This window comes from Fibrobacter sp. UWR4, from assembly GCF_003149045.1.
Taxonomy (GTDB): Bacteria; Fibrobacterota; Fibrobacteria; order Fibrobacterales; family Fibrobacteraceae; genus Fibrobacter.
The window spans coordinates 57,672-110,092 of record NZ_QGDU01000009.1 but is presented as its reverse complement, the minus strand read 5'-3'; the positions used below and the strand labels follow the sequence as shown (position 1 = coordinate 110,092).

Genomic DNA, 52,421 nt, shown 5'->3' with positions numbered 1-52,421 from the left:
ATTAAATTTTAGAAAATAGCCCATTTTTTGTTTAATTTAGGCGAAAGTCAACAAAAAAGGGTGGCGAAGCCACCCACACATGTTGATGAAGAGCCAAAAAGTCCGACGATTTTCATCGTCGGACTTTTTACAACTATAAGTCGTTCTTCAACAACTCAAGGGGCGTTCATTAGAAATGAATGACGCGGACCTTGATAACCTTCGGGAGCTGAGCCAGCTTAGCCTTGATGGAATCATCAATGGTAGATTCGATGTCAATCAGGTTGTAACCAATCTTGCCGTTGCTCTTGTTAGAGAAGGAAGCAATGTTGATACCTTCAGCACCGAACACCTTAGTGATTTCAGCGATCATGTTAGGAACGTCTTCGTTGATCACGACAACGCGGGTCTTGATGCCCATATGGGGCTTGTCATTGAGAGCCGGGAAGTTAACGGAGTTACGGACGCAACCGAATTCGATGTAGTCCTTCAGTTCTTCAACAGCCATAACTGCGCAGTTTTCTTCAGCTTCTTCGGTAGAAGCGCCGAGGTGCGGGAAGCACTGGATCTTGTCGTGCTGAATCTGCTTTGCATCCGGGAAGTCGCTGAGGTAACCCTGGAGAGTACCGTTGTCCAGCATTTCGTAAACCGGATCCATTTCCACGAGGCCGTTACGAGCAAAGTTCAAGATATGAGTACCCTTGAAGTTTGCCAGGTTCTTGCGGTTCAGGAGGTTTTCGGTAACACCCTTGATGAACGGAACGTGAACGGTGAGGAAATCAGAATTTGCAATCACGGTGTCGAGATCAGCAATTTCAACCTTGTTGGAAAGTTCATGCATGTTGAGAGCATTAGGATACGGTTCGTAGGCGATCACGCGCATGTTCTTCCAACGAGCATAGTTAGCAACCAGGACGCCAATCTTGCCGAGGCCGATAACACCGAGAGTCTTGCCAGCCAGTTCAGAACCAGCAAACTTCTTCTTACCGCTTTCAACAGTCTTTGCCATATCCGGATCGTTCAGGTTCAGATTCTTCACCCAGTTAGCTGCCTGAGCAACGTTACGAACAGCCATACCAAGAACAGTCATCACCAATTCAGCAACAGCGTTTGCATTGGCACCCGGAGTATTGAACACGCAAACACCCTTAGCGGAAGCCTTGTCGATAGTGATGTTATTCACACCAGCACCAGCGCGAGCCACAGCCAGAAGGCCATCGAACTGATCAGTGTCGACCTGAGCAGAACGGACGAGGATCGCGTCCGGATTTTCGACGGTATCAGAAACCTGATAGTATGCTCCAAACAGGCTAAGGCCCTTCTTGGAGATGTTGTTCATAGTCTTAATAGTTGCCATGATTTTATTCCTTGTAGTTTATGTTAAAAATCTGATAGTAGGAAGTAGGAAGTAAGAAGTAGGAAGTAAAAATTTACCGTTTACTGTCTACCGTCAACTGTCTACTAACTACTGCGCCTCCGGCGCGTCTACCCAGCGGCCACGTTCCTTGATGAGGGCTACCAATTCTTCAATAGCATCTTCTTCCGGGATATTCTTCTTAACAGCCGTCTTGCCTTCGAACAGAGTAATACGGCCAGGACCACCACCCACATAACCGAAGTCGGCGTCAGCCATTTCGCCCGGGCCGTTCACGATGCAGCCCATGATGCCGATGGACAAATCCTTCAGGTGACCGAAGCGGGCCTTAATCTTGCCCATGACTTCCTGGATGTTGTACAAAGTACGACCGCAGCTGGGGCAGCTGATAAAGTTGGTCTTGCTGCGACGGCAGTAGGCTGCCTGCAGAATATCGAAAGCCAGCTCCACAGATTCCTTGGGGCTCTTGTAACCTTCGATAACCACAGCGTCGCCGATACCATCGGTCACCAGGCTTCCGATATCAGCGGAAGCGCGGAGCATATCCTTTTCGGAACTGCCGATGTTTGCGTAAAGCAGGATAGGATCCTTACGGCCAGCAGCTTCCATTGCGGAAACCATAGCGCGAACGCCGGAAACCATATTTTCGCCAGTGTAGCAGAACACGGAACCTTCCGGAACAGAAATGGGATTAGCAGCAAAGCCAGCGATGTCCATAGGATCGTCGAAAGCAACAACGGGCTTATCGCCAAGGCTTGCTACAGCAAATTCAGGACCACGACCTTCAGAGGTAATGCTTGCTGCGTCGGCACGAACGCCAACCTTCACAGGCTGTGCGCCACCAATTTCAACGCCATTCAAAATGACAGGCTTGGTTTCGCGGCGGGCGTAATGGTACGGATCCTTTTCAAGAACGGGAACTGCATAGCTGGTGGGAGCAGCAGGCAATGCGCAGGCCTTGATCAGTTCCTGGGCAACGGGGACTTCAGCCACCGGATCTTCGGTCAAGGAAACGCGAATGGTATCAGCAAGGCCATCCATCAGGAGAGCGCCAATACCCGCAGCAGACTTCATACGGCCATCAGCACCGGCACCCGCTTCGGTAACGCCTACGTGGAACGGGTACGGCTTGTAGTTTTCCTGCTTGATACGGGCAGCCAGCATACGGTAGGCGGAAATTGCCACACGGGGATTACTGGACTTGAGAGACAGGACCACCTGGTCAAAATGCTCGGCTTCGCAAACAGCCAGATATTCCATGACGGATTCCACCATGCCTTCCACAGTGTCGCCATAGCGGTAAATCATACGGGCGGAAAGAGAACCGTGGTTCACGCCAATGCGGATCACACGACCTAGGCGCTTCGCTTCCTGCACGAAGGGAGTGAACTGTTCAGCCACCTTCACCTTGCCTTCTTCGAACATGGCGTCGGTCTGATTTTCCAAAGTCAGGATACCAGTATCAACGAAATTACCCGGATTAATGCGGACCTTTTCTACCCACTTGAGAGCTTCAAAAGCAGCCTTAGGCTGGAAGTGAATGTCGGCAGAAACCGGCACCTTGCAACCAGCTGCGCGAATACGCTTCATTACTTCTTCCAGACCCTGAGCATCGGCCAAAGTCGGAGCAGTAATACGAACCAGGCCACAGCCCACCTTAGCAAGATCCAAGGTTTCCTGGACAGTCTTTTCCACGTCCTTGGGCTTGGTGGTGGTCATGGACTGAACTAAAATGGGGGCACCGCCCCCGATCAATGCGTCGCCTACGCGAACCTGTACAGTTTCCCTGCGGACAGCGTTGAAGCGGTCGGCAACATACGGAAATTCAGAAAATCTAGTCATGGCCAAAAAATAGGAAAAAAAGGAAGCCCCGACCACTAGGCCGGGGCTTCCATACTCTTTATAAAGCCTCTATTAAAGCTTCATGTCAGAAAGACGAGTGTGTTCCACAGCGTCAAATTCGTCCTGAATTTCCTTGCTGGGCTGCTTGGTCAGGAGGCTCACCACAATGATGGTGACCATACTAAGGACAAAGCCCGGAACCAGTTCGTAAATCTGGAAGATTTCACCGCTAAGGCCGGAGAGGTAGAACTTCCAGACGAAAGTGGTGATACCGCCCACCAGCATACCAGCAACGGCAGCAGGCAGAGTGGTTCGCTTCCAGAAAAGAGCCAACAGAACCAGCGGACCAAAGGTAGCACCAAAGCCACCCCAGGCAAAACTTACCAAGCTCATGACCACATCCAGGAAGCTCTTGCCTTCCTTGGCAACACCATCAGCGGAAGGTGCACCCTGGAGAGCAACGAGAACTGCGATAACAGCGATGACAGCCACCACAATGCGGCTCACCCACATGAGTTCCTTGTTGGAAGCATTCTTGCGGAAGAGGTGCTTGTACATGTCGTTACTGAAAGCGGATGCAGAAACCAGGAGCTGGGAGTCAGCAGTACTCATGATGGCAGCAAGAATTGCAGCCATGAGGATAGAGGCGATTGCCGGATGGCAAAGTGCCTGGCAGAGAACCATGAAGATTCGTTCCGGGTCAGCAACAGTGAGACCATTGGCAGCAACGTAATAATTACCCAAAAGACCAATCATGATCACAGCCCCAAGGCAAATAATCACCCAAGTCATGGCGATGCGGCGGGAATGTTTGATTTCTTCAGCATTCTTGATAGACATGAAGCGAACCAGGATATGAGGCATACCGAAGTAGCCCAGACCCCAGGCAAGGCTGGAAATCAGGGAAATAAAGCCGATTGCCTTACCAGAGGAAGCGTTAGTGAAGAGACTCATGAGGTAGGGATTCTGACCGTTCACAGCATCCATGGTAGCGGCGAAGCCACCACCGGAAACGCAGATGATGGTAGGAATCACAAGAACCGCAATGAGCATCATGGAAGCCTGGATAAAGTCGGTCCAGCAAACAGCGAAGAAGCCGCCCATGAAGGTATAGCTCACTACAACCACAGCACCGATAATAAGACCGGTGGTATAATCCAGACCAAAAATAGTACCGAAAAGCTTAGCGGAAGCCACAAAGCCGGACACAGTATAGAACAGGAAGAATGCCAAAATAAAGAAGGAAGCGATGACGCGGATAACACCCTTCTGGTCGCGGAAACGGTTGGAAAGGAAGTCCGGCAAGGTAATGGAGTCACCGCAGAAATGAGAATACTTACGGAGACGACGGCCCACAATCTTCCAGTTGAAGTAGGTACCGATCACAAGACCGATACCAATCCAAGCTTCGGAAAAGCCGCTGAGGTAGATTGCACCGGGAAGACCCATGAGCATCCAGCCACTCATATCGGAAGCCTGGGCGGACATAGCCACCACCCACTTATTCATGCCACGGTCGCCCAGGTAGTAGGCGTTGAGGCTATTTGCTTTCTTGGAGAAGTAGGCACCAATGCCCAGCATCATCAGCAAGTAAAGAATAAAGACTACAACAGTCATTCGTTCCTCTTCATGGTTACGGCAAGTTAAAGAACTTGCCAGTGTTAAAAATTCCAAAAGGCAAGATAGAAATTTTTTCTAATTTCCCGTCCATGACAAATCCCTCTGAATACAATTTCAAGGTCATCGCAAAAATCAAAAGCGATTTTCCCGACAAGTTCGGCATTCCCCGCCAAAGCGGTCTCCTGAAAGAGTTGCGTTCCGCCATCCGTTTCGAGCCTGAATACAGGATTGCAGACGCATTGCGGGGCCTTGAAGGTTTCAGCCACTTGTGGATCCTCTGGATATTTTCAGAAAATGTAAGAACCGATGAAAACGGAGAAAACCGCTGGAGTCCCACGGTGCGCCCACCCCGTTTGGGAGGCAACAAACGTCTTGGAGTTTTTGCAACCCGAAGCAGCTTCAGGCCAAACCCGCTTGCCATGAGCTGCGTAAAAATCGAGGAAATCCACCTGAACATTACTGATGGGGATTACTCCGGTCCCGAAATCATCGTCAGCGGCGCCGATCTGATGGATGGCACACCCATCGTGGACGTGAAGCCATACCTCCCCTATGCCGACTGCATTGAAAATGCTGCCGGAGGTTTTGCCCACGAAGTTCTGAAAAAAAGTGTCAAGGTGGAATTTCCGGAAGAATTAAAAAAGAAATTCCCCTCGGAAAAACTGGATACCCTCATCGAAATTCTCGCCGAGGATCCAAGACCTGCCTATCAAAAAAATCCGGATCGAATTTACGGATTCGGATTCGCCGGATATGAAATTAAATTCAAGGTTGAAAACGATATTTTGACGATTCTGGATGTAATCCGCTCGTAATTTAACCACGCATCACGCAGTTTTCGCACTGGGCACGTTCCGATTCGGGATTACCAAAGCGTCTTTCCGGATTAGGGCAGTTCTGTTCCGACCCGTCCGGCAAAATCCAGATTTCATCCCGGAAGGCACACTCGGAAATTTTTTCCTTTTCAGCAGTCCCACATCCGGCGAGTTTTTTTTCAAAGAATAGGCTGCCCCCGCATTTTAGTTTCGTCGAGACTAGTCGCCCCCGCAGTTCCTCAAGGTCAAACTTTTCCAGGCCATATTCCGCCACCAGCCGGCGATCCGCCACACTCAGGAATACAACCGGATTCCATTTGATGCGATGCACGCCCACCGCCTCCGCCCACCGCAAAATTTCCTCGGCACGGCAGGCATTCTTTCGATGCAAGGTCATCTGCAGGGAAACCGTAGAAAGCCTGGTTTCACCCTCACGCACCAACTGCAGGCGACACTCCAGTAAACGTTCCACATTTTCTTTCCAGGTCCGTTCGTCAAAGGCCGCTCCCTGAACATCGCCACATTCAAAAGCCAGCCCGCTGATTTTTATATCACTACAGGCTCTCAGCAACTTTTCATACCCCGCGGGCTTCCCCCACATTCCAGGAAAAGTTCCGTTGGTGGTCAAGTTCAGGAGGATTCGCCTATCGCTGCAAAAATCAAGCAGCCGACTAAAATTAGAATAAAGTAAAGGCTCCCCCATAGTGGAGGGAATAACCTCTTCAAGACCATCTTCGTATTCCTGAATTGCAGCGACCGCCGTCTCAAAGGGCATCTCCCCCATACCGAAGGAACGCCCCCGCTGTTGCAAAAAACAGAGGGGACATTTCAAATTGCATATATCCGGATTAGTCAGGAGAGTAATGCGCCGCATAGACAAACAGAACTATCTATGTTCTCTCAGGTACTTGATTGCAGCAAGTCCCGCCCGGGCGCCTTCCCCCACCGCAACGGCAATCTGGAGAATTCCGCCAGTACAGTCACCAGCCGCATAGAGTCCCGGGATGGTAGACTGCAAGTCCTCATCCAGAACCAACTTTCCCTGGTCAAAGGCGGCACCCGCCTTCAAGGCGAGATCCGTAGCATTGGCACTGCCAAGGGCCACGAAGAGTCCATCAAAATTCTGTTCAGTTTCATCTTCAAACTGAACGCCCTTAAAAGAGCCCTCGCCCACCAATCCTTTTAACTTACGTTCTTCAATTTTAATGCTATCCGGGAAAGTTGCGGTAAGAGGCGCCCCATTCGTCAACAAGGTCACACTCCCCACCACCTGCAAAAGTTCGGTCGCCTCGTGAAGGGCGTATTCACCACTACCCATCACCGCCACATTCTTTCCGCGATAGAAGAAGGCATCACACACAGCGCAGTAGCTCACCCCATGGCCTTCCATTTCCGCCATTCCTGCAAGAGGTTGCTTTTTGCGGGCAGATCCCGTCGCCATAATGCAGGTCTTTCCGCGGTACACGCCCTTCAAGCCAGTGGCAACAAAGCCAGAACCATCAAACATCAGGTCCGTTACTTCATCATCCACGATCTGGGCTCCCAGCTTCAGAGCCTGCTTTTTACCCACTTCCAGCAATTCCGTACCCGTCAGGGGGGATTCCAGGCCATAGTAGTTTTCAATAAGATGCGCTTTTTGCAAGGCCCCGCCATCCTTTCCAATCAGGGTAACCTTCAAACCAGCGCGCAAGCCATACAGGGCAGCGGAAACACCTGCGGGACCATAACCTAAAATCAACATATCATTCATAAAAACCTCATTACAAAGATACGAAAAAAGTTATCTTAAAAAAAGGAAGTTGTTTGGACATAGATTGAGGTAATTCTATGGAACGTTATAAACCGCGAGACCTTTTCGTCGAAGTTGGATATGGTCCCAACTTTGCAAACCAGCTCATCCAAAACGGCTACAACAAGCTTTTTGAAGGGGACCCCATCGACGACCGAGTCTGTTTTGACGCCTCCGACGACATGTCCTACATCGTAGATATCGGTCACGACGACATCCGTTCCGAAGGCATGAGCTACGGCATGTACATTACCGCGCTCACAGGCCACGAAAAGCAATTTGATAAACTCTGGAATTTTTCCAAGCGTTTTCTCCGCAATAATGACGGTCCCCATCAAGGATACTTCGCCTGGCAGGTTTCCACCGAAGACTTCTCCAAGATGGATCCCGGTGCAGCCCCCGACGGGGAAGAATATTTTGCCATCGCCCTCCTGATCGCTGCAGAAAAATTCGGCCGCCCCGACTTGAAGCAGGAAGCGATCGAGCTCATTAACCTCATGCGTCACAAGCCCGAAAACGAACTGGTAGGAGCCATTATGGATCCGGAACGTTTGGCAGTCCGTTTCTCTCCTGTCAAGGGCAATGACTACACCGACCCTAGTTACCACACCATCGCCTTTTACCGTGCCTTCGCGGAAGCCACCGGCGACGAATCCTGGATTACCATCGCAGAAAATAGCATCAAGTATCTGAACAGGGCAGCCCACTTCGAAACAGGCCTCTGCAGTGACTATTCCGAATTTGACGGAACCCCCAAGCGCATGGAATGGAACAAGGAAAGCGACAACTTCAGCGGAGACGCCTGGCGCGTGGCGATGAACTTGAGCCTGGACTACGCACTGTTCCGTGGTGACGAAAGTGAAAAAGCGATTTGTGAACGTCTGTTGTTCTTCTTCGAAAGCCGCCGTCCCTATTTGTCCGATTATGCCGTAGATGGAGGACCCTACCCCAGACAGGGTCGTGAGGCAACACCTGGTCTCATCGCCATGAACGCAGCGGCAACCCAGGTCCTTACTCCTGGAGATTCACTCATCAAACCTTTCGTAAAACACCTGGCAGGACTTTCTGTACCGAACCGTCTGTGGCGCTACTACGACGGCATGCTGTACATGATTGGTCTTTTGGCCACCGCCGGAAAAATCACCTTCTAGTATTTTTTAGAACCTATGAAAAAAATTCATCTTGTCGCCGGGGCAGTGCTGTCTACCCTATTGTTCTGCGGCTGCGAAGACATCCGCACTGAAAAGTATCCCAACGGAAATATCCGTTTCGAGACCACCTATGTGGACAACCAGAAGAACGGTATCGAGAAGGAATACTACGACAACGGCACTCTCAAACGCGAGACAAACTACGTCAACGATCGTAGACAGGGCCTCACCAAGGAATTCTATAAGGACGGCACTCCTGAATCCGAAATCAACTACGAAAACGGTCTGATGGAAGGAACGATCATCCGTTACCACAAGAACGGCAAGGTTGCCTCCAAGGTTCCCTACAAGCAAAATAAACAGTCCGCCTTCGGTGAATACTTCGACGAAAGTGGCGAACCTGCAACAAGCGGTGGTTACAAGGATCCCCGTGACAATTACGCTTACGAATGGATTCGCATTGGAGACCAGCTCTGGATCGCAGAGAACCTGAACTTCGCAACTGCCAATGGTTCCCTCTGCCAGCAGTGCAACAACTGGGGACGTCTGTACAATTTTGAAAACGCCCAGAAAGCCTGTATGGAAGGATTCCACATGCCCTCCAAGGCAGAATGGCAAACCCTTCTTAACTTCGTAGGAGACAAGCCCGGCATCAAGCTGAAAGCAGGCTTTGGCTGGGATCCGCTGAAGAATTCCCTCCAGTTCGGCAACGGCAAGGACGACTTTGGATTTGGCGTCAAGGCAGGCGGTGCGCATTTCGCCAAAAGCGACGTTGCCCTCAAGGACAGAAAGTTTGACGAAGCAGGCAAGAAGGCCTACCTCTGGACTGCCGAAGGCGAAGTACTCGTCTTCTTCTACGACAAGAACACAGTCAAGTTCGAGAAGTTCAATCCCGAACACGGAGCAAGCCTCCGCTGCCTGAAGGATTAACCCCAAGTCATGCCGAACTCGTTTCGGCATCAGCAAAAAAAAAGACCTCGGTTAAACCCGCGGTCTTTTTTGCAAACCTTTTAACAATTACGTTGTATACTCAGCGTTGATCTTCACATAGTCATAGCTCAAGTCGCAAGTAAATGCGCTAGCGCTTGCATGACCAATGTTCAGAACTAGAGTCACCTTGTATTCACGCTGGCGAACAACAGCATGAAGGGCATCCTGCTTTTCCTTGGAAAGGATTACCGGACGGCCGCCATCCAGAACCTGGACGTCACCGAAATACAGGTCCGTATGTTCTGCAATCATATTGCAGCCACTAGAACCAGCGGAACTCAGGATACGTCCCCAGTTAGGATCTTCACCAAACATAGCACACTTGGCCAGGTTGCTAGTACCGATGAAGCGAGCCATCTTCAAAGCTTCTTCATGGCTTTCAGCCTTTTCAATACGCAGTTCAATCAGCTTGGTAGCACCTTCACCGTCACGAACGATATCCTTAGCGAGGCTCTGCATAATCAAAGCGAGAGCAGCACGGAATTCGCCCTGTTCAGACAAGGTAAGATCTTCGTACTTGATACCACTCATGCCGTTAGCCAGCATAATGCAAGTGTCGTTAGTGCTGGTATCACCATCAACGGTAATGGCGTTGAAGGAGTCTGCAATGTTTGCACGGAATTCGGCAAAGAAGTCGATGGGCAAAGCCAAGTCAGTAGTAATGAAAGCCAGCATGGTAGCCATGTTGGGATGAATCATGCCACTACCCTTGCAGGCGCCACCAATGGTAACAACGCCCTTTTCAGTCTGAATCTCAACAGCATGCGACTTCAGAGCAAGGTCGGTAGTAAGAATTGCACGACCAAATTCTTCGGAAGCATCTGCACGGAGCTTTTCGACCAGCTTGGGAATGCCAGCTTCAATCTTGTCCATGGGCATCAGATGGCCAATCACACCAGTGCTGCAAACCAGGACGCTCTTCGGGGTAAGTCCCAGGGCTTCTTCAGTAAGGGTAGCCATGCGTTCTGCATCGGCAAGACCCTGTTCGCCGGTACAGGCGTTGGCATTACCGCTGTTCACCACAACTGCAGTTGCGAAGTGAGCATGTTCCAAGGCAGCCTTATCGTAAATAACCGGAGCGGCCTTTACCTTATTGGTTGTAAAAACAGCAAAGCAGCGGGCGGCCTTTTCACTCTTGAGCAAAGCCATATCAGCATTGCCACTAGCCTTAATGCCGGCGCAAATACCACAAGCGGTAAAGCCCTTCGGGGAGCAGACGCCGCCTTTTTCCAACACAGTGTACATAGAATCTCCTATTGTTTTCTACGCATTAAATTATAACAAAAAAAGCGTCTACGGCACGCTATTCTTGAATTTGTCCACCAAAAAAATTCTAATTTGAGGATATGGCAAAAACACCCTGTACTCAAGAAACTTACGACAAGCTGGTTGAACGTTACAATTTCCTTAAGAAGATTGAACGTCCCCGTGTTGTCGACGAAATGGAAGAAGCCCGCAAGCAAGGCGACCTGAGCGAAAACGCAGAATATCATGCCGCCAAGGAAATGCTGGCACACATCGATTTGGAACTTCCCAAGCTAGAAGACCAGATTTCCAACGCTGTCATCGTTGAATTTGACGCAAATTCCGACACAGTCCGTTTTGGAGCCACCGTTACTGCAAAGAACCTGGCCTCCAAGAAGGAAGTTGCTTACCAGCTGGTGAGCCCCGAAGGTGTGGATCCCATGAACGGCAAGATCAGCTTCAAGAGCCCCATGGGTGCGGCATTCATGGGCAAGAAGCGTGGTGATATCGTAGAAGTTGTTACTCCCCGTGGTAAGAACAAGTTCGAAATCATCGACTTCAAGTAAATCCCTATGATCATCGCCACCGTTGGCAAAGACCAGTTCACCAAGGACAGGATCACTGAAAAGTTCCTGAAAGATTCCTTAGGGGACCGTATTGACGACCCGCTGTCCAAGCAGGTGGTCTTTGCCAGTGATACGAACATTCCGTCCATCGCAGGTTTCATCATGGAAAGCTGCGGTTCGGTATCCATGTTCGCACCGGAACAGGTGGTCGTAGTCCATAAGGCGGAAGCAATCAAGGCGGACGAAGCCAAGGCCCTTGCCCGCTGGCTCAAGGACGCCCCCGATTGCAAGTTACTGCTGGAATTTGACGAACTTCGTGCAACCTCCGAATTGTACAAAGTCATTGCCAAGGTTGGTAAAATCGAAAAGTGTGAAGAGCCCAAGTCCTACAAGATGGCGGACTGGATTTCGGCCATGGTTCCCACACACTTCCATAAGGCAATCGAAGCTGAAGCTAGTTTCTATCTGGCAGATGCTATAGGCACCAACACCCGTCTGGTCGCCGAGGAAATCGAGAAGGTCATTCTCTACAATCCCCAGTGCACTAAAATTACCGCAGAACTGGTAAAATCCCTGGTGGTTCCTCAGCGAGAAATTCCGCCTTACGAAATTTGCAATTCCTTCGGTATGCGAGACGCAAATACCTACACTCGTATCCTTCATAACATTCTCTATGGAGGCGGCGAAGCAATTTCCTTGACCAACGCTCTCTACAACCATGCTGTAGATCTGCTGAACTTCAAGTCTCTGACCTCAAAGGGAATGGGGGCCGAGGAAGCCTGTCAAAAGATTGGCAAAAACTATTTCCTATTTTGCAAGCAAGGCAATGCTGCCAAGTGCTGCACTCTATGGCCAACTCCCGTACTCTGCCGCGTAATCCGCAGACTCGCCGACTTAAACTACGAATTCAAGAGTTCCTCCTGGAGTGTCACTAGCCAGGAACTGGCTCTTGCGGCTCTGGTAGTCCGCTAGTCACAACGCCCCCTCTTTTTAATCCATCACATTTTTTTCATAAAAAAAGGCCTCGCCACTTAGGCAAGGTCTTTTAAAATTTCGTTTTCCTAGAAGATTACCATTCGTCATCTTCGCTGCTTTCTGTTTCCGGTACGGGAGGAGCGGCAGGAGCTTCTTCAGCAGGAGCAGAGTAAGCAGGTTCTTCGGCAACAGGTTCTTCGTAAGCAGGTTCAGCCGGCTGGGCAGCAGGTTCTTCTGCAGGAGCGGACTGGACAGGTACAGCTTCCGGTTCAACCTTCTTTGCTTCAGGAGCGCTATTAGAAGACTGTTCACGAGTAGGTTCGGAAATGTCCACGTTACCGATGTAGTTGCGAATAATGCGCGGAGTAACGAAGATTACCAGATCCTTCTTCACAACAGACTTACGAGTGTACTTGAAGAGGTTGCCCAACAGCGGGATATCCTTCAGGAAAGGAATACCACTTTCAGATTCCTGAGTTTCGTTACGAGTCAGACCACCGATTACAACAGTTTCACCATCAGCCACAACGACCTTTGTTTGAGCTTCCTGAGTAGAAATCACGATTTCACCCTTGGAGTCGTAGTCATAGGAGTTGTTTTCCGGATGGAGATCCAGCAAGATGCGGTTGTCACCAGAAACATGGGGAGTAACAGTCAGCTTAATACCGGTTTCCACCATCTGAGTAGAGGATTCACCACTATCGTCAATCACACGAATAGAAACCTTGTCACCCATGAACACCTTGGCTTCAGTGTTATCCAGAGTGGAAACCTGGGGACTTGCGAGAACTTCAGTAGAAGCATCACCCATCAGGTTGCTAATTGCAATCTGGAGGTTGTTATCCAAAAGACTTGCAGAAATAGCAGAAGTAGCACCGCTAACAGCAGGTGTTGCGCCACCATGGGGATAGGACTGAATGGCAGCACTGGTACGAGAAGCGCCTGCACCACCTACGCCACCGCCAGCAGTACCCGGAGTAAGAGTAGAAGTACCCATGGAAGCACTCCAGTCAACACCCAGTTCGCGAGCACGTTCGCTATTTACAACCACAAGCTTTGCAGTAATCATAATCTGCAGAGTTTCGACATCAAGTTCCTGAAGAGCCTTTTCCATCTGTTCGATCTTAGAATCAGTATCATAGACAATGATGGAGTTGGTACGTTCCACGGTAGTGATCTTACCACGGCCAGACTTCATGCTTTCCAGAACCTTCACCAGTTCATCAGCCTTAGCATGGTGGACCTGGAAGTTCTTACGAACCAGCGGGGCGTTGTTTTCGGCCTGGGCTTCTTCGTCGGCAATCTTCTTCTGCTTTGCCTGGTAAGTAGCCTGACGCTGAATGGTAATGTACTTGTCCTGAATCACCCAAGTCAGGTCATTCATGCTACAGATAATATCCATGGTTTCTTGCCATGTCTTCTTGGTGACACGAAGAGTCATTTTGCCCTTCACATCGGGAGCAAGCAAAATATCCACGCCAGCAATCACGGACACGGAACGGAATACGGCTTCGTAGTCCATATTCACGAAGTTGAAATCATACAATTTCTTGTTGGGAGCAACAGATCCCTCGGCAGGGGCACTCCAGGCAAAGGCAATGCCAAATACCAGAAGAAGTACAGTTAGGATTTTAGTCATATTTTTCATTACTTGTTACCCCCAAACTTATCGGGCAGGCCCATGGAGTAGCGACGGCTCACACCAAATTCTTGAATCAGGAAGAGTACGTCAGTTTGTGTAATTTTAAGAACTTTACCATTCAGGATCTTATCACCTTCCTTAACCGTATAGGAAACGGAAGGATCCTTGGATTCGACCAGGATAGCCATAGGAACTTCGGATTCCCAAATGATACCCATCAGTTCTACCTGGTCCACATTAATGCCTTCTTCAACAAGACCCTTGATGTTGACGAACGGGTCACGGCGACCGAAGGAACTGTAAGTGACGCGATCTTCGTACAAGGCATCGAGCTGGCTACCGGCAACAGCAACGGCAGAACCGCTTTCCGTACCACGTTCCTTATCGACCTGTTTCAGGCGTTCAGCCTGTACGGAGGAAAGTTCATCAAAGAAGCTAACAGCACGTTTGTTCACGTAACCAATGCGATTGCCGGTCTGAACCTTGCGATAGAGACCATTAATATCAAGGCTTACCAGACGGTCGCCAAAGACAAGACGCTGAAGCACCTGGGCATTTTCGTTCGGTGCTGCGTAGAATTCAATTTCATCGGCAACAACAATCAGTTCACGAATTACAGGACGAAGGTGGAAGGACTGAGAGCTAGAAACAATCTTCTTGCTTTCGCTTTCCCACTTCTTCACGAATGCATTAAAATCGGGTTTTTCTTCGGCAGACTTCATCCAGTCTCTCGAAAAGATTCCCTTAGGCTGAGCGGACCAGAAAATAAAACCATCCTTCTTGATCGCTGTTTCAGCAACCTGAAGAATCAAGGCACCTTCCTGGACAAGCATCACCGGATTCACGCCAGTCTGAAGCTGGAGACGAATACCGTTGGAAGTCCAAGTCACAGCCTTCACCAGGGATCCAGCACCAATCTTGAACAACGGAGACTTCTTAGGACCTTCAATACCAATGGTAATTGCAGAAGACTTATCCGGTCCAGAAACATTGCTCAAGGAAATCGGGATTTCGGTAACGATACGGAACTGTTCCATACCGGAACCTATCAGGACCGTCATTTCCTTAATGCCCGGAAGCAGAGCGGATGCACCGCCTTCCTTCATAGCCTTATCGAGCTGTTTCTGCATTTCTGCAATACGCTTTTCTTCTTCAGCGGCAGCCTTTTCAGCAGCCTTCTTTTCTTCGGCTAAACGCTTCTTTTCTTCGAGAGCGGCCTTCTCTGCAGCCTTCTTGTCAAGAGCAGCCTGCTTTTCGGCAGCCTTTTTCTCTTCGGCTAAACGCTTCTTTTCTTCAGCGGCAGCCTTTGCTGCGGCCTTCTTGTCAAGAGCAGCCTGCTTTTCGGCGGCCTTCTTGTCAAGAGCAGCCTGCTTATCAGCAGCCTTCTTACGGTCAGCAAAGATCTTGGACATCGTCCAGGACTTGCCGCCCTTAGACTTAAAGGAAAGCACGAAATCAGACTTGTTCATGGAAATGGCATTCTTATCGGAATTGATAGCAGCGCCCACATCCATTTCGAATTTCAAGAAACTGGAGCCACGGAACGTTTCGTGATAGACACGCATAGCACGAACGAACTTGGAACCATTTTCAATATCGAAGTTACCTTCGCCCAGAGCAAAGGAAGATTCAGAGAAAGCAAGTGTCAGTTTACCATTCTTGGCATCATACTTCTGGAAGAAAGTAGGCAAATCCTTTTCAGAAGCAAAGGCAAAAGCCATACGGCAGCCCTTGTTGTCGCAGGTAAATTTCACATCCTTAATCTGGGCTGCATAGCTAGACACCGCAGCGATCATGAAAATAAGAAGGAACTTTAGCTTCATTACTTGCCTACCTTCTTGGATGTGTAAGTAGTCAGGTTGAAAGACACAGACATGGTAATCGGAGTCCAACCATGAGTTTCAGCCTTCTGGATTTCGTTGGCGATACCAGAATAACGATTCAGTTTCAAGTTACTGATTGCGGTAGGATAATTGAAGTTTGCGATTTCGGCAAACAGGTATCCCAGCATGTGGTAACCAGAGTTAACCGCAATAGAGTAGCGGTTCTCAATGTAATGTTCACGTTCGGAACGACCTTCCGGGTTGAACTTCTGAATCTGAACGCCGGAGCTACGAAGCACAGAATACAGGTCCTGCAGGCGCAGAGGAACCTTTTCTTCTTCCGGGAACATTTCTTTCAGTTTTTCGAAATCTTTTTCAGCCTGGACCAACTGCATTTCCAGTTCCTGAACTCGATGCTTCTTGGAATTGATCTTGTCCAGTTCAGCCTGTGTAGAACGCAAATCGGATTCGAGAGATGCACGCTGTGCATCAAACGGATTCCAAACATAATCCCACATGTAGTAGGCGCCAAGAGCGATAATAGCCACAATGACAAGGGCGTATATGGTCTTTTTGTCTTTAAAGTCTATCTTACCCATAATCATTTCTCCCCAAGGTCTTGGTTCATAACCATCTTGATGGTGAAACTATAGGCTTCTTCCCCATCGACCTTAGTCGTGGAGATTGTCACCAGGGAAACGTTCTGCACACTAACCTGCTTTTCCAACTTGACCATATATTCGGCCACTTCGGAGAAGTCAAAAGTGGTTCCCTTCATTTCCAGGTCCATATTACCGATCTGGTTAATGCTGGTAATCCACATGTTAGGCGGAAGGACGGAGGAGATGTTTTCGAACAACATCACCCATCTTTTCTTGCTCACCTGAATGGACTTCAGGGAGTTAATCTTGGTATTGACCACACCCTGCTTCTTTTCCAGGTCATCAATCTTGGTAAGCAAGGGGCGTTGTTTTTCCACTTCGGAACGAACACGTTCAAGTTCAGAAGTCAAGCCGTTAATGGTTTCGTCAATGTAACTAAACACCATTGAAGCACAGACGATTGCCGCAATAAGAGCAAGCGTCGGCCAAATGGTACGGCGATCAGTTACCCAGGAGAAATCCTTCTGCTTCTTACGGAATTCCGTAGGCAAGAGGTTGATGGAAATCGCAAGGGCGCTTCTCTGAGTAGTCTTTTTCTTAGCAGCCATTAGAATTTCCTCAATGCAAGTCCCAGAGCCGGGGCGTAGATGTTGGACAGGGCTACAGAGATTCCATTTGCACCCAAGACCTTTGCATCACATTCCACAAGGCTGAAAGGATTGACGGTTTCAACTTCCAGACCAGTACGTTCAGCAATAAATTCCTTAAGGCCAGGGATAGCAGCGCCACCACCGCCCAAAAGAATGCGGTTCAAAGACTTGGTATCTTCTGCAGAAGAGAAATAACGGATACCGAAATCGATCTGGGCCATGAGATCTTCGTAAGCATCCTTCAGGACAGCTTCCACTTCGGATTCAGAGAATCCATCCACCACAGCCATGTCACCTGTATCAAAAATTTCGTGACATTTATCGGCACTAATTTCCAAGTTGGAGCAGGTCTTACGAATGACCATATCCAACGAACCACCAGTCATGGCTCGCATGGAATGGAACTTGCCATCCTGCATGAAAGCAACACTCATCTTCTTTTCGCCAATATTGAAAATGGCGGTTGTTGCACTCAGATCGTCTTCCTTTGCTGTTGCAAAGAATGCATTTACAAGACCAAAAATATCTACATCCACCGCCGACGGACGGACGCCACGACGAATGAAGAACTGCGCCCAGGATTCCAGCAGGCCACTCTTTGCAGCCACCACATTGACCTTGACATCTTCATTTTCGCGAGAGACAACTTCAAAGTCCACCACGTTGTCCGTATCATCAAAGGGCGGACGGGACTGGGCGGTCTGAAGGATAATTGCGGCCTCGTTGCCGTTTTTGGGGACCTTCACAGCCAGTCGGTCCACAAGGACACCACCAGCACCAGCACCACAGTTTACAGAAATAACGACATCACAGGAATCATCCACAGGATGTCTCAAAAGGAGCTTATTCAAAGCATCGGCCAGGAGTTCTGCACCGCTCTTTTCGGTCTTGCCGCCTTCACCTTCGGCACCTTCGCCATCGCCAGTCTGGATTTCTCCATTGACGACAGCACCATCCGGAACCTTTTCCAGGTCGGCATCTACCACAATCCTTCCACCGCGGGAATTATGCAACACCTTGACAAGCTTGATGCTGTAGTGTCCAACATCAATGCCGACGGTCTCGCGTTCGCCACGAATTTTCGCAATCAATCCTAAAGCCAAAATAAACTCCGATTGGAAAACATTACACCTAAATTCTACCTTTATAAAAGTCAAATGTCAAGCGAGAATCAACTCTAACTCGTTGAAAATGAACTAGTTAGCTCACTTTTTCCTTTTTTTCCTGGATTTCTTTGTTCTTTCGTTCCTTACTGACCTCAAAAAGATACTGAAGCACACGTTCCTGAGTCCAGCCAAACTTACCCGTAAAGGAAGCGGTCAGGCAGTAAAAATCTGGATATTCCTTGCTTTTCTGTCCAAGATTACGCAGGATTTCAATTTCCACGTTTTCCATACCAAAGCTGGGCAATTCAAATTCGATATGCAGGTGCTGTCCTGGCTCACAGACTACAGGCAAGCCAATCATAATACCGCCTGCAGAAAGATCTATCAAGGCACCGCCAATAACACCTCCATCGGGGAATGCCGCCTTTACCGGAAAAGACACCTGTTCACGAACCCAACGACGGAGCTGACGCTTATCCAGTTCCGCAGAATGAGGAAGAACAAGAGAATCGCCGGTACAGGAACGAACAGTAAGTGGAGTCGAATAAACTGCATCACCGGGACGAGTCCAGCGGACCAGCACCTCCTTCTCAATAAAGAAATTAGCAGGTCCACAGGATCCATCATAAGAGATAGCCCATTCCTTTTCCGTACGCCATACGATCTCAGAATGCTTAAAGACTCTGCCTTCGTCCAAGAACAGGTCGATACGGTCCCCCACATTAAACTGCCTTGTCGAACACACTTCCGTCAAGGGATTGCTCGCGGTAAAGTCCATCTTGTTGCGGATACTTTCTACCGCCTCAACGGTTTCGTCACGAACGGTGAATACATCACGAAAATCGTAAAAATTTGTTACGGCCTTTTCAAAGTGACTGGAAGAATTAATGACAGCGTCCTTGTTTTCAAAGGATGACGCTCTGATCATCTTTTCAAGAGTCCTGCGTTCCTTGTCCGTGAACAAGAAAGCCCTCACCTTATCTTCGAAGGCTTCCGTTCCGAACATCTCGTCATTCTCGCGCTTATAGTTAATGCGGTGAATTTCAATAAGCACCAACAGCACGAGAAACGAGATTACAAAGAACGCAATCCAGACTAATTGAAGCGGATCAGGAATCATAGGCTAGAACTCCGTCCAGACTCCATTGATGAACGTACCCACGATAGAGGAGGAAAGTTCCTGACCCATCAACGGGGTATTGCAGACATGGCCCGAGAAATCCTTGCGGCAAACCACATGAGATTTGGATGCATCCAGGACAACCACATTTGCTTGCTTATCAGAGCCGACTTCATAGGCAGGTTCCGCTTCAACCAAATTAGCGGGAGCGGTAGAAAGCAGTTCGATCGCACGAGCTTCACCAACACGTTCCACAAGTTTGTTCCAAATTGCAGGGAGAGCAATTTCCAGGGACAATGCTCCAGGAACGGAATCTTCGAAGTTCACATCGGCATCCTGACGGAGCACCGGGGTGTGGTTCATGCTAATGGCATTTACTGTACCGTCTACAATGCCAGCCCAAAGGGCTTCCCTATCCTTTGCGGAACGGAACGGCGGCAGAACGTGATAAGCAGAATCCAGAAGTTCCAGGCAGGAATCGTCGAACAGCAGGTGGTAGATGCCAACGTCGCAGGTAACGTCCATGCCGTTCTTACGGGCATTGCGGATCAAGTCCAAAGTTTCGCCACAGGTTACCTGCTTGAAATGCACGGGCACCTGAAGGAAGCGGGCTGCTTCAAGAACGGTAAAGGCCGCAATCGTTTCAGCAATGCGAGGAATGCCCTTCATCCCCAGCATATCGGAATAAGCACCTTCATGAACACAGCCACTCTTACGGAGAGTCTTGTCCATAGGCAGGAAGAAGAAACGCTTGCCAGTCATCTTGCCATATTCCATGGCGAGACGGAGGAATCGTGAATGAGGAATGGCGCCATTGCCATCACCAAAGCCAGCCACGCCTGCTTCAGCTAACTCCATCATTTCGGCTAGACTGTCAGTACCAAAGCCCTTACTATAGGCCCCCAGGAACTTCACATCAAAATCATTTGCGCAGCACTGATCCTTACCGCCAATGTCAAAGCGATTTACCATGGCGGTAAACTTGTCTGCGTCATCAATGGGATTTGCGGAGCTTTCATAAAGGCCGCCGTAGAAACCACCCTTACGCATTGCATCAAAACCGTCTGCGAAAGTATAAACGTCATCGCGGAGAGGTTCCTTAAAATCAAGGCCAAGGCCAAAGAGAGCGGGCATCACAAGAGCGCCCTTGCAATCAACAACCTTTGCAGAAGCGGAAACTTCGCCTGCAGCAAAACCCTTCTGACTATCCAAGACAAGCTGATCGCGAGATTCAAACTTAGAACCAGTCCAGAACTTAACGTTCTTCAGCACCACCTGACTGCAGGTGTAATAATCACGATGATTAAGCATTTTCATTGTTGCGACCTCCAGCCAAAAGGAAGAGAACTGCCATACGGACTGCAACGCCGTTGGTCACCTGATCGAGAATAACGGAATGTTCACCGTCGGCGATATCGGAATCCAGTTCCACGCCGCGGTTGATGGGACCCGGATGCATGATGATGACCTTGTCCTTGCAGCAAGCGAGCACCTCTTCGGTAATGCCAAAGAAGTTGCGGTATTCGCGGGTGCTAGGGAGAAGTGCGTCGTCCATACGTTCATTCTGCAAACGAAGTGCAATTACAGCGTCCGCATCCTGAACAGCCTTCTTCACATCGGTTTCCCAGCTGACGGAGCCAGCCAGTTCGGGATACTGGAGCAATTCGGTATTGCGGGGAACCAAGGTAGACGGACCGCAGAGAGTCACATGTGCGCCCATGGTAGTCATACCCCAGATGTTAGAGCGGGCCACGCGGCTATGGCGAATGTCACCAATGATCGCCACCTTCTTGCCTTCGAGAGTGCCAAGCTTTTCTTCGATGGTGAGCATGTCCAGAAGACCCTGGGTAGGATGTTCGTGGGCGCCGTCGCCAGCATTCACCACAATGGCGTTGCTGTGTTCAGCCAGGAACTTGGGAACGCCAGTTCCCTTGTGGCGGACCACCACGATATCAATCTTCATGGACTCGATGTTGCGGAGGGTATCCACCAGAGTCTCGCCCTTCTTCACGCTGGAACTTGCGGTTGTGAAGTTCACGGTGTCTGCGGAGAGGCGCTTTTCTGCCAGTTCAAAACTGGTGCGGGTGCGGGTGCTGTTTTCGAAGAACAGGTTCACCACGGTCATGCCGCGAAGGCTAGGAACCTTCTTTACCGGGCGTTCCAGAATTTCACGGAACTGTTTTGCATGGTCCAAAATAGTGCGGATGTCCTGCTTGGACACGCCCTGGAGCCCGAACAAATGCTTGATTTGCAAAGCGCTCACTTTAAGCCTCCACTTCTACGAGAGTAACAGAATTTTCTTGATCAATAGGTTCAATCTTCACGCGGACTTCCTGATTCTGGGCTGTTTCAACAGCCAGACCCACGCAGTCAGGGGCAATGGGAAGTTCACGGTGACCGCGGTCCACCAACACGCAAAGACGGATAGCTGCGGGACGTCCAAGATCCAGGATGGCTCGCATAGCAGCCAAGGTGGAACGACCGGTGTAAAGCACATCGTCTACCAGGATCACAGTCTTGCCTTCTACGGAAGCAGGCATTTCAGTAATGCGCATCTCGGTGGAAACGTGCTTGCGGTAATGGAAATCGTCGCGGTAGAATGTTGCATCCAAACTTCCGAATTCCACGGAGCCGCCGAACTTTGCGTCCAAGCGTTCCTTCAGCTTCTTTGCCAGAGGGATACCGCGGCTAGCCATACCGAGGATGACCAGGTCATTTGCGGAAGGATGGATCTTTGCGATTTTTGCAGCCATCTCATCCAAGGCAAATTCCATAGCCTGGGCAGACAGCAATTCACGAATCTTTTTGCAGTTGTCTTTCATATTCTTCGTTGGGTTATAAATCTCTAACTTGCGAAATTAGTTTTTTTTGAAAAATCTCACTACACCCTAGCGGAAAATAATGGGCAAAACACCCCAATATTTTCTTACATTTGCATCGTTACGTTGCCCACGGGGTTAAAAGGAGCTAAAATGAAGATATCAAAGCGCATTGCTGCTGCAGCGTTTTTCCTTGCTACAACATCTTTCGGTTTTCAAGTGTCATTTGATTATTCCGGGATGAGCGGAATTAACTGTGAACTATCCGATGTCACAGCAATGCATTACGACATTCCTGTATACAGCATGTCTTGTTTTACCCCCTCGGACTATACCTGGTCCAGCATAACAATTGAAGGCGATTCAAAATCTTCAATCGTCAAATGTATGGATGGTGGCGGTTGCGCAGTCAACATCGTCGATGACGTCACATTCAAGGTCGGAGTACTCAAAACAGAAGACGCAATCCACATCAAGCAAGAATGGGGCGACCCAGTGTTTTCCGCATCCGTTGGCGAAGTCACTTTTACGGACGAAAGCGGCGAAGTCTATCTGCTCCGTACAACTGCAGGCTCAACAGTATACTACAAAGCCCTTCCCTCCAAAGGACGCTATCTGCAACGTCTATTAGTCATCAATGGAGACGACACTACAAAGGTAGAGACAAGCTCAACGGTCAACACCTACCCCATCACCATCAAGGACGCAGAAACTATCGTTAACACTACCTTTGACAACATAATCTATACCATTATTTATGACGTCAATGGTTCAGAAGACATGAAAAATTTCAGTACATCGTACTCTGCGGCCAGAGATAATGCAACCCTCAGTTCAAAAATTCCTATTCGCAAGAAACACATTTTTACAGGATGGAATTCCAAGAAGGACGGATCAGGAACAACCTACCATCCCAAAGACCAAATAGAGCATCTTTCCTACATTAACTTGGAAGAAGTTAGCCTTTACGCCCAATGGTATGAAGTCAAGGAGCCGAAGAAGGTCAATGGCTGTTACCAAATCAGCAACGCCCAGGAACTTTACGGTTTTGCATACATAGTAAATGGCCTTGACGGTTTTGAACAGGAAGCCCCGGCATGTGGAAAACTTACAGCAGATATTACAATAAACGAGAACGTCCTTACGGCAAAGGACTCGGTTAACCAAGCCCTTGAAAAATCGTTCTTGTCCTGGGTTCCCATGGGCACATCCGAAGTTCCCTTCAGCGGTAGTTTCAACGGAGCAAACCACAGCATTAACGGAATTTACATAAGCGATGCAAAGAACAAGGTTAGTTTCATCAACAACGCAGGCAACTTGACCATCGACAGCCTTACTATCGCCAATTCCTATTTCAGGGGCAAACAGGCAAGCTCCCTTATCTCAACAGTACATGCAAATAGCGAAGTACACATTACCAACACCCATTCCGACAATTTTGTTGTCGGTACCGGCACTGCCAGCGGCATGGTTACCGAAATCCTTGATTATGCAACACTGTCAATGAACGATGTATCCAACAAGAGTTTTATCTCCACCGATTCATCGGCAGCAGGTCTATTACTGTCCACCGGAACGGAATCTGTAACCAGGATTACCAAGGGAGTCAATGAGGGAGACATACTCCACAAAAACAGTTACGGCAGTCCTGCAGCAGGACTTCTAGCAAAATCCCAAAAGGCAAAGATTATCTTCCTAGACAGTTGCTACAATAAGGGTAATATCACCACAACACACGCCCCAGGCTTCAATAACATTATATACACAAATAAGACGCCCTCATTCGGCGGACTATTGGGCGACCTCACAATTGACTCCCTTATTATTTTCAACTCTTACAACGAAGGAGACCTCACCTACGATATTACGCTAAAGTCTAGCGACGACTACAGGCTAAGCGGCGTTACTGGAGGACTTTTCGCCAGAGCAAATGGATTCATAAAGGTATTTAACTCCCATAACAGTGGAAACATAAAGGCCGGCAAAGCGGGAGGAATTGCCGGGTACGCCGAAGGAACCATTGATATTCAGCAAACTTATAACGACGGTAACGTGTATGGACTCAACAATTATGTCAGCGGACTCATCGAATACAATGACGCAACGGGAATTGTAGCCAACTGTTACAATATTGGCACAACCACAATATATAGTCCCTTTAACAAAAAAGATGAACCTGGATACGGATTTTTCGCCGTTACGGAAAACTCCATTGTCATCAAGAATTCCTACGATGCAAGCGATTCTAAACTAATAAAAGAGCATAAACACAACTATTCCGAAGCAGGCGTCCCAACTCTTGACAACGTTTTCTATTACATATACTGGTACCCCACAGGTCAAGAAGTCCAGAACACCCGAAACTCCTACAAGGACGGTCAAATATTCGAAAAACTGTACAACTACATCGAAAAGGACAAAGACGGAAACGTTATTGAAGGCGGTATCAACGGAAAAGTCTGGGGACAGGTTATCGGCAAGGATCCGTACCCATTACTGAATGGCCAGGGTTTAAGCTACGCCGAAGCATATTCATCTTCATCCGAAATGGTCATATCGTCTTCAGAAAGTTCCATCGCATCCTCCTCCAGCGGTACAGAAGAATCATCCTCTTCTATAGACCCGGAATCTTCCTCCGAAAGTACAGTAGATTCCTCTTCATCGGCGGAATCAAACACCGAATTGTCTTCTACATCGTCTAGCAGCAGCACGAGCGTACCTGCAGCAAGCAGCAGTTCGAACAAGCAATCTATCTGGCCCACGACAGTTCCAAAATCATTTGACCTTGTGATCAGAGGGCACAATATACAGATTCGCTCCAATTCTCTAGGAGCCCCCATTGCGGTAATGGATATGCAAGGCAGAGTCATTCACGCAAGCCAAGCGGCATCAACAATAGTGAATTTGACCTTGCTCCACGCGGGAACCTACATTATCACCGTAGGTAAACAATCAAAAATCGTTTCCATCAATTAAAAAAAGGCCCACTTCGGTGGGCTTTTATGTATATTGCGTAAAAAACAACTAAAACAGGAGATTTCCATGGCATTTAATCAGCTGGATAAGCCTCAGGCTGGCGAAACCATCGCCATTATGACCACTAACCACGGCGTGATGAAGTTGCGCCTGTTCCCGGAACGCGTCGGCGAATGCGCTCAGAACTTTATTGACCTTGCAAACCAGGGCAAGTACGACGGAGCTCCGTTCCATCGCATCATCAAGAACTTCATGATCCAGGGCGGTGACTTCACCAACCGTAACGGTACCGGTGGCCACTCCGCCAAGGGTCCGGGCACCACCATCGACGACAAGTACGACGACTGCCTCTCCCACATGCGCGGCGCCCTCAGCTGGGCAAAGACCATGATGCCCAAGTCCATCGGCTCCCAGTTCTTCATCGTCCACGGTGACGACGTCCACTTCCTTGACCACGGCAACCCGAACGTAGGTAACGGTCCCAACGCCGGTTACTCCGTCTTCGGCCAGCTCTATGAAGGCTTCGAAGTCCTGGATGAAATCGCAGGCGTAAAAACAGATCGCCGCGATGCCCCCTACGAAGACGTAATTATCGAATCCGTGAAGATCGAGAAGGTATAAGAGGGCGTTTCGCGCTGAGGTTTGAGGGCGGCTTTATAGCCTAGAACCTTGAGGTCGCCTGCAAGCGCGCTTTGAAGAGGAGATTGCCCGCAGCTACACTTTAAGGTGGTGGGCGGCAAATGCACTCGGAGGACGCGAGACGAAAAAAACGCAGGGTAGAACCTGCGTTTTTTGTTTTTTGAAGGAAGAGGCGTCGTGTTCTATTTAGCGTCGAAATCCAGTACCTAATCGCCATAACGGGATAAAAAAGAAGATTCGTGCAAATTTATCCCGCTATATCAGTCAAGTAGGCATTAATTTAGCCGCATGCGTGAGTAAAAATTACCGCAATACGATCAATCAAACGGTATAATTTTAGCTTTCCCACGCAATTTATACCTTAACAGCAACAAAATTTAGGCAGACAAACGGGATAAAACCATCCCCACCCCCCGCTTTTATACCATTTTTTCAAAAAAAAGCTTTCTTCCCCTTGACAATTCTCAAATTAATTTCAATATTTGGCATACCCTAATGGGGTTATAGCTCAGTTGGTAGAGCGCCTGCATGGCATGCAGGAGGTCAGGAGTTCGACTCTCCTTAGCTCCACTGAAAAAAGACTCGCAGTAATGCGGGTCTTTTCTCGTTTAAATACTACAAAAACCCGTTTTATCGGACTTTCGGAACATAGTCGTCAATAGTCTCTCTTTCCGTTTTGTATATTTTGTTCGAAAGGAAGGATTTGGAAATATGAGTATTTTGTTCAACAAGCTCAAATTCATTACCATATTTGGACTCGTCACTGCAGCAATCTCCTTTGCAGAAGAATGTGACGAAAAAACGATGGATGCATTCGCCTACGAAGACTGCATTGCTGCACAGAATGGCGTCAATGTCGACAACACAGATTTCAGCAAGCGCCCCGCAGCCGGTAAGGAAGCCGCTGCGCCTGAAGCCCCTAAATACAGCCCCTTCGGAAAGACCGCCTATCTGACATCCTCCTTTGGCGAAAATCGCGGTACCCGTTATCACATGGGCATCGATTACTCCACAGACATGGAAGAAGGTTGGGCGGTATACGCTCCGGAAAACGGCTATGTGAAGGAAGTGAAGGTTTCGCCCTACGGATACGGCAAGGTTATGTATTACAAGGGCAACAGCGGAAAGACTTGGGTGTTCGCCCACCAAAGCAGCTTCGGTCCTCACCTGGACTCCCTGGTCATGAAAAAGATGATCAGTTCCAAGAAGAACGACGTTTCCCTCACCCCCAATACCGTTCACAAAAAAGGCGATACTCTGACATTTGCGGGTAGCACAGGCATCGGCAACCCCCATCTCCATCTGGAATTGAAGATGAACGACAACAAGGTGCTTTCTCCTTGCGGCCATGACGTTCTTTGTGCAGACTCCATCGCACCCCAGGTTTTTGCAGCTGCGGCACTCTACAAGAACGATGTAACCTTCACTTCGAAGGAAGCCCTGGAAATGGGCTGCGTAGAAACCCCGATCCAAAACACCTTTGAAAACGATGTCCCCGTACAGGTCGCCTTTAAGATCGTAGACTACAGTAGACTTCCTAAGGAAAACCCCATGGCAGTACGTCGCGTGGACTTGTACCGCTACGACGAAAAAGTTTTCAGCAAGGTTCAGGACACCATCTCCTTCCCCAACTCCATCAAGATTCGTGACGAACTTCTGTGGGCAGAAGAAGCAGACACTCTGGGTGACTGGCATTTCATCAAGGTTGGGCTTCCTCCCCAGTCCACCTACCGCCTGGAAGTGGAAGATTTCAACGGCAACATTACAACCAAGAAGTTCAACCTAAAACCCAACTGCAAGGGAAATGTTCCTTTCGCAAAGACCCACTATCAGGAAACTCCGTTGTTCACGTACCTGTCCAGAGCCATGATCGACTTTAGCAAGTGCGATGCCGGTTTTGATTTCGAAGCCTACGACAAGGACGACAACCTTCTGTCTGGAACGCTCTGCAAGATGTTCCCCAAGAAGTATGCAACCGTAGCAAAGATTGGAGAAATCTTCCCCAGCGTATCTTACATCAAGTTTAAGAACGCAAGCGAAGAAGACAAGATCTACATCCATTACCAGGCAAACAAAGTTTCCAACATCAACTGGAAGGCTCAGGTAGACGGCATGGAAATCCTCCAGAGACTTTCCGGTGTTACAAACATCAGCAACAACGGCAATACAGCTTTGGCTTTTGTGAAGCACCATACTGACAGCTTGGATTACTTTGAATTCCATCCCAAGGGAATGCAATTCTTTGGAAAGTGGGATATTTGCATTGATGAAAATACCGCCAAGGGACCTCTCTACTGGCTTGGCGAAACCAGCCGAAACTGGTTTATCTTCAGCAAGCAGACCAAGGGCAAGAATCGTTGCGCAAGCGCAAATGAACTTCGCGATATTGCAGCCATCGACAACCCCAATCCTCCGACCTTAGGCTTCGCTTATTGGGGTACCACCATCTTCGGCGGGCTCCATGCACCTGCTCTTAAGATTCCCCTGATCTATAAGTACGCTGGTATCGAAAATGGCAACGCAATTACCGCGAAGTACAAGAACAGGTGGATTCCGGTGGAATACGATTCCGAACCAAGAGAACTAATTATTCTGGGCGAACAGCTACCCGAGGATAACGAAACCATTACCATCCAGATTGTGGACGAAGCAGGCCATAAGGCAACCTACGACGTCACCATTCCGGAACTGTAGTACCAACACGTTTAAAAACAAAAAGAGCTCCCGTTTGGGTGCTTTTTTTATTGACGTTATCCGCTTGAACAAGCATACTGCACAAGGTGGCGTACTGCGCGAGCGGTCTTTGCGTGAACAAAAAATCTCTGGAGCAACCTGGCATTTCTGCCAGGGCGTGCGCATATCGTAGGTTCTATACCTCACGTACTGCGCGAGCGGTCTTTGCGTGAACAAAAAATCTCTGGAGCAACCTGGCATTTTTGCCAAGGCGTGCGCATTATCGTAGGTTCCATACCTCACGTACTGCGCGAGCGGTCTTTGCGTGAACAAAAACACCCCTGGTATCAACCAGGGGCGTTTTTGTGAGAGCGAGCGCATTATCGTAGGTTCTATACCTCACGTACTGCGCGAGCGGTCATATTAAGCTTCTTCGGAAGCCTTAGCACCACGCTTAGCAGTGATGTTGAAGATCACCACGCGCGGAGTGCAAGCCAGTTCCACACCTTCAGCCAGCTTGAGATCCTTGGCGTAGAAAGTAGTGGGAGCCGGGTATTCGGAAATATCCATTTCGATCAAAGTCGGGATGTTTGCCGGAGCAGCAGCCAACTGGATGTAGCGGTTCTGCTGAGCGAAGGTACCACCCTGAGTCTTAACGCCAACCGGAAGACCGTTCAGCTTAACAGGAACGCGAACCTTAACCTTGGTGGTTTCGTCGATCTTCAGGAAGTCAACGTGGATGATTTCCTGAGTCAGAGGATCCTTCTGATAGTTATAAACAACAGCAGCATTGCCTTCCTTGCCATCGATGACGAGGTCAAGAAGGGTGTAACGCTTGCCCGGGGCGAGGACCTTACGGAGATCAGCAGCGCTAACGCTGATGTTCACGTTTTCCATACCCTTACCATAATAGGAAGCCGGAATCTGGCCAGCCTTGCGGAGGCGTGCGTTGTCGCGGCTCTTGCCTAACACTCTCGAGGTTGCAACGAGCTTAGTGAGTTCCATTTTATTACTCCATTTGAGTTTAAAGAAAAGAAAACATTGGGATAGCTGGACTCGAACCAGCGAATAACGGAATCAAAATCCGTTGTCTTACCACTTGACGATATCCCAATGGTGGCGCAAATATAGTATTTATGCCAGTATTTTAAAGGGCGGGCACCCAAAAGCGAGTGACTTTTTGATAGCGGGAAATGGATTCCATAGCCTTTGCGGCCTGATTTGCAAGATCTAAAGACTGGAAAATCCCAAAAACAGAAGCTCCAGAACCTGACATCAGGGCGCACTTGGCTCCCAGACGGATGAATTCCGCCTTCATGGACTCCACCAACGGATGCAACGGAAAGACTGATCCTTCAAAAGCGTTGAAGAAGGACGCAGGCTGAAGCAGGAACTCTGCTGCAGAACCGGACTGTGCGGAAGCCTTATAGGCATCCCAACGGGCAGGGCCAGACTTGGCAACTCCTGCGTAGGCATCCTTCGTGGGAACAGCATCCTTCGGGGTGCAAATCAGCAAGTATTGCCCTTCGGGTAGCTGCAACGGACTAATGAAAGTCAACTTTTCGCCAATGCCTTCGACAAAAGCAGTGCCACCACGGACCAGGAAAGGAACATCAGCCCCTAATTTGGCACCAATTGCTTCCAAAGTTTCCGCCGGGAAATCCACTCCCCAGAGTTTATTCAAAAGGCGAAGAGTCGCTGCGGCATCAGCACTGCCTCCACCAAGCCCAGCACCCAGAGGCATGACTTTTTCAAGATAGATGTCAGCACCAAATTTTTCAGCACCAGCAACACCTTGTTCAACTGCATAAGCTTTTAAAGCTACAGCGGCCTTATAAACCAGATCCGACTGGACAGGATATTCCTGCGGGTTATTGTAAGTTAGGACGATTTCACCGTCGTCGCGGACTTCCGCAGAAACAGTATCGCCAGCATCTACAGTCTGGAAAACGGAGCCCAAATCATGGTAACCATCTTCTCGCTTGCGGATTACATCCAGAAACAAATTGATTTTTGAAGGAGCGTATTCTTTCATATTTTAGTAGGAAGTAGACAGTAGGAAGTAGACTGTTGGAAGGAGGGGGACGAAAGGTGATAATTCATATCTATCTAAAAGTTCCAGAGCGTTCCATTTGCATCAGTTCATCCATACCGACCAGCATGGCACGAGGTTTGGAATTTCCCTTGCTGGGACCGCAAACACCAAGACCATAAAGCTGGTCCACAATCTTGCCAGCACGGCTATACCCAACGCTAAAGTGACGCTGCACTGCAGAAGTAGAAAGGCCGCTTACTTCAATAGCCCAGCACGCCACATCAAACAGTAACGGGTCAAGTTTTCCAAGTTGCTTGCCGCCTTCCCCATCATCGTCTTCACCCACACCTTCGGAAACATCGAAGGATTCGACCTGAGGATAGAAGACATTCTGGTTGGAGCAGGCGTCAGCAAGCTTTTCGGCTTCTTCATCGCTGAGATATGCGCCATGAACGCGAACCGGATCCGGGTCATTCACAGCCTTGAACAGCATATCACCACGACCCAGAAGTTTTTCTGCACCCGCATGATCCATCACAGTACGGGCATCAATCTGGGACGCCACCTTAAAGCTAATACGTGTAGGCAAGTTTGCCTTGATAATACCTGTAATCACCTTCACGGAAGGGCGCTGGGTAGCAAGCACAAGATGAATCCCAACAGCACGAGCCTTTGCGGCCAAACGCGCCACGGACTTTTCAATTTCCTTACCGGCAACCATCATAAGGTCAGCCATTTCATCAATGATTACCACAATGAATGGCATGCGATGGCCCTTGTCTTCATCAGGGATACCATCAGGCAATTCACCCGCTTCGTACTTTGCATTAAAGCCACCGATGTTACGAACCTTGGCGGTTGCAAGGACTTCGGTACGACGATCCATTTCATAGCAAAGCCATTGGAGTGCCTGAATGGCAATTTCCGGCTTCGTAATCACGGGAGCCAAAAGATGCGGAATGTTTTCATACATCTTCAATTCCACAGCCTTCGGATCCACCAGAATCATACGAAGTTCGTCCGGAGTCTTACTGAACAGCATACTTGCCATAAGAGCATTGATACAGACAGACTTACCAGAACCTGTCTGACCGGCAATCAGCAAGTGAGGAGCCTTTGCCAAATCCATGGTGAAAGCTTCTCCCGTAATATCCTTACCCAAAGCAACCTGAATTTTTTCGGGAGTCGGAGCAAATTTTTCACTCTCGAAAACATCCTTACTGAAAACAGTCTGGAACTTTCGATTGGGAATTTCGATGCCAACAGCAGCCTTTCCTGGAATCGGAGCCAAAATACGAACGGAAGACACTCGCAACGGCATGGCCAAATCCTCTTGCAAGGCGGTAAAACGGCTCACCTTTACGCCAGGACCAGGTTCCACTTCAAAGCGGGTAATCATGGGGCCGGTTTCACAGCCGATCACGCGGCCCTTCACCTTGAAGTTTTCCAGTTTTTCTTCCAGCATCTTGCCGATAGCATTCAGCTCATCTTCGGTGTAATCCGCAGTTTGAACCTCGTGATCATTGAGAATTTCTGAAATAGTCGGGACCTTATATTCGTCATAAGCAGTAGGTTCACGAACAGGAATGCTCGCCGCCTTCATGGTAGACGCCATACCGGACGGCACAAGGGTCTTATCCTGGAACTCCGGTTCTTCCTGAGGTTCATCCTCGTCGGCGCCATAAACTACAGGGGCGAAAGTATCATCATCGGATTCAGGAGCATTGTCGAATTCCGTCGCAGCGCCATCCCCACCCAAGAGATCCTCTGCGTTCACCACAGGTTGTTCGGAAGCTACTTCCGGAACTTCGTTCTTACGAAGAATATTCCTGCTCAGAACCGTATTTCGCCCCGTAACAGGACTTGCTACAGAAGCTGCCACAGGAGTAGCCACAGGGGTATCCACAGGAGCAGCATCTTCAGCCTGAGGCGGCAAAGTCGATCCTGCTGCATTTGCGACCGCACCTTCACGACGCACATCGCCCTTTACCTGCATACGGCCTTTACGGTCCTTTTCCCAGGCAATCAAATCACCTGCTCTACGAAGGGCGGAAATTTTTTCCTTCACTTCAACAATTTCAAGAGCATTCATTTTACGGCTATTCAAGCGCAAATACTCTTCCAACCTGCGAATTTCAGGATCTTCGTTCTTGTCGTATTCTGCACCAGCCGAGGAAGGTCCTTCGGATGCCATCGTCTGCGGAACTTCGGGTTCCTTGACAAAGGTATCCTTGCCAATATCAACATCTTCACCTGGCATATCGGAAATACTTTCCAGACTCATATCCTGATCTAGCCAGTTTTTCCGTCCATTAAAGGGAGATAGAACTCCTTTACGTTTAATCTTAAATTCGTCCGGTTCCAGAAAAACGGTATTGTCATCCATGTAGATGCCCTTACGGCTGGAAACCGCAGGTTCTTCGACATACTCTTTGGACTTTTTACGACTAGGTTCCACAATGGTAGCTTCGACAGGTTCGGCCTCTTCCACTTCGTCCTTTTTTCTGGACAGCTGAGACGTCATCCATTTTGAGCCCTGAACCAGGAAGCCAAAATGTCTAGGCCTTAGACCAAAGGAAACAATAAGTATTAAGCCAAGGGTAACCACCAAAATTCCAAGAGGAGCCAAGGCAGAGGCCGTTCCAAAGATGGAAACCCACACATTCTGAGTAAAGAACTGTCCAACAAGGCCACCATTGGATAGCAAGACTTCATCAGCCACACGAGTCTCGCCGTAACTCTTAAGAGCAAGCAAAAAAGCCACATTCAAGGTCAATAAGGAAAGACCCACAGAGCAGCGCAGGATTTTACCCGCAAAAGCAAGGGTAACACCCCAGGAAACAAGAGCAAAGGTAAAGAGAATTACCGCAACTTTACCAAACAGAAGGGTAATGGCATGAGGAACGATTCCGCCCAGGTAAGGGCCCAACCAATTGCCATTTTCCCCACTATAGACAGAACTGATACATCCTAAAAGAAGGAGAGCACCGATTGCCAGCAAAAACCAACCAGCAATAATACGACCAAACCCCTGGTCGTCAGCCCCTTTTACTCCCCCGGATTTCGGCTTTGAAGCTTTCTTAGCCGTTTTCTTTTTTTGAGTAGCCAAATCGCCTCCGATTTTTACTTCTCAAATATAGTCTATAATTTTGTCATTCAAATGACACGCATCCTTATCTTATTATCTTTCCTTCCATGCAAATAAAGTTTTCGAAACAAGTCAAGAAAGTTTTATCAGGCGTCATCGCTTCCTCCATCGTGGTGGCATTGCTCATTATTTTCGGCAGTTCCCAAAACGAATTAAACGGTTCAATTAGAAAAGCGGCAGAATCGCTGGAGAACATTTTCTACGACCAGTTCTCGAAAAACATCACTGATGAAAATCTCGATGCTGCCTTAGACGGGGACTACGAGATCACCGATGGTGATATTGCCACCGGAAGTGCGAAAATCAAGTTAGCCAACAATTACGACCCGAACATCCTCATTGTAGATATTGACGAACCTGCACTGGCCAAGTTGGGCCCCTATAACGAATGGGACCGTTTTATCCATGCTGACGTGGTAAAGAACTTAAACAACGGTGGGGCGTCCGCTATCGGCTTCGATATTATGTTCAAGACCGCCGACTTTGGAAAGTTGAAAACAAAGCAGGTTCGAGACTTATTGCACGATGTGAATGACACGGAAAACTGGGATTCCCTAGATTCCAAGATTCGTTCTTACTATAACTACGATTCCATGCTCGTATCTTCCGTGGCAGACGGAGGCGTATCCATTGTATGCGACATGTTTGACGACTCCAAGGCATATAAGTTCGAATCCCAGTGGCGTCCACTCAGTACAGAGGAGCGTGCCGCTGAAGTAGGTTACGGTTCCACATTCAATCTTGAACAGGTAGATCATCCTGAATTCATTGAACCCAAGGACCTGCTGGACAACGTCTTCCCTGAACTAGCTAATGCAGGAGCCAAGCTCGGTTCTGTCAACGCCTACCCAGACAACGATGGTGTGGTTCGTCGCGTATCCATGCTTTACCGCTTCCCCAATCCGGAAATATATCCAGATGCGGATGTAAAGCTTTACTCTACCATGTCCCTAATGACAATTCTTCACCTGTTCCACCAGGATCCGAAGAATGTGGAAATCAAGACAGGCAAGTACATCAACCTCGGCAAGCCCTTCGGCATCTACAAGGATCAGAAGGGAGAAATGCACACCACATACCCCAACTTCAGCTACCCCATGTTCAAGGAGCTGAAGAAGCGCCTGTCAGAAAAGGATATCAAGAAGAAAGCTTCCCTGGATTTCCAGGACATTTCATCCAAGGTGATTGCCACCCGACTTGAAGAAGGAAATGTAAACTTCGAAATTTTTGAAGGTCAGGTTCTTTCAGACGAACTTTCCCGCGTTCTCCTTGACGTATCCCAGGCAATGCTCGACTCCGCCAAGGCGGGCAATGAAATCACAATCCATGAAGGATTTACCCTGAAAGCCGACGAGGAAGGAGCCAACCGTTACATCATCACAGACGAAGACAACGATGACGAAGCCGTCATCACAGACTATATCGTAAATACCCTGGATTACTTTAAGGATTCCCTCCAGAATCTTCCCATCAACAAGCCGGTCCATCTTTCCCTGGATATGGATCTACACTTTAGCAAGACAAAGAAAGCATGGATGTCCAACATAGCCATTCTTTCCGACATTGTCATTCGAGAAATTCAGGCTACTAACGAGAAAGAAATTGACGCTCTGAAACCTGGTCAGGAACTGCGTTTTGGCCGCGAAAAGAAAGTACCTATCAACAAGTATGGCAGCTTCCGCGTTAACTACAAGGGTAAGTACAACACTGAAGAATCCAAGAGAACCTTCCAGCATCTTTCCTACTATGACGTCACTAAAAACCGAATTGATCCAGGTCTCTATCAAGGTAAGATTTTCATTCTCGGTTCTGCAGCTCCGGCCCTATTTGACTTTGTGAGTGCCACTCACGAAGAAAACTATCCAGCCGTGCTAATCCATGCAACCATCATCAAGAACATTCTTGAAGATGATTACCTCGTGGTAATGGACGATCAGAAACAAGCCATCATCATCATGTTCCTGGCCCTGCTCTGCGTCATTTCCGGTCTCTACTTTAAGGGATACTTCTCCGCAGCAATTTCCGTCATCATTATGACGGCCTATACCTTAGTCGCTTACAAGTACTTTGGAAATGGTCTCTACATCGGCGTTTCTCGCCAGTTGCTTACGGTCATCTTCATCAACATCATTACATTGGTGGTCCAGTTCTACTTTGAAAACAGAGAAAAGAAGTTCATCAACAGCGTATTTAAACAGTACATCTCTCCTGAACTGATCGATGACATGGTGAACAAGGAAATTATGCCTAGTCTTGGCGGTAACAAGTCCCACATTTCCGCATATTTCACCGACATTGCAAGTTTCTCCACCTTCTCAGAAAAAATCGGTGACCCGAGTAAATTGGTTACCCTTTTGAATGAATACCTGACTGAAATGACGGACACTCTTCTGGACAACCGAGGCACATTGGACAAGTACGAAGGTGACGCCATCATCGCATTCTTCGGCGCCCCCGCCCCCTTGGCGAACCATGCCCAAAGTGCCTGCGATGCAGCAGTGGGTATGCAGAGAAAGCTGATGCAGCTCCGTAAGAAATGGGAAAGCCAAGGTGATTTCTGGCCCAAGGTTGTTCATGACATGCACATGAGAATCGGTATTAACTCCGGCGACATCGTGACAGGAAACATGGGTTCAACCATGCGTAAGAACTACACCATGATGGGCGACGCAGTGAACCTGGCTGCCCGTCTTGAAAGTGCAGCCAAGCAGTACGGTGCATACGTTCAGATCAGCGAAGACACCGAGAAGATGCTGGTGAGAGGCAAATTCATTTATCGTTCTCTCGATACTGTTCGAGTAGTTGGTAAGAGCCAGCCTGTTAAGACGTTCGAAATTCTTGAGCGTACCCGACACGCCGATGATGAAGAAATCAACGTCCTGCGCATCAAGCCCAAACGAGAACGAAAAGACAATGCAAGAATTGAATTCCTTACCAAGACAAGGTGTACTCCGGAACAGGAAGCCAATCTTCTGAAGCTGGTAAAGATTTGGGAAGAAGCCCGCAGATGCTATCTGGAAATGAAATGGGACGAAGCCATTGCACTGTTTACCCAGTGTCTGGATTTGGAGCCCCATCATCCCGATAGAGATCCGGGTAGCAAAACCACACCATCCCATGTTTACATCAAGCGCTGCAAGGAATACAAGCAGAACCCGCCTGTGGTAGAAGGAGAAGTCTGGGACGGCGTATTTACCGCAACTGAAAAATAACAGGCCACGTCCAAATTATTTAAGTATTACAGAAAAGGCCTCGGTTGAACCGAGGTCTTTTCCATTTCCATCAAAACAGCTCGTCGCTGTTATGTAAGGATTAATTCAATTCAATGTTATCAATCAGGCGAGTCTTTCCGAAGAATGCAGCCACCAAAACGACAACCTTGTCTTCGTTCTTGAGCATGCCGTTAAACTTCTGCAGATCCTTCTGATTAACGACTTCCACAAACTGAACCTGGCCACGATTGGCGAGAATGGACTTCACCACCAAATCACGAATACGGACAACGCTACGTTCGCCAACGTCGTAAGCATCCTTAGCCAGCTTAAGACCAGCGCTAATGCCCAAGGAGCGGACACGTTCTTCTTCGCTCAAATATTCGTTACGGCTAGACAGGGCAAGGCCAGAGCTTTCACGAACAATCTTAACACGATGAATTTGGATGTCAAAGTTCAAGTCCTTCACCATACGTTCAATGAGGAACACCTGCTGATAGTCCTTTTCACCGAAGTAGGCGTGATCAGCCTTGGTAATGAGGAACAACTTGGAAACCACCGTAAGAACGCCACGGAAATGTCCCGGACGGTAAGAACCACAGTAGAGACTTTCCAAAGTTTCGTCGCGAACCATGGTCAGCGGGTCGCCTTCGGGGTACATTTCCTCGACGGAGGGAGCAAATACGAAGTCTGCACCAATATTCTCAGCCAATTTGGCATCAGCTTCCAGGCGTTTCGGATACTTATCCAGGTCCTCGTTTTTTCCAAACTGGATCGGATTCAGAAACACACTGACCACGGTGACATCGCATTCCTTTACAGACGCCTTAATCAAGGCGCCGTGACCTTCGTGAAGAGCCCCCATGGTAGGAACAAGACCGATGGTCTTACCTTGAGCAGCCAACGGCTTCAAGGCTTGGCGTAAGGATTCGATTGACTTAATAACTTGCATTTATTTACCTTCTGGAACAAAATATGTCGTCTGCTTGGGGCAGGACGCTATAGCATCCAGCACAAGCTGTAAGTGAGATTCATTATGGACAAAATCAATATGATCCGTATTAATAATCAAAACCGGAGCATAGGGATAATTCCAAAAATGATGGTCATAACGCTCCATGAGAGCCTTTAAATAAGAACCTTCAATGGATTTTTCCATTGCACGACCGCGACCATGAATACGGTCTAGCAAGGTAGGTACGCTAGCCTGCAAATACACAACCAGATCCGGATGAGGCACCCCCTTATTCAAGGTATTTGCCACCTGCTCGTACATAGCATATTCGCTTTCCTGCAAATTCTGGGCAGCAAAGATCTGGTCCTTTTCGTAGGTATAATCACTTACCAGCAAGTCATGGAACAGGTCACTCTGCAAGGCGGAGTTCTGCAACTGCTTGTGGCGATCCAGCAAGAAAAACAGCTGGGTCTGGAAAGCGTAAGCTTCCTTATTCTGATAAAATTTTTCCAGGAAGGGATTCTCGGCAAAGTTTTCCTCAATGAGTACAGCCTTCCAACGTTCTGCGATAATCTGCGCCAGGGAGGACTTGCCGACGCCAATGACGCCTTCAATAGCCAAAAAATGAACGCCTTTTTCAGTCAGCATATTTAAGGTTCCTCCGAAGTAATCACACGAAACGCACTCTTTCCTTCCTTTTCAAGAAGGCTTGCCAGCATGCTTCCCACTGTTAGCCCCGTCTTTGGATCCACCCAGTCAGGAGCAATGTCATTTAGCGGTACTAACACAAACTGCCTATTCGTAATTTGGGAATGGGGAACAATCAGCCTTCCTTCGCAGGTCTGACCTCCAAAATAGAGCAGGTCCAGATCTATTTCTCTGGAATTCCAGTGTCCCCGATCCTTTCGACCGAGAATAAATTCCGATCCTTTGAGATAGTAAAGCAGCTGCTCTGCAGTTCCAGAATACAGGAAGCTGACCACCTGGTTGAAATAGGGACCCTGACCTTCCGGACCTACCGGAGCGGTTTCGTAGACAGGACTCTCCTGCCATTCCCCCGAGGACACTTTCTTCAACATTTGGCGGCCAGCCTCCAAATGATGGGAACGGTTCGGAAGATTTGTCCCTAAAGCAACAAATACTCTCTCTAAAGATTTCACGCCCTCAATATAGCTTTTCAAGGAACACATTTTTTGACACTTTTGGAAAAAACCGAGTCTAAAGGATTGTTTTAATTAGGGAAGTATTTTTTTACCTTATTTTTTTCAAAAACACCAGCAAATCGTGACAATTACGTATTTTTTAACTATCTTATTCCTGCGCTCGTTTGGAGCAATTCTCTTTTACTATATCGTTAATAATCAGATTAACATCAAAAATTCAGCTAAATTCTCCATATTCCATGGGATTTACCTGTTTTAATACACAAAAAATTTAAATATCTCACTATATCACTACAGGACACCTCGTGGCGACCACTAAAAAAACAAAGACGACCCATTTGGCCGATCAGGAATCTACCGGAATAGAAGTTCCCGCAGAACTTGCAGCAAATATCGACGTTTCTACTGAACCGCAAGCTCAGGCAAAGCCTGCCAAACGCCCCGCAAAGCCCAAGGCCGAAAAGAAAGTTGAAGAGAAAAAATCCAGGAAGCACGCTGCAGATAAAAACAAGGCAGACAGCCCTATGGATGTTGCAGAGGAAGTTGCAGAAAAACCTGCGGAAGTTCAGGCAGTCGCTTCTGGAGAGCAATCTAATGCAGATAGCGCAACAATAGATCAGCCTTTCGAAAAGAATCCTTCTGAAGAAGTCGTTCCCGCAGAAGCTAATGGCGAAAACACCGAAGGCGACGAAAACAATCAGCAGCGTTTTCAGCAGGGTGGCCGTTTCAACAAATGGGACAAGAAAAACAAGTTCAACAAGTTCGACAAGAACAACCGCAACAACAACCGCCAGCAGCAGGAAGAACAGGAAGACGCCGTACCGCTGCCGGAACCTGATTCCGAAGCCTGGTGCAAGGCTCGCGATTGCTGGGCCAAGTACCGCAAGATGACCATGAGCGACCTGCAGGAACTGGCTAGCCAGAAGGAAAACCTGGACTTCCGCCGTTACCGCAAGCAGTCCCTAGGTCTTCTGCTCCAGAGTCTCGAAAACGAAAACAATATCGTTTACGCCGAAGGCCTTCTGGAAGTTACCCCCCAGGGTCACGGCTTCCTCCGCAATACGGAATTTAACTACCAGCAGGGTCCGGACGACGTTTACGTGAGCCAGAATCTGATCCGCCGTTTCGGCCTCAAGGTTGGCGACACCGTTGCAGGTCTCGCCCGCCCGCCCCGCGAAGGCGACAAGTTCTACGCGCTGCGCCGTGTAGACAAGGTAAATTTTGACGATCCCGAAAAGATCAAGCGCCGCGTGGCTTTCGAATACTTGACCCCGATCCATCCCAACGAAAAGATTCGCCTGGAACACGATCAGGAAGAACTGACCACCCGCGTCATGGATTTGTTCAGCCCCATCGGTAAGGGCCAGCGTTCCATTATTCTGGCTCCTCCCCGTACCGGTAAGACCATTCTTCTCCAGAACATGACCCGCGCCATCGCAGTGAACCATCCTGAAATCATCATCATGGTGTTGCTCATTGACGAACGTCCGGAAGAAGTGACGGAAATGCGCGAAATCGTAGGGAAGCTTGTAGAAAAGAATCCCGCCCTGAAGGCAGAAGTGGTAGCCTCCACCTTCGATGAACCTCCTGACCATCACGCCCGCGTGGCCACCATGGTCCTGGAAAAGGCAAAGCGCCTTGTGGAACAGCAGAAGGACGTGGTGGTTCTTTTGGATTCCATTACCCGTTTCGCCCGCGCCAACAACGTGGTGATTCCCCACTCCGGCAAGATCCTTTCTGGCGGTGTGGACGCCATGGCAATGCAATTCCCCAAGAAGTTCTTTGGTGCTGCCCGTAAGATTGCAGACAAACTAGGCGATTTCCAGAAGGATTCCAACGGTCAGATTGTCCAGACCATCTTTGGAGAACCCGTCCGAGACATCATTCAGAAGAACGGCTCCCTCACCATTATCGGAACCGCATTGATTGAAACCGGCAGCCGTATGGACGAAGTAATCTTCGAAGAATTCAAGGGAACTGGTAATATGGAACTGGTGCTTGATCGCCGTCTGGCAGAAAAGCGCACCTGGCCCGCCATCGATATCTTCAAGTCCGGCACCCGTAAGGAAGATCGTTTGCTCAGCCTTCGCGAACAGGATATTATCTGGAGCGTTCGTCAGGGTATGCAGAACGATACCGAAAACGGCGTCATGGATAAGATGATCAAGTGGATGAAGCAGTACAAGACCAATGATGAACTGCTTGATTTTCTCCGCAAGGCAAAGGACAGCGTTCGATAACCGGCGTTAAACAGACATCAAGAAAGAATGGGCAATCTTTGTTTGTCCATTCTTTTTTTATTTTTTTCATGTTCATTAATCAAAGGCTTTAAAATGTCCGAAAAAATTTTCTTCGCTGGCACCGGCAACATGGGCGGTGCAATTCTCCGCGGTCTTCTTCAGGCCGGAAATGACCCCAAGTCCATTTTCTTCTTCGACCCCAGCGACAAGGCTGCAGCCGAAGTCACTGCTCTGGGCTGCGTCCGCGTGAAGAACTTTGCCGAAGGTGTCAAGAAGGCTGACGTTACCTTCCTTTGCGTCAAGCCCCAGATTTTCAAGTTGGTTTCCGCCGAATGGAAGACCGCCGTTAAGTCCATCAAGACTTCCAAGACATTCATCAGCATTATGGCAGGCGTTACCCGCAAGGCACTTACCGATGTACTCGGCGAAAAGAACCAGGTTCTCCGCGTCATGCCCAACCTCCCCCTTACTGTGGGCAAGGGTTCTGTAGGCCTCGCCACCGACGGTGTTACCGAAACCACCCTCGCTACTGCAGAAAAGATCTTCGGCAACATCGGCGTTACCTGCCGCGTGGCCGAAAGCCTTATGGACGCTGTCACCGGTCTTTCCGGCAGCGCTCCCGCCTACGTATTTGAATTCATTGAAGCTCTGACCCGCGGCGGCGTGAAGGCGGGCCTCACCCGCGATGTAGCCCTGAAGCTGGCCCTCGGCACCATTGAAGGTAGCGTTGAACTGGTGAAGCAGTCCGGCAAGAGCCCAAGCGACTTGTGCGCCATGGTCTGCTCTCCTGCAGGTACCACCATCGCAGGCATCGACGCCCTTGAAGCAGGCGCTTTCCGTAGCACCGTCATCAAGGCTGTGGTTGCAGGCACTGAACGATCCAAGGAATTGGGCAAGTAATTTGTCAGGATAAGCTCAAGGATGCTCATCGATTTTTTCACCCAGGAAACGCAAACATCCTCCTTCATTCAGGATGTGCTTTCCTCCGTGAATTACGATGTAAGAGTCCATTCTGCAACGTCGCAGGTTCCAAACATTCTGAAACAGCGACCACTCGCATCCATCATCCTCTGGGATTTGGACTCTTTTTCCGGTGAAAACGAAAAAAGCCTGTCCTTTATCCGCACCAACGCTCCTGATTCCATGATTTTCGCATATGCGGAAGATCTGGCTATTTACGGAACATCCATAAACGGATTAGCGGACATCTGTATGAACGTGCCTTCCCTTCGCGTTCATCTCATGAGCAAACTTTCTGACTTGAAACGAGTCATTTACGCTAGGGAAACCTTCCGAGATCGTATGTCCCACCTGGTGGGAAACAGCGTCCCCATGGAAAACTTGCGAAAGAGCATTCTCCGAGCAATGATCCATACCAGCCCCGTTCTCGTCCAAGGAGAAACTGGAGTCGGCAAGGAACTGATTGCTCGAGCCGTAGCCTGCATGTACGACAAGTTTGTTACAGTCAACTGCAGCGCCATTCCCGAAAATCTTTTTGAAAGTGAATTATTCGGACATGTCCGTGGAGCATTTACAGGCGCCCAGACGGACCGAATCGGTCTTTTTGAAGAAGCTGATGGCGGAGCCATCTTCCTGGATGAAATCGGCGACATGCCCCTGCATACCCAAGTAAAACTGCTGCGCGTCCTACAGAACCGAGAGATCCGTCCCGTTGGCGCCAACAAGACAAGACATATCAACGTACGCATTATTGCGGCAACGAACCGCAATTTAAAGCAAGCCGTCGCCGAAAAGAAATTCCGTGAAGACCTCTACTACCGTCTAAACGTAATTCCCCTATCCATCTCTCCCCTTAGGGATCGTCCCGAAGACATTGCCGACTTAGCTAGATATTTCATCAGTCAGTATCAGAACCCTGGAGATAACCGCACCCTTTCTGCAGAAGCCCTCCAAAAATTGCAGAAACACAATTGGCCAGGCAATATTCGTGAGTTGGAGAACCTGATCCAGCGCACCCTATGTTTTGCAAACGCAACTATTATCCAGCCAGAAGACATTAACTTCGACACCGAAATTCCTGGCGATAGCATGCTGGTTGCCAATGACATGACGACACTTCCACCGCTTCACGCCACCATGACATACGATGAATTCCGCGAATCCCAACTGGACCAGGAACGGGAATTCTTAAAAAGACGTATTGCACAGAATAAAGGTTCCGTAAGTGCAACCGCCAATCAGCTAGGTCTTCTCCGTACAGCCCTTTACAACAGGCTCCGTCGCCTGGATATTGACGTAAAGGACCTTTCCTAAATCAAACGCTAAAAGCGTTCAACCCTGTAGCCTTTCTTTAAAAGAAGGTCTATCACATTATTTCTTTCAAGAGCCAAGTGGGCAGTACCCACTACCACAAAAATTTTGCGGTCTTCCGCCAGGAATCCTTCAATATTTTCAACCATCTTGGCATTGCGATTATCATAGAGGCGAGTTTCGATTTCATTCTTTAACTTGGCGTCTCTTTCGCAATCATCCTCCGGACGACACTCACCCGTTTCCACATCCAGAAGGATCTGCATCAGCGAATCATTTCCCGTTTTCCAGGAAGTCATGATGCCTGCAACCATGGAATCCAGACCCCCAATTTCGCGCAGCGTATTCTTCATGTAATAAATGCCGGCGGAGTCCGAATTCTCGGAACCGGACAAGGCATCCACCTGCTCCTCCACCGTTTCCAATCCTACGATGACCTTGCCTTCTTCAACAGCCCGACCCATCAGCACGTTGTCAATTCCATATTCAGGATTGATTCCCGTGCGCATAATCCCAACGGAACTTAACATCATTGCGGCAAACCAAGGACGATAACGCAAGAGTATGGACACCGGATAATTCCATGCGGAGCAAAGACTATCCAGGGAATTCCAGATTTGACGAGGCAAAACCTGATTCAACGTAACGCCCTTAGGAAGCATCCCCTGCTCCATGGACATTTTCCCGATTTCCGCGGTGACGGAATCATCGCTGACATCAATTTCTACACCCAGTTCTTCCGCCCAGGTGAACGCACTTTCAATGACGGAATCCAGCGGATAAAAAGAGGAATCTGCAAAATGAATGCTACCCAGTAGCCACACATGAGAATTGTCATCCGACACTTTCCAGAGGAAATGACGTTGTCCATTTGACGAATCAATAATTACGGGCGCATGATTTTTTGACGACGCACAGGAAAGAACCGCCAGTAATAAAAATACACTCAATAAAAAAAGGATCTTTTTCATTCAGTCCAATCCAGCAAACCATTCGGGCGAGCATCACAAGCCTTGGCTACGCCAACATTTCCATCACCAATGACCATGATGCGATCACAATATCTTTCTGCATATTCTACGGAATGTGTGGATACAATGATTCCCATGTCCTTTTCCGCCGCAAGTTTTTTCAGGAGATTAAACAGCTTATGACTGCGAGGAATATCCAGGAATGCATTAGGCTCATCCAACAGCAAAATCTTTACCTGCTGGGCGACTGCTTCCGCCAGGTACACGCGGCTCCGTTCGCCGTCACTGAGACTTGCTACCATGCGGTCTTCAAAGCCGTCCAATTCCAGTAAGTCCATAGCATCGTCAATGGCCGTCTCATCCTCCTTGGAGCGACCATCAAAAAGCCCTGCATAAGGTGAACGTCCCAAACCAACAAACTCACGAACCGTCATGCGATCAGGAACAAACCCACTCATACGAACAAGAGCCATGCGCCTGGCCAATTCGCGGGTAGAAATGCTTTTCAGACAAACTAACGCACCTGCAGAATCATTTGGCAGCAAGGAAACTGTTCCTTTCACCGGAGGTATTTGTCCAACCAAAGTTTTCAGCAAGGTACTTTTACCGCAGCCATTCTCCCCCATCAGGGCAACAACTTCATTGGCATTCAAATCAAAAGAAAAATCTCTGGCAAAAGCTTTATTCCCATAGCCAAAGCCAAGCTGTTCGCATTTCAGTAGAATGCTCATGAGCGGCTCCTCCCACCACGGACAATCACCCACAGCACCACAGGCACTCCCACCAGGCTAAGAACTGCATTTAGCGGCAATGTCTGGAACAGGGATGCAGCAAGGCAAAGTACCGCACCGCACAATGCGGAGCCGGGCAAAAGCACACGATGATTACTGGTTCTGAAAAGCATATAGGCAAGATGGGGAACCGCAATTCCAACGAAGGCAACAGGTCCACAGAATGCTGTCGCAGAAGCCGCCAGCACAGATGTTCCAAGCAAAACAAGCGTCCGTCCCAGGCGCACATTCACGCCAAGGCCGCGAGCGAAATCATCCCCCAGGCGAACCGCATTCAGGTACCGCATCGCACAGACGACCAGTAGAAGTCCAGCTACCGTAACGGAAACAAAAAATCCGATGCCGCCGGATGTCAGGCGACCAAAGCTACCCATGCCCCAGCTTACATAGACTCGCAGGGATTCCGCATCACTGTGGACAATAAGCAGACTTACTAGAGCGTCAATGAAATAGCCAATCAAGAGACCGACGACAAGAAGGATGGTAGAATTGTTAAAGCGGGAAGACACTGCCATCACAATAGCCGTAACCCCGAAAGCCCCTACAGCGGCGGAGCTTAGTACACCCAAATGACCAAAGCTAAAACCCGCCAACAAGGACAGGGCTACACCCAGGCTAGCTCCGCTGCTAATACCCAAGACAAAGGGGCCAGCAAGAGGATTGCGGAACAGAGTTTGAAGGGAAAGTCCCGCAACAGCAAGACTGATTCCAGACAGGACCGCCGCCATCAGTCGAGGGAAACGAATCTCCCAAAAGATCCGACCGGCCATGTCGGTTTTATCGGCAGAAAACAGATTCGACCAGGAAATTTCCACCGAACCAGTGGTCAAGGTCAGATACGAAAAAAGAACCGCGAGCGCGGCTAATACAAGGAAGCCTACTCCGGTTCTTAATTTCATAAAGGGATTTAAGCCTTACTTATTCTTTCTCTTTTCCCAAGCTTCGTAGGACTTCTTCATTTCCGCGGAAGCCTTCGGATCGTTGCGATAAACTTCAGGAGGAATGTTGTCGAATCCCTGGAGGGCATTGAGCCAGTTATCGTTCAGGTCGCGGAATTCCAGTTTGTTCAGGTTGTAAACCAGAGAATCACCCACCAGGTCGAAGGAAATGAAGTCCCAACGGACAACCTTACGATCCGGGAATACTTCGCGGCTAACCAGAGACTGATCAGAGTCGAAACGGTAGCGAGCCTTGAAGGTGTATTCACCGGTCATCTGGTAACGACCAGAGTCGGAGTAAGTGCGGGTAACGCCAACCAGAGTGTCGTTCGGAGTGAAGCGGAGTTCAGCATCGCGGAACGCATGACCATGGGCGATAATCGGAGTGCGCCATACGCCAACGATCTTTTCCTTCATGGCCTTCTGAAGAGTGGTGTCCACGTTCCAGTGGTCGAAGTTCTTCTTGTCGTACTTGGCACGCTGGACGTACTTGCCTTCCTGGATCAGCTTACGAATGCTGTCAGCCTTAGCCTGAGCCAAGCTGTCAGAATTACGAGTGCCAGTCGCGGGAGTGGCGCGATTAATGGAGTCAAGCTTTGCCTGAATCATTTCATCGAGGGTTGCGGTTGCGCCACGAGGTGTAGCGACGACCTGAGAATTAACTTGCACTCCCTGGCTAGCCGGCTGGGCCATAGCCACCTGGAAGAACGCTAAAGACAAAGCTGTCAAAACAATATGCTTATAAGAAGAGAAACTCATCACTCTAAATCTAGTTAATGGAATTCAAAAAAGCAGCAGAAAAATGGTAAAAAAAGGCTATCTTTGGGCATATGTTAGACTATTCTCAAGTTCCTTCCCCCTGCTACGTGCTAGATGAGTCCCGTCTTCGTAAAAATATGGAGACTTTGGACGAAATTCAGAAGAAAACCGGCGTAAAAATCATCTGTGCCCTGAAGGGTTACAGTTTCTGGCGTTCATTCCCCCTGGTAGGTCAGTACCTGGCAGGAGCAACAGCAAGTTCCCTGAACGAAGCAAGGCTTGCCAAGGAAGAAATGGGCAAGGAAGTCCACGTCTTCGCACCCGTATACGAAGATGATGAAATTGATGAAATTCTAGGCTACGCAGGCCACATCACCTTCAACAGCTTTAGCCAGTGGCTGCGCTTCAAGGACAAGACTTTGAAGGCTGGTGTAAGCGCAGGCATCCGCGTAAATCCCCAGTATTCCACCGTGGAAACCGATTTGTACAATCCCTGCGGCAAGTTCAGCCGACTGGGAGTGACCGAAGCGGAATTCAAACCTGAACTCCTGGACGGCATTGATGGTCTTCATTTCCACGCCCTTTGCGAACAGGACGCTGACGCACTGGAAGGCGTCCTGAAGGCTTTTGAACAGCACTTCGGCAAGTACCTGCCCCAAATGAAGTGGGTAAACTTCGGTGGCGGCCACCACATCACCCGTAAGGACTACCATCGCGACGAACTGGTTCGCATCCTGAAGGACTTCATGGGGCGTTACCCCCACCTGACCGTCATCATGGAACCTGGTGAAGCCGTAGGTTGGCAGACCGGCGAACTGGTAGCCTCCGTCGGAGATATCGTCCATAACGAGATGGACATTGCCATCCTGAACATTTCCATTAGCGACCACATGCCGGACTGCCTGGAAATGCCTTACCGTCCTGCAGTAACGGGATCCGGCATGCCCGGCGAGAAGAAGTATACATACAAACTAACCGGCAATTCCTGTTTGGCAGGCGATCAGCTGGGAGACTTCTCCTTCGATCATCCTCTGCAGGTAGGCGAAAAGATCATCTTTGAAGATATGATCCACTATACCATGGTGAAGACCACCTTCTTCAACGGGGTTCGCCATCCCAGCATCGGAAAGTTCGACGAACAGGGCAAGTTCCACTTGCTCCATAAGTTCACCTACGAACAATTCAAGGATAAGCTGTAAGCCTCATGAAATTCGCAAGCGAAGAAGATACATACAACTGGGCCGTGGAGTTCGGAAAGACTCTAAGGCCAGGCGATAAGGTAGCCTTGTTCGGAAATCTCGGCGCAGGGAAAACCGTAATAAGCCGAGGCGTATGCAAGGGTCTTGGATTTGAGGGGGCAGTATGCTCCCCCACTTACACCATCCTGCATGAATATCCCAACAATCCGCCAATCTTCCATTTTGACTTATACCGACTGGAAGGCGGTGCGGACCTTTACGAAGTAGGTTTGGATCCGGATTATCTTTCCCAGGGGGTAAGCCTGATTGAATGGCCGGAACGCCTGGAAGGAAACGACCCCGGACTCACCCACATCATCCGTATCGACATTTTGAACGAAAGTGAACGGGATATCCAGTTGGAAAAACTTTAATCGTCAAAAAAAAATCCTCGGTAAAAACCGAGGATTTTTTCGTTAAACACAAGCAGATACTACTTGCCGAGGGATTCAATCTTTTCCCATTCAGCCTTTTCGCCAACGCCATTCAGAAGCATGGCGCCCTTGTATTCCTTAATCATCTTCACGGCAGAAGCGGTATCACCATCACCCAGATAAGACTTGGCGTCGTTGAGGAAGCCCTGCTGGACAAAACGCATGGAGTCCACTTCCGCCAGGCGGTTCTGGCCCAGAATTTCCAGGGAGTCGCTGGTGAAGCTCAGGTCTATGGTAGCCTTGTAGCATTCTTCCATTTCGATATACTTGGAAGCATCGGTTGCGCAAGCTTCGTAAAGAGCCTGGCACTGACCATAAACTTCGGCAGTCTTATTCTTTGCATACTTGTAGTACTGATAACCACCGAAGACGGCAGCAATAATCACAACCAGGAACACGCCATCGGTCCAGCCCATGACGGGAGCCTTGGGCATCTTGGGTCTGCCGTTAATGGTTTCGCCTGCTTCCAGACGTTCTTCTGCTTCGTCAAAAGGACTCTTTCCGTTCAAGAAACTAAAAGCCATTTTTCACCTTACTTTTTAGAAATTGCGTCATAGACGCGTGCATATAGATAAATCTGTTTCAGGAGGCTAGCAAAGCCATTGGAACGAGTGGGAGAAAGCCCCACATTCAGTCCGATGTCCTGGAAAAACTTAGGATCTACCGACAGAATGTCGGAAGGAAGCATGTCGTTATAGATGCTCAAGGCAAGAGCGCCAAGACCGCGGCTAATGAGCGGGTTGGTGGCACCGCCTTCCACATCCATCTCGAAATGAATGGTACTGCCGGTAAACTGAGGAACGAGATACATGGTCGCAGCACAGCCCACCACCACGAACTTTTCGTTCTTGAGGGCAGGGTCCATGCCCTTATGTTCCTTGGCAAGACCAATCAAAAAGTTCCACTTGTCGTCAGGGTCCGTAAATCCGGCAAACTTGGCACGAACCTCCTCAAGACGTTTTTCAATAACTTCAGACATGATCAACAAACCTTTATACTACCAATGCAGGAAAGAACGCATCTTCCAGACCAAGGAGGGACTTGCCCAAAGTACGTTAAAGAAAATGCGGAAAATAGTCTGTTTCTCGCGAGGCATCTTGGAAAGACGGAACGCAGCCTTATCAAACTGTTCATCGGTAATCCGATTAAAGCCATCCTTACCGCGAGCAATCTGCATATGGGAATTTCCCATTTCCGTCATCCAGCGCTTAGTGGCATTCATTTCAATTACGGAACGATTTTCACCGGAGTCGTTAAGCCATTCATTGGCCGCCTCGGCTACAATTTTACCACACAGCAGGGATTCCGTAATACCGGAACGGCTAATAGGGTTAACGCAGCTGGCAGAATCCCCAGCCTTAAAAAGTCCGCACTTGGCAATGGCCTTATTGGACTGACCGCAGGCAATCTTTCCGCCGTAAATACCCTTTACGGTAGCACCTGGGTAATCACGGTTGATAAAGTCCAACAACCTCTGACGCAAGGAAACATCGCTCCTTACATTCTTACCGAGAACTAGACCAATATTCACTTCCTTGCCATCACGGGGGAAGATCCAGCCGTAGCCATCCTTGAATTCGCTACCAAAGAACAATTCAATATGTTCTCGACTGTGGGGAATCCCCTCCGCTACAGCAAAAATGGCAGGTTCCAAATCCGTAGAGCCATCTTCCATCCCTTCCAGGCAGGAGATGTTACGGGTAAGTTTTGCACCCGGGCCGGTAGTGTCTATTATAATGGTAGAGCGGATGGTTTCTTCCACGCCCTGTCTGGAAACCACCAGGTTCCAGCCATCTTCTACACGTTCAAGTTTCTGTGCCACCGTATCGAAATGACATTCCACCCCTGCCTTGACGCATTCTTCTGCAATATTCTTGTGCAGGGCGGAACGGTTCAGCTGAAGACCGCAGTCCTTGCTGTAAAATTCCGCACGATAGCGCTTGGGAGATGTAAAATAGATTCCGGAGAGGTTTCCACGGACAAAGGAAGGATCAATAGGCCAAAGGGCCTTCAATCGACGGGTAGAAACTGCTTCAGCACAGAAAATAGGCTCTTTCCAGGGTTCTTTTCTGTCCAAAAGCAAAATCCGTCTGGCACCGGCGGTCAATCTTCCCAGGGTACAGGCAGCCATAAGACCGGCAGGACCGGCCCCACAAACCACTACATCGTACTGATTTGACGCAAAAAGACTCATTTCGACCTACAAGTTAGCTTTTATTTGAAGACTTTTTTTAAATCTGTTGCAGTTTTACAAATTTTTTAGTTATTTTAGGGCTATCCGTTATTTGGTTTTATCCTTAAAGGGAAAATTGTATATGAATATGAAGAGAGTATCTAAGTTTGGCCTCTGCCTGGTCAGTGCCCTGGCAATGAATGCCTTCGCCCAGACCGACTGGGTTGGTAAGGACCTGAACGTTTCTTTTAGTAATAAGAAAATTGACGGTTTCGACTTCTCCAAGTCCAAGGCCGTAAAGAACACCACCGACTTCCGTCGTGCAACTGGTGAAGGTCCCAAGTTTGCAAAGGCATCCCTTCCGGAAGTATCCTTCCAGAATGCTGTGATTAGCGGCGCTACTTTCGAAGACGCCAACCTCCAGAAGGTGGTCATCAGCGGTGCTGACATCCGTAACTCTTCTTTCGAAGGCGCTGACCTCGAAGGCGCAAACCTTTATCGTGCAACCCTCCTTGGTAGCCAGTTCCCCAAGACCAACATGAAGAATGCCCGTCTGGACGCTATGAAGGTGGACGAAAACACCGACTTTAGCAAGGCAGACCTCTCCATGGCCTCCGTCATGGACGTTGACCTTACCGGCGCCGACCTCACTAAGGCAAACCTGACTAACACCAACTTCTCCCGTTCCTTGATGGCTGGTGCAGACCTCCGCAAGGCAACTCTCGTGAAGACCGACTTTACCGCATGTAACCTCATTGCAGCAAAGTTCAAGGGTGTCGACCTGATTGACGTTAACTTCGCAAAGGCTGGTCTTTCCCAGGCTGAATTCAGCGGCGCTGAATTCAAGAACGTCAACCTCCAGGAAGCAGACCTTTCTCTGACCACCTTTAACGATGTTGACCTCTCCAAGACCCAGCTCCAGAAGGCCAAGTTCGCACAGTCCACCGTCAAGAACATGAAGTTCTCCGGTCAGGACCTGAGCGGCGTGGTATTCGATAAGGGTTCCGTCTCCAAGAGCGAATTCAGCAAGTCCAAGCTGAACAAGGCATCTTTCTATGATGCTACCGTCGAAAAGAACGACTTTAAGGAAGCTGAACTTATGAAGGCTGTGTTCGACGGCGCATTCGTCCGTAAGAACATCTTCGATAAGTCCGACCTGACCAAGGCAAACTTCGCAAACTCCACCATCGAACGTTCCGACTTCATCCTCGCTCAGATGGGTGGCGTCAGCTTCGCAGGTGCTAAGCTCGAAATGGTAAACTTCACCAACGCCAACATGCAGGGCATCAAGATCGACGCCGACACCAAGATGAACGACGTTGACTTCTCCGGTGCAAACCTGGATGGCGCCAAGATCGAAAAGTTCACCGCCAAGAAGGTGATCTACGATAACAAGACCGTCTTCCCCTCTGGCTTCGATCCTCGTCAGTATGGCTTCACCAAGCGCGGTGAAAAGGCTGCTGACATCAAGGTTTCCGGCAACAAGTCCAAGGTAGCCGACGACGCTATGCCGAAGAAGAAGAAGAAGAAAAAGAAAGCTGAAGACGACGAAGATTAATTTTCTTTGGATAACAAACGGATTAAAAAGAAATGGCGCTCTTTCGAGCGTCATTTCTTTTTTTTCACTTTAACGTTTGTCATTTAACCAAGATATAGCTTCACTCAAGGTCTTCACCCGGGTGACTTTCAAGGAGCT

Annotated in this window: 44 protein-coding genes and 2 tRNA genes (1 of these 46 only partly in view); 16 read left to right on the top strand and 30 right to left on the bottom strand. The window is 48.8% G+C overall.

Annotated features, from left to right (window positions below):
* Positions 1-169: 169 nt before the first annotated feature.
* The 3 genes from BGX12_RS05420 to putP form a co-directional block, all read right to left on the bottom strand.
* Positions 170-1,336: a phosphoglycerate dehydrogenase gene (locus BGX12_RS05420; protein ID WP_109735064.1), complete on the bottom strand. Its 1,167-nt coding sequence runs from the start codon at positions 1,334-1,336 to the stop codon at positions 170-172.
* Positions 1,337-1,444: 108 nt separating this feature from the next.
* Complete coding sequence (gene ispG / locus BGX12_RS05415; RefSeq protein WP_109735075.1) at positions 1,445-3,196, bottom strand: (E)-4-hydroxy-3-methylbut-2-enyl-diphosphate synthase; 1,752 nt, start codon at positions 3,194-3,196, stop codon at positions 1,445-1,447.
* A gap of 72 nt (positions 3,197-3,268) precedes the next feature.
* Positions 3,269-4,813, bottom strand: a complete 1,545-nt coding sequence (gene putP / locus BGX12_RS05410; RefSeq protein WP_109735063.1) for a sodium/proline symporter PutP — start codon at positions 4,811-4,813, stop codon at positions 3,269-3,271.
* Between the two features lie 92 nt (positions 4,814-4,905).
* Here putP and tsaA point away from each other — a divergent pair, with 92 nt between their 5' ends.
* Positions 4,906-5,631 carry a tRNA (N6-threonylcarbamoyladenosine(37)-N6)-methyltransferase TrmO gene (gene tsaA, locus BGX12_RS05405; protein WP_109735062.1) on the top strand — a complete coding sequence of 242 codons (726 nt, stop codon included), beginning with the start codon at positions 4,906-4,908 and terminating at the stop codon, positions 5,629-5,631.
* Position 5,632: 1 nt separating this feature from the next.
* Here tsaA and BGX12_RS05400 read toward each other — a convergent pair whose 3' ends face one another.
* Together BGX12_RS05400 and BGX12_RS05395 are read right to left on the bottom strand one after the other, a co-directional pair.
* Positions 5,633-6,505: a radical SAM protein gene (locus BGX12_RS05400; protein ID WP_146196256.1), complete on the bottom strand. Its 873-nt coding sequence runs from the start codon at positions 6,503-6,505 to the stop codon at positions 5,633-5,635.
* 12 nt (positions 6,506-6,517) lie between these two features.
* Complete coding sequence (locus BGX12_RS05395; protein WP_109735060.1) at positions 6,518-7,381, bottom strand: NAD(P)/FAD-dependent oxidoreductase; 864 nt, start codon at positions 7,379-7,381, stop codon at positions 6,518-6,520.
* Positions 7,382-7,458: 77 nt separating this feature from the next.
* Between BGX12_RS05395 and BGX12_RS05390 the strand changes: the two genes are divergently transcribed.
* On the top strand, positions 7,459-8,571 hold the full coding sequence (locus BGX12_RS05390; protein ID WP_109735059.1) for a glycosyl hydrolase family 8: 1,113 nt from the start codon (positions 7,459-7,461) through the stop codon (positions 8,569-8,571).
* 15 nt (positions 8,572-8,586) lie between these two features.
* Positions 8,587-9,501: an FISUMP domain-containing protein gene (locus BGX12_RS05385; protein ID WP_109735058.1), complete on the top strand. Its 915-nt coding sequence runs from the start codon at positions 8,587-8,589 to the stop codon at positions 9,499-9,501.
* An 87-nt stretch (positions 9,502-9,588) separates the two neighbouring features.
* On the opposite strand, the gene argJ is transcribed toward BGX12_RS05385, so the two are convergent.
* A complete protein-coding gene (argJ, locus tag BGX12_RS05380) occupies positions 9,589-10,806 on the bottom strand; it encodes a bifunctional glutamate N-acetyltransferase/amino-acid acetyltransferase ArgJ (protein ID WP_109735057.1) in 1,218 nt (405 codons plus the stop codon).
* Between the two features lie 101 nt (positions 10,807-10,907).
* Here argJ and greA point away from each other — a divergent pair, with 101 nt between their 5' ends.
* Positions 10,908-11,372, top strand: a complete 465-nt coding sequence (gene greA, locus BGX12_RS05375) for a transcription elongation factor GreA (protein ID WP_109735056.1) — start codon at positions 10,908-10,910, stop codon at positions 11,370-11,372.
* A gap of 6 nt (positions 11,373-11,378) precedes the next feature.
* Positions 11,379-12,344, top strand: coding sequence for a DNA polymerase III subunit delta (gene holA / locus BGX12_RS05370; protein ID WP_109735055.1), 966 nt, complete (start codon positions 11,379-11,381; stop codon positions 12,342-12,344).
* 97 nt (positions 12,345-12,441) lie between these two features.
* Here the strand turns inward: holA and pilQ are convergent, their stop codons facing one another.
* From pilQ to pyrR, 9 genes are all read right to left on the bottom strand, one after another.
* A complete protein-coding gene (gene pilQ / locus BGX12_RS05365) occupies positions 12,442-13,995 on the bottom strand; it encodes a type IV pilus secretin PilQ (protein WP_109735054.1) in 1,554 nt (517 codons plus the stop codon).
* Positions 13,995-15,812, bottom strand: coding sequence for a hypothetical protein (locus BGX12_RS05360; protein ID WP_109735053.1), 1,818 nt, complete (start codon positions 15,810-15,812; stop codon positions 13,995-13,997). Before BGX12_RS05360 ends, pilQ begins: the two co-directional genes overlap by 1 nt.
* Positions 15,812-16,411 (bottom strand): type 4a pilus biogenesis protein PilO, encoded by a 600-nt coding sequence (locus BGX12_RS05355; protein ID WP_109735052.1) that lies wholly within the window; start codon positions 16,409-16,411, stop codon positions 15,812-15,814. The genes BGX12_RS05360 and BGX12_RS05355 overlap by 1 nt, the downstream gene beginning before the upstream one ends.
* A gap of 2 nt (positions 16,412-16,413) precedes the next feature.
* Entirely contained in the window at positions 16,414-17,022 is a 609-nt protein-coding gene (locus BGX12_RS05350) for a PilN domain-containing protein (RefSeq protein ID WP_109735051.1), read from the bottom strand.
* Positions 17,022-18,167 carry a pilus assembly protein PilM gene (gene pilM, locus BGX12_RS05345; RefSeq protein ID WP_109735050.1) on the bottom strand — a complete coding sequence of 382 codons (1,146 nt, stop codon included), beginning with the start codon at positions 18,165-18,167 and terminating at the stop codon, positions 17,022-17,024. Before pilM ends, BGX12_RS05350 begins: the two co-directional genes overlap by 1 nt.
* 97 nt (positions 18,168-18,264) lie before the next feature.
* Positions 18,265-19,290 carry a PilZ domain-containing protein gene (locus BGX12_RS05340; RefSeq protein ID WP_109735049.1) on the bottom strand — a complete coding sequence of 342 codons (1,026 nt, stop codon included), beginning with the start codon at positions 19,288-19,290 and terminating at the stop codon, positions 18,265-18,267.
* Between the two features lie 3 nt (positions 19,291-19,293).
* Positions 19,294-20,607, bottom strand: coding sequence for a dihydroorotase (locus BGX12_RS05335; protein ID WP_233246269.1), 1,314 nt, complete (start codon positions 20,605-20,607; stop codon positions 19,294-19,296).
* Entirely contained in the window at positions 20,594-21,553 is a 960-nt protein-coding gene (locus tag BGX12_RS05330) for an aspartate carbamoyltransferase catalytic subunit (RefSeq protein ID WP_109735047.1), read from the bottom strand. Before BGX12_RS05330 ends, BGX12_RS05335 begins: the two co-directional genes overlap by 14 nt.
* Position 21,554: 1 nt before the next feature.
* Positions 21,555-22,112 carry a bifunctional pyr operon transcriptional regulator/uracil phosphoribosyltransferase PyrR gene (gene pyrR, locus BGX12_RS05325; protein WP_109735046.1) on the bottom strand — a complete coding sequence of 186 codons (558 nt, stop codon included), beginning with the start codon at positions 22,110-22,112 and terminating at the stop codon, positions 21,555-21,557.
* A gap of 150 nt (positions 22,113-22,262) precedes the next feature.
* On the opposite strand from pyrR, the gene BGX12_RS05320 reads away from it, so the two are divergent.
* From BGX12_RS05320 to BGX12_RS05305, 4 genes are all read left to right on the top strand, one after another.
* Positions 22,263-25,085 (top strand): InlB B-repeat-containing protein, encoded by a 2,823-nt coding sequence (locus BGX12_RS05320; protein WP_109735045.1) that lies wholly within the window; start codon positions 22,263-22,265, stop codon positions 25,083-25,085.
* A gap of 66 nt (positions 25,086-25,151) precedes the next feature.
* Entirely contained in the window at positions 25,152-25,706 is a 555-nt protein-coding gene (locus BGX12_RS05315) for a peptidylprolyl isomerase (RefSeq protein ID WP_109735044.1), read from the top strand.
* Positions 25,707-26,221: 515 nt separating this feature from the next.
* A tRNA-Ala gene (locus BGX12_RS05310) sits at positions 26,222-26,294 on the top strand.
* A 141-nt stretch (positions 26,295-26,435) separates the two neighbouring features.
* A complete protein-coding gene (locus BGX12_RS05305) occupies positions 26,436-28,418 on the top strand; it encodes a M23 family metallopeptidase (protein ID WP_109735043.1) in 1,983 nt (660 codons plus the stop codon).
* Between the two features lie 402 nt (positions 28,419-28,820).
* On the opposite strand, the gene BGX12_RS05300 is transcribed toward BGX12_RS05305, so the two are convergent.
* The 4 genes from BGX12_RS05300 to BGX12_RS05285 all read right to left on the bottom strand — a co-directional run bounded on the left by BGX12_RS05300 (position 28,821) and on the right by BGX12_RS05285 (position 33,541).
* Positions 28,821-29,402: a 50S ribosomal protein L25 gene (locus tag BGX12_RS05300; protein WP_109735042.1), complete on the bottom strand. Its 582-nt coding sequence runs from the start codon at positions 29,400-29,402 to the stop codon at positions 28,821-28,823.
* A gap of 36 nt (positions 29,403-29,438) precedes the next feature.
* Positions 29,439-29,510: transfer RNA gene (locus BGX12_RS05295), tRNA-Gln, on the bottom strand.
* Positions 29,511-29,544: 34 nt separating this feature from the next.
* Positions 29,545-30,432 (bottom strand): 4-(cytidine 5'-diphospho)-2-C-methyl-D-erythritol kinase, encoded by an 888-nt coding sequence (gene ispE, locus BGX12_RS05290; protein WP_109735041.1) that lies wholly within the window; start codon positions 30,430-30,432, stop codon positions 29,545-29,547.
* A gap of 70 nt (positions 30,433-30,502) precedes the next feature.
* Positions 30,503-33,541 carry a DNA translocase FtsK gene (locus BGX12_RS05285; RefSeq protein ID WP_109735040.1) on the bottom strand — a complete coding sequence of 1,013 codons (3,039 nt, stop codon included), beginning with the start codon at positions 33,539-33,541 and terminating at the stop codon, positions 30,503-30,505.
* Between the two features lie 86 nt (positions 33,542-33,627).
* Here BGX12_RS05285 and BGX12_RS05280 point away from each other — a divergent pair, with 86 nt between their 5' ends.
* On the top strand, positions 33,628-36,792 hold the full coding sequence (locus BGX12_RS05280; protein WP_109735039.1) for a CHASE2 domain-containing protein: 3,165 nt from the start codon (positions 33,628-33,630) through the stop codon (positions 36,790-36,792).
* A gap of 100 nt (positions 36,793-36,892) precedes the next feature.
* Here the strand turns inward: BGX12_RS05280 and panC are convergent, their stop codons facing one another.
* Genes panC through folK form a run of 3 tightly spaced genes read right to left on the bottom strand, consistent with a single transcriptional unit; the run spans position 36,893 to position 38,937 of the window.
* Positions 36,893-37,744, bottom strand: coding sequence for a pantoate--beta-alanine ligase (gene panC, locus BGX12_RS05275; RefSeq protein ID WP_109735038.1), 852 nt, complete (start codon positions 37,742-37,744; stop codon positions 36,893-36,895).
* Positions 37,745-38,395, bottom strand: coding sequence for a deoxynucleoside kinase (locus tag BGX12_RS05270; protein WP_109735037.1), 651 nt, complete (start codon positions 38,393-38,395; stop codon positions 37,745-37,747).
* A gap of 2 nt (positions 38,396-38,397) precedes the next feature.
* Positions 38,398-38,937 carry a 2-amino-4-hydroxy-6-hydroxymethyldihydropteridine diphosphokinase gene (gene folK, locus BGX12_RS05265; protein WP_233246268.1) on the bottom strand — a complete coding sequence of 180 codons (540 nt, stop codon included), beginning with the start codon at positions 38,935-38,937 and terminating at the stop codon, positions 38,398-38,400.
* A 311-nt stretch (positions 38,938-39,248) separates the two neighbouring features.
* Here folK and rho point away from each other — a divergent pair, with 311 nt between their 5' ends.
* The 3 genes from rho (at position 39,249) to BGX12_RS05250 (ending at position 43,424) form a co-directional block, all read left to right on the top strand.
* Positions 39,249-41,150 carry a transcription termination factor Rho gene (gene rho, locus BGX12_RS05260; RefSeq protein ID WP_370245439.1) on the top strand — a complete coding sequence of 634 codons (1,902 nt, stop codon included), beginning with the start codon at positions 39,249-39,251 and terminating at the stop codon, positions 41,148-41,150.
* Positions 41,151-41,243: 93 nt separating this feature from the next.
* Positions 41,244-42,050 (top strand): pyrroline-5-carboxylate reductase, encoded by an 807-nt coding sequence (gene proC / locus BGX12_RS05255; RefSeq protein ID WP_109735036.1) that lies wholly within the window; start codon positions 41,244-41,246, stop codon positions 42,048-42,050.
* A 21-nt stretch (positions 42,051-42,071) separates the two neighbouring features.
* Positions 42,072-43,424, top strand: a complete 1,353-nt coding sequence (locus BGX12_RS05250; protein WP_109735035.1) for a sigma-54-dependent Fis family transcriptional regulator — start codon at positions 42,072-42,074, stop codon at positions 43,422-43,424.
* Positions 43,425-43,432: 8 nt separating this feature from the next.
* Here the strand turns inward: BGX12_RS05250 and BGX12_RS05245 are convergent, their stop codons facing one another.
* From BGX12_RS05245 to BGX12_RS05230, 4 genes are read right to left on the bottom strand one after another with little or no spacing between them, the layout of a single operon-like run.
* Positions 43,433-44,392, bottom strand: coding sequence for a TraB/GumN family protein (locus tag BGX12_RS05245; protein WP_109735034.1), 960 nt, complete (start codon positions 44,390-44,392; stop codon positions 43,433-43,435).
* Positions 44,389-45,123: an ABC transporter ATP-binding protein gene (locus BGX12_RS05240; protein WP_109735033.1), complete on the bottom strand. Its 735-nt coding sequence runs from the start codon at positions 45,121-45,123 to the stop codon at positions 44,389-44,391. The genes BGX12_RS05245 and BGX12_RS05240 overlap by 4 nt, the downstream gene beginning before the upstream one ends.
* Positions 45,120-46,082, bottom strand: coding sequence for an iron ABC transporter permease (locus BGX12_RS05235; RefSeq protein ID WP_109735032.1), 963 nt, complete (start codon positions 46,080-46,082; stop codon positions 45,120-45,122). The genes BGX12_RS05240 and BGX12_RS05235 overlap by 4 nt, the downstream gene beginning before the upstream one ends.
* Positions 46,083-46,097: 15 nt before the next feature.
* Positions 46,098-46,880, bottom strand: a complete 783-nt coding sequence (locus BGX12_RS05230) for a hypothetical protein (protein WP_109735031.1) — start codon at positions 46,878-46,880, stop codon at positions 46,098-46,100.
* A 71-nt stretch (positions 46,881-46,951) separates the two neighbouring features.
* Here BGX12_RS05230 and nspC point away from each other — a divergent pair, with 71 nt between their 5' ends.
* Both nspC and tsaE read left to right on the top strand, forming a co-directional pair.
* A complete protein-coding gene (gene nspC, locus BGX12_RS05225) occupies positions 46,952-48,079 on the top strand; it encodes a carboxynorspermidine decarboxylase (protein WP_109735030.1) in 1,128 nt (375 codons plus the stop codon).
* Between the two features lie 5 nt (positions 48,080-48,084).
* Positions 48,085-48,492: a tRNA (adenosine(37)-N6)-threonylcarbamoyltransferase complex ATPase subunit type 1 TsaE gene (gene tsaE / locus BGX12_RS05220; RefSeq protein WP_109735029.1), complete on the top strand. Its 408-nt coding sequence runs from the start codon at positions 48,085-48,087 to the stop codon at positions 48,490-48,492.
* A 59-nt stretch (positions 48,493-48,551) separates the two neighbouring features.
* Here tsaE and BGX12_RS05215 read toward each other — a convergent pair whose 3' ends face one another.
* Genes BGX12_RS05215 through BGX12_RS05205 form a run of 3 tightly spaced genes read right to left on the bottom strand, consistent with a single transcriptional unit; the run spans position 48,552 to position 50,746 of the window.
* Positions 48,552-49,076 carry a hypothetical protein gene (locus BGX12_RS05215; RefSeq protein WP_109735028.1) on the bottom strand — a complete coding sequence of 175 codons (525 nt, stop codon included), beginning with the start codon at positions 49,074-49,076 and terminating at the stop codon, positions 48,552-48,554.
* An 8-nt stretch (positions 49,077-49,084) separates the two neighbouring features.
* On the bottom strand, positions 49,085-49,531 hold the full coding sequence (locus BGX12_RS05210; protein WP_109735027.1) for a SufE family protein: 447 nt from the start codon (positions 49,529-49,531) through the stop codon (positions 49,085-49,087).
* Positions 49,532-49,549: 18 nt separating this feature from the next.
* Positions 49,550-50,746 carry an NAD(P)/FAD-dependent oxidoreductase gene (locus BGX12_RS05205; RefSeq protein WP_109735026.1) on the bottom strand — a complete coding sequence of 399 codons (1,197 nt, stop codon included), beginning with the start codon at positions 50,744-50,746 and terminating at the stop codon, positions 49,550-49,552.
* Positions 50,747-50,873: 127 nt separating this feature from the next.
* Between BGX12_RS05205 and BGX12_RS05200 the strand changes: the two genes are divergently transcribed.
* Positions 50,874-52,283 (top strand): pentapeptide repeat-containing protein, encoded by a 1,410-nt coding sequence (locus tag BGX12_RS05200; RefSeq protein ID WP_233246267.1) that lies wholly within the window; start codon positions 50,874-50,876, stop codon positions 52,281-52,283.
* 69 nt (positions 52,284-52,352) lie between these two features.
* Here the strand turns inward: BGX12_RS05200 and radA are convergent, their stop codons facing one another.
* Positions 52,353-52,421, bottom strand: the final stretch of a protein-coding gene (gene radA, locus BGX12_RS05195; protein ID WP_109735024.1) for a DNA repair protein RadA. Its footprint extends 1,326 nt past the window's final position; the window shows 69 of its 1,395 coding nt (coding positions 1,327-1,395); its start codon lies beyond the right edge, outside the window; its stop codon occupies positions 52,353-52,355.

Bases quoted from the DNA above. Each gene is read 5' to 3' on its own strand.
- BGX12_RS05420 (WP_109735064.1), bottom strand. From the start codon at position 1,336: ATGGCAACTATTAAGACTATGAACAACATCTCCAAGAAGGGCCTTAGC.
- ispG (WP_109735075.1), bottom strand. From the start codon at position 3,196: ATGACTAGATTTTCTGAATTTCCGTATGTTGCCGACCGCTTCAACGCT.
- putP (WP_109735063.1), bottom strand. From the start codon at position 4,813: ATGACTGTTGTAGTCTTTATTCTTTACTTGCTGATGATGCTGGGCATT.
- tsaA (WP_109735062.1), top strand. From the start codon at position 4,906: ATGACAAATCCCTCTGAATACAATTTCAAGGTCATCGCAAAAATCAAA.
- BGX12_RS05400 (WP_146196256.1), bottom strand. From the start codon at position 6,505: ATGCGGCGCATTACTCTCCTGACTAATCCGGATATATGCAATTTGAAA.
- BGX12_RS05395 (WP_109735060.1), bottom strand. From the start codon at position 7,381: ATGAATGATATGTTGATTTTAGGTTATGGTCCCGCAGGTGTTTCCGCT.
- BGX12_RS05390 (WP_109735059.1), top strand. From the start codon at position 7,459: ATGGAACGTTATAAACCGCGAGACCTTTTCGTCGAAGTTGGATATGGT.
- BGX12_RS05385 (WP_109735058.1), top strand. From the start codon at position 8,587: ATGAAAAAAATTCATCTTGTCGCCGGGGCAGTGCTGTCTACCCTATTG.
- argJ (WP_109735057.1), bottom strand. From the start codon at position 10,806: ATGTACACTGTGTTGGAAAAAGGCGGCGTCTGCTCCCCGAAGGGCTTT.
- greA (WP_109735056.1), top strand. From the start codon at position 10,908: ATGGCAAAAACACCCTGTACTCAAGAAACTTACGACAAGCTGGTTGAA.
- holA (WP_109735055.1), top strand. From the start codon at position 11,379: ATGATCATCGCCACCGTTGGCAAAGACCAGTTCACCAAGGACAGGATC.
- pilQ (WP_109735054.1), bottom strand. From the start codon at position 13,995: ATGAAAAATATGACTAAAATCCTAACTGTACTTCTTCTGGTATTTGGC.
- BGX12_RS05360 (WP_109735053.1), bottom strand. From the start codon at position 15,812: ATGAAGCTAAAGTTCCTTCTTATTTTCATGATCGCTGCGGTGTCTAGC.
- BGX12_RS05355 (WP_109735052.1), bottom strand. From the start codon at position 16,411: ATGGGTAAGATAGACTTTAAAGACAAAAAGACCATATACGCCCTTGTC.
- BGX12_RS05350 (WP_109735051.1), bottom strand. From the start codon at position 17,022: ATGGCTGCTAAGAAAAAGACTACTCAGAGAAGCGCCCTTGCGATTTCC.
- BGX12_RS05340 (WP_109735049.1), bottom strand. From the start codon at position 19,290: ATGATTCCTGATCCGCTTCAATTAGTCTGGATTGCGTTCTTTGTAATC.
- BGX12_RS05335 (WP_233246269.1), bottom strand. From the start codon at position 20,607: ATGAAAATGCTTAATCATCGTGATTATTACACCTGCAGTCAGGTGGTG.
- pyrR (WP_109735046.1), bottom strand. From the start codon at position 22,112: ATGAAAGACAACTGCAAAAAGATTCGTGAATTGCTGTCTGCCCAGGCT.
- BGX12_RS05320 (WP_109735045.1), top strand. From the start codon at position 22,263: ATGAAGATATCAAAGCGCATTGCTGCTGCAGCGTTTTTCCTTGCTACA.
- BGX12_RS05315 (WP_109735044.1), top strand. From the start codon at position 25,152: ATGGCATTTAATCAGCTGGATAAGCCTCAGGCTGGCGAAACCATCGCC.
- BGX12_RS05305 (WP_109735043.1), top strand. From the start codon at position 26,436: ATGAGTATTTTGTTCAACAAGCTCAAATTCATTACCATATTTGGACTC.
- BGX12_RS05300 (WP_109735042.1), bottom strand. From the start codon at position 29,402: ATGGAACTCACTAAGCTCGTTGCAACCTCGAGAGTGTTAGGCAAGAGC.
- ispE (WP_109735041.1), bottom strand. From the start codon at position 30,432: ATGAAAGAATACGCTCCTTCAAAAATCAATTTGTTTCTGGATGTAATC.
- BGX12_RS05280 (WP_109735039.1), top strand. From the start codon at position 33,628: ATGCAAATAAAGTTTTCGAAACAAGTCAAGAAAGTTTTATCAGGCGTC.
- panC (WP_109735038.1), bottom strand. From the start codon at position 37,744: ATGCAAGTTATTAAGTCAATCGAATCCTTACGCCAAGCCTTGAAGCCG.
- BGX12_RS05270 (WP_109735037.1), bottom strand. From the start codon at position 38,395: ATGCTGACTGAAAAAGGCGTTCATTTTTTGGCTATTGAAGGCGTCATT.
- folK (WP_233246268.1), bottom strand. From the start codon at position 38,937: ATGTGTTCCTTGAAAAGCTATATTGAGGGCGTGAAATCTTTAGAGAGA.
- proC (WP_109735036.1), top strand. From the start codon at position 41,244: ATGTCCGAAAAAATTTTCTTCGCTGGCACCGGCAACATGGGCGGTGCA.
- BGX12_RS05250 (WP_109735035.1), top strand. From the start codon at position 42,072: ATGCTCATCGATTTTTTCACCCAGGAAACGCAAACATCCTCCTTCATT.
- BGX12_RS05245 (WP_109735034.1), bottom strand. From the start codon at position 44,392: ATGAAAAAGATCCTTTTTTTATTGAGTGTATTTTTATTACTGGCGGTT.
- BGX12_RS05240 (WP_109735033.1), bottom strand. From the start codon at position 45,123: ATGAGCATTCTACTGAAATGCGAACAGCTTGGCTTTGGCTATGGGAAT.
- BGX12_RS05235 (WP_109735032.1), bottom strand. From the start codon at position 46,082: ATGAAATTAAGAACCGGAGTAGGCTTCCTTGTATTAGCCGCGCTCGCG.
- BGX12_RS05230 (WP_109735031.1), bottom strand. From the start codon at position 46,880: ATGAGTTTCTCTTCTTATAAGCATATTGTTTTGACAGCTTTGTCTTTA.
- nspC (WP_109735030.1), top strand. From the start codon at position 46,952: ATGTTAGACTATTCTCAAGTTCCTTCCCCCTGCTACGTGCTAGATGAG.
- tsaE (WP_109735029.1), top strand. From the start codon at position 48,085: ATGAAATTCGCAAGCGAAGAAGATACATACAACTGGGCCGTGGAGTTC.
- BGX12_RS05215 (WP_109735028.1), bottom strand. From the start codon at position 49,076: ATGGCTTTTAGTTTCTTGAACGGAAAGAGTCCTTTTGACGAAGCAGAA.
- BGX12_RS05210 (WP_109735027.1), bottom strand. From the start codon at position 49,531: ATGTCTGAAGTTATTGAAAAACGTCTTGAGGAGGTTCGTGCCAAGTTT.
- BGX12_RS05205 (WP_109735026.1), bottom strand. From the start codon at position 50,746: ATGAGTCTTTTTGCGTCAAATCAGTACGATGTAGTGGTTTGTGGGGCC.
- BGX12_RS05200 (WP_233246267.1), top strand. From the start codon at position 50,874: ATGAAGAGAGTATCTAAGTTTGGCCTCTGCCTGGTCAGTGCCCTGGCA.